A 57,671-nucleotide genomic window follows, 5' to 3' on the forward strand; every position below is an offset into this window, starting at 1 on the left:
CCCCGGCGCCTCGGGCACGCCCGCGCCGCCTACGGGTGCTGCGGTGCGGCGCGGCCCCTTGCGCGCGGGCGACCGGGTCCAGCTCACGGACCCGCGCGGCCGGCTCCACACGATCACCCTCGCGCCGGGCGCGACATTTCACACGCACAAGGGCTACTTCCGGCACGACGAGCTGATCGGTGCGTCCGAGGCGTCGCTGGTGACGAGCACCGGGGGCGTGGAGTACCTCGCCGTCCGACCGCTCCTGTCGGACTACGTGATGTCGATGCCGCGTGGCGCCGCGGTCGTGTACCCCAAGGACGCCGGGCAGATCGTCGCGATGGCCGACATCTACCCGGGTGCGCGCGTCGTCGAGGCGGGCGTGGGCTCGGGCGCGCTGACGATGTCCCTCCTGCGCGCGGTCGGCGACGGCGGCGCGCTCCACTCGATCGAGCGACGCGAGGACTTCGCGGCGATCGCGCGCGCCAACGTCGAGGGCTTCTTCGGCGGGCCGCACCCGGCGTGGACGCTCAGCGTCGGCGACCTGAGCGACGTGCTGCCCACGGTCGCCGAGCCGGGCACCGTGGACCGTGTGGTGCTCGACATGCTCGCGCCCTGGGAGAACATCGACGCCGTCGCGACGGCGCTCGCTCCCGGCGGGGTCCTCGTCGCGTACGTCGCGACCACGACACAGCTCTCGCGTCTCGCAGAGGACCTGCGCGACGACGGCCGGTTCACCGAGCCCCAGGCGTGGGAGTCCATGGTGCGCGGCTGGCACCTCGAGGGCCTCGCGGTCCGGCCGGAGCACCGCATGGTGGGGCACACGGGCTTCCTCCTGACGGTTCGGCGCATGGCCGACGGCGTGGACGCGCCCGTGCGTCGCCGTCGGCCGTCCAAGGGCTACTCGCCCGACGGCGACCAGTGGACCCCGGAGGAGCTCGGCGAGCGCACGATCTCGGACAAGAAGGTCCGGCGCGTGCGCCGGGACCTCGGCGCGGCGCCCGTCCCGCAGGACGGGCCGACGGACGCGCCGACCGACGCGCCGACCGACGCCTGACCGGCCTCCGGGGGGCGCCGGGGGATCGCCCCTCGGACTCGTGTGCGCGTCCGCCGTGCGGGCGCATAGGGTCATGAGTAGCCCAGCACGTTGCTCGACCCTGGGGAGGCGCCATGAGCCAGACACCGGATCACGAGACGCCGGCCTTCGCCGGCCCGGGCGCAGGCGGTGCCGGGACCCCCGAGCCGTGGCGGCACGCCGAGGCCCCGCGCGGGACGGCACGCGACGTGGCACGGGAGGCGGCAGCGCTCGCGGCCAAGAACGAGCGGCTCGCGGAGGCGCTGCGGCAGGCCCGCGACCGCATCGTCGAGATGCAGCAGCAGCTCGAGGACCTGAGCAAGCCGCCAGCCACGTTCGCGACGTTCCTCGCGGCGCGCGAGGACGGCTCGGTCGAGATCGTGTCCGCAGGTCGCAAGATGCACGTGCACGCGTCGCCCTCGGTCGACGTCGCCGCGCTGCGCCCCGGTCAGGAGGTCAAGCTCAACGAGGCGCTGGCCGTCGTGGAGGCGGGCGAGTACGAGGCGGTGGGCGAGATCGTCACCGTCAAGGAGCTGCTCGACGAGGAGCGTGCCCTCGTGGTCGGGCGCGCGGACGAGGAGCGGGTGGTCAGGCTCGCCGGGCCGCTGCTCGCCGGAGCGGTCCGCGTCGGGGACGCGCTGACCGTCGAGACGCGCAGCGGGTTCGTCTTCGAGCGCATCCCGCGCTCCGAGGTCGAGGAGCTCGTCCTCGAAGAGGTCCCTGACATCGACTACGCCGACATCGGCGGTCTGAGCTCGCAGATCGAGCAGATCCGCGACGCCGTCGAGCTGCCCTTCCTGCACCCCGAGCTGTTCCGTGAGCACGGCCTGCGTCCGCCCAAGGGCGTGCTGCTCTACGGCCCGCCCGGGTGCGGCAAGACGCTCATCGCCAAGGCCGTGGCCCGCTCGCTGGCCGAGACACGCGGACGTGCGCCGGACGGCGTGGCCGCCAAGAGCTACTTCCTCAACGTCAAGGGCCCCGAGCTCCTCAACAAGTACGTGGGGGAGACCGAGCGCCACATCCGCCTCATCTTCGCGCGGGCACGCGAGAAGGCGTCGCAGGGCAACCCGGTCGTCGTGTTCTTCGACGAGATGGAGTCGCTGTTCCGCACGCGTGGCACGGGCATCTCGAGCGACGTCGAGACGACGATCGTGCCCCAGCTCCTCAGCGAGATCGACGGCGTCGAGCGGCTCGACAACGTGATCGTCATCGGGGCGTCCAACCGTGAGGACATGATCGACCCGGCGATCCTGCGCCCGGGGCGGCTCGACGTGAAGATCAAGATCGAGCGTCCCGACGCCGAGGCCGCGCGCGAGATCTTCGCGAAGTACCTCACACCTGACCTGCCGCTCAACGACGAGGACCTCGCCGAGCACGGGTCGGACGCGACGGCGACCGTCGAGGCGATGATCCAGAGCGTCGTCGAGCGCATGTACGCCGAGTCGGCGGACAACGAGTTCCTCGAGGTCACCTACGCGTCCGGTGACAAGGAGATCCTGTTCTTCAAGGACTTCAGCTCCGGCGCGATGATCCAGAACATCGTCGACCGCGCCAAGAAGTCCGCGATCAAGGAGCTCCTCGCCACGGGCCGGCGCGGCATCCGCGTCGAGCACCTGCTCACGGCGTGCGTGGAGGAGTTCAAGGAGAACGAGGACCTGCCCAACACGACGAACCCCGACGACTGGGCGCGGATCTCCGGCAAGAAGGGCGAGCGCATCGTCTTCATCCGCACCATCGTCCAGGGCAAGGGCGGGCGGGAGAGCGGACGGACGATCGAGACCCTCACGCCGACGGGTCAGTACCTCTGACGGAGCGGTCGCTTGGCGCGGCTCACAGCACGCCGCAGGTCTGCCCCCAGTCGGTGTGCCCGCCCGCGACGGCGCGCCAGATGTGCGCCGAGTAGGCGCCGGAGGTGGCCTGGGTCTTCGACGTGGACCGTGTCTGCCCGGCGTTCCACGTGCTGGCGGCGCCCGTGTGCCACGTGGTGCCCGTGGGGCAGCCGTCGGCAGCCGCCGAGATCTGGTAGATGCGCAGGAAGCCGCTGACCGACCCGGTGCCCCGGTAGGCCCAGGAGGCGTAGATGCGACCGCCCGAGCTCGAGATGCAGAGGGTCCCCGGCCCGTGGGTCTGCGTGTTGCACTGCGCGCCGCTCGGGACGGCCATGAGGCCGACGCCGCGCCGTGTCCCCGGCTCGAGCCCCGTCCCGTTCGTGGCTGCGGCGGAGGTTGTCGTGGCGGGTGATGGTGCCGGGCAGTCCTCGAGGAGGTCCGCGCGGACCGTCACGAGGTCCGCCGGTGCCCCCATCGCCGTGTTGTAGCCCGGGTCGACCTCGTCGACGAGGGCGACCTCGACGAGCGTGCAGCCGCGCGCGAGCGAGTCCGCGGCCCAGTCGTGCTCCTCGGCTGCCGCCTTGTCGGCCGCGGCCCACGCCGACCACTGCGCGTCAGGTGCGCCCGGGTCCGGCACGCCGGGGAGGTTCTGGGCGGCGACGTCCGCCGGGACCTGGCTCGCGGGGGCGCCGGTCGCCGCGGCCGCGGGGCCTTGCCCGACCAGGGCCAGCAGCCCGAGCGCGCAAGCCAGCACGGCCGCCGGGGCCCGCCGCGGTGATCTGAGACCCATGGGTGATGCCCCCTCGTCGCGTGGCCCCGGTCGTCGACGGCCAGTGCCACCGTAGGTGGGGCCACCAGCGCGCACAACCGTCTGCAGAACTCGTTCCCACGAGGATGTAGCAAACGCAGGTGTGCCGGCCATGTAGGGGTAGGGCCAAGGAGAGGCGGTCGTGTGGCCGAAGGGTCGGCGGAGGATCGATTCACGCGTCTGTGGGTCGATCACCGAGGCGACGTCACACGGTTCGTGCAGCGGCGGGTGCCCGACGACATGGTGGACGACGTCGTCTCGGAGACGTTCACGGTGGCCTGGCGGCGCCTGGACGAGATGCCGGGGGAGGAGCGGGCGTGGCTCTTCGGGGTTGCGCGCAACGTCATGGCGACCCACACCCGGACGCACGGCCGCTGGCGTGCACTGGCGGTGCGCGCGGCGATCGAGCCTCCGGAGACGGGCCTGTCGGCCGAGGCGGCGGCTGTCGACCGCGTCGAGCTCGCGCGGGCATGGATGTCGCTGACCGACGGCGAGCGCGAGGTCATGGCGCTCGTGGCCTGGGAGGGGCTGACGACGCAGGAGGCCGCGCAGGTCCTCGGCTGCCGACCCTCGACCTTCTCGGTCCGCCTGGTCCGTGCCCGCCGGCATCTCGTCGACGCCCTCGAACGCGGCAGCGTGCGTGCCGGTTCACGGCCTCCCCGGTACACGAGGAGCTGGCCATGACCGAGCTCCGTTCTCCCGTGCTGACCGCGCTCGCCGGGCTCGACCCCGCGGCCGGACGCCCCCTCGTGGTGGGCCGACCCGACGACGCCGAGCTCCTGGCGATCCTGGCGACACCGCGCCCCGAGCCCGTGCCGGCCGAGCGTCGCGTGCCACGCCCGGTCCTGGCCGGTGCCGCCGCGGCGGCCCTGGTCGCCACCGGTGTCCTCGTCGGGACCCTCGTGTGGGAGCCCACCACCGCCTACGCCTCGTGGACCGCCGAGCCTGCCGTCGTGTCCGACGTGCAGGACGCGCTGCGGGCGGATGCCTGCCCCGCGGTCGCCCAGGCGATCGTCGGTGGAGCCACCCCCGAGGTCGTCGACGTGCCCCTCGAGACGGTCCTCGTCGACGTGCGCGGGCAGTACGCGTACGTGCTCCACGCGGCGGAGTCCGCCGTGGCGGAGTGCTTCGTGACGCAGGAGCCGGGCGGGACGCAGTGGGAGGCCGTCGGCAACGACCTCGTGCTCGGCGAGGGGGAGACGCTCGCCGAACCCGCGGCCGACGGCCTCACGGTCCTCGGCAACGGGACGTCCCGCTGGGCGGAGGGCGTCATGGGTGAGGGCGCCGTCACGTCGGCCTACGGCCGCGTGGGAGCAGACGTCGAGTCCGTCGTCGTCACCACGACAGGTGGTGACGAGGCGACGGCCTCGGTGGAGAACGGGTGGTGGGCCGTGTGGGCTCCGGGCGGCGACGCCCTGGAGGACACCGCACGGCTGACCCTCGACGACGGCCGGGTCCTCGAGGTGTCCGTCAGCGCGCAGGGGGCGGGGACGGGCTAGGGCTCGGGCCCGGAGGGTCGTCCGCGCGCAGGGGGTGCGGACGGCCACCCGGGCCCTCGGCCTTCACGGTGGAGGCGGTCCGGTCGCCCTGCGTCCGGACCGCCTCCGGTCGCGCGCCACTAGCCTGGGAGCGTGACCGTGCGCCGCGTGATGGGGATCGAGACCGAGTACGGCGTCGTCCAGCCGGGCCGGCCGCAGGCCAACCCGATGCTGCTCTCGAGCCACGTCGTGGCCGCGTACGCAGCGCTCGGCCAGACCGGCGCCCGCGGCTCCCGGGCGCGGTGGGACTACGCCGACGAGGACCCGCTGGCCGACGCACGGGGCTTCCGCCTCCAGCGGGCCTCGGCGCACCCCTCGCTCCTGACCGACGACCCGGAGCACCCGGCCCCGGCGGGTCCGTCCGCTGGTCAGGGCGCGGCCGACGCGGTGCCCGACCGCCCTGCTGGGGGGCGGCTCGACCTCGCCGCGGTCGACCGACCCGCGGTCGAGGAGTACGAGGACCCGGGGGCGGCCACGACGATCCTGACGAACGGTGCTCGCCTGTACGTCGACCACGCCCACCCGGAGTACTCCTCGCCCGAGGTCACGAACCCGCGTGACGCCGTGCTGTGGGACAAGGCGGGTGAGGCCGTGATGCTGCGGGCCGCGCGGCTGCTCGCGGCGAACCCGGCGATGCCCGACGTCGTGCTCTACAAGAACAACGTCGACGGCAAGGGCGCCTCGTACGGGACGCACGAGAACTACCTGGTGGACCGCGCCGTACCCTTCCGCGAGCTCGTCGACCTCCTCACGCCGTTCCTGGTCACCCGGCAGGTGTTCGCGGGTGCGGGGCGCGTGGGCCTCGGGCAGGCGGGTCAGGGCGCGGGGTTCCAGCTCTCGCAGCGCGCGGACTACATCGAGGCCGAGGTGGGCCTCGAGACGACTCTGCGCCGGCCGATCGTCAACACGCGCGACGAGCCGCACGCGGACCGTGACCGGTGGCGGCGCCTGCACCTGATCCTCGGGGACGCGACGCTGCTCGAGGTCGCGACGTACCTGCGGCTCGGCACGACGTCGCTCGTGCTGTGGCTCGTCGAGCACGCCGCAGAGCACCCGGCCGAGGTCGCGCGGGTACGGGCGCTCGCGCTCGCCGAGCCGGTCGACGCGGTGCGTGCCGTCAGCCGCGACCTCACGCTGAACGCGCGGGTCGAGCTCGCGGACGGTCGGCGCCTGACGGCGATCGAGGTGCAGGAGGAGTACCTCGCGGCCGTGCTGTCCGCGGTCGGTGGCCGGGGGACGGTGGACGCCGCCACGGGCGAGGTGCTCGACCGGTGGGCGGGCGTCCTGGGCCGGCTGCGCACGGACCCGATGACGTGCGCGCGAGAGGTCGAGTGGGTCGCCAAGCTGCGCCTGCTGGAGGGCATGCGGCGACGGGACCACCTCGACTGGGACAACCCGCGGCTGGCCGCGATGGACATCCAGTGGTCGGACGTGCGGCCCGAGCGGGGTCTGTACCACCGCCTGGTCGCGGCGGGCGCCGTCGAGCGCCTCGTCACCGACGACGAGGTCGAGGCCGCCGTCACGACGCCGCCGGCGGACACCCGCGCGTACTTCCGTGGCAGCGTCGTCGCGCGCTTCCCCGGCGAGGTGCGGGCGGCCTCGTGGGACTCCGTGGTGCTCGACGTCGCCTCGCTGCCCTCGCTGCGGCGCATCCCCCTGCGCGACCCGTGGCGCGGCACGCAGGCCCACGTGGGGGCGCTCCTGGAGGAGTGCGCGGACGCGGCCGCGCTCGTGCAGCGGCTCTCGGAAGGCTGAGAGATGCGTTCGAGTCTTGACCGCATCACCGCGCGTGAGGCACTGTGACCGCCATGGCGGTGAACGCGGAGCGCGGGGGAGGTGGCACGCGTCCCGGATCTCAGACGGCCCTGCGGAGCCGCAACGTGCTGCTCGTCGTCGACGCGCTGATCGCGGACGGCGCCGCGACCCAGGCGGAGCTCTCGCGCTCGACCGGCCTGTCCCGTGCGACGGTGTCGAACATCGTGCGCACCATGGTGGACGCGGGGCTGGCGACGGTCTCGCCGACGACGAGCTCGGGTCGCCGTGCCCACCTGGTCACGCTCGAGGGGCGCGGCGCCGTCGCCGTCGGCATCGACTTCGGCAGACGTCACGCGCGCGTCGTGCTCATCTCCCTGGGCCACGAGGTCCTCGGCGAGCGGGAGATCCCGCTGCCGGCGGGGCACCGTGCGCAGGAGGGCATCGCCGCAGGCGCGGCCCTCCTGGACGAGCTCCTCGACGAGTACGCGGTCGACCGGACCGCGGTCCTGGGCGTCGGCGTCGGCATCCCTGGCCCGATCGACCGTCGCACCGGGACCGTCGTCGAGGGGGCGATCCTGCCGGAGTGGGTCGGCCTCAACCTGCGTGACGCCCTCGAGGAACGGATCGGGTTCCCCGTCCACCTGGACAACGACGCCAACCTGGGCGCGTTGGCCCAGGTCACCTGGGGTCCTCAACCCGCGCCGTCGACGGTCGTGTTCCTCAAGATCGGCACGGGCATCGGCTGCGGGCTCATCGTGGCAGGTGCGCCGTTCTACGGCCATGTGGGCACCGCCGGGGAGATCGGTCACTCGCCGATCGGGGACTCGGGGCCCCTGTGCCGGTGCGGGAACCGGGGCTGCCTCGAGCTGGCCGCATCGACGTCGATGATGACCGAGGTGCTGAGCCGTGCCCAGGGCGAGCCGGTGACGACCGCGGACGTCGTGCGCAACGCGCTGCGTGGCGACACGGCGACGCTGCGCGTGCTCGAGGACGCCGGCCTCGCCGCCGGCCGTGCGCTCGCCGGGGTCGTGAACCTGATCAACCCCGAGGTGGTCGTCGTCGGCGGTCCCCTCGCGGAGCTCGGGGAGATCCTGCTCGACCCCGTCCGCCGCGGGATCTCGCGCTACGCGATGCCGCTGGCGTCCGAGACGACGACGGTCGTGATGTCCTCGCTCGGCGCGCGTGCGGAGGCGCTCGGTGCTGCGGCCCTCGTGCTGCGTCAGCCCGGTCTCCCGCTGGCCCTGCACGCCTCCTGATCCAGGCTAGCCGCGCGATCACCGCGTGCTCGGTGACTGCGCCGAGCGTCGCTTCCGGACGGGATCCGTCCGTCGGCCTGTGAACGCACGATGGCCGCGCTCCCACGGCTTGTGTTCAAGAGTCGTTACCAAAGCGTTGTCTTCATTAGTTGACGACAACGCCTCCGGACGCTTGACTCGGGTGCGGGCAAGGTAGCCCGCCGACAGCGAAGTCACCGGAGGAACGCATGCAGCAGGTCCATGACCTGGACCCCGAGCGGGGTGCTCGTGTCGACTGAACCGACCATCCTCGAGATGCGCTCGATCACCAAGGAGTTCCCGGGCGTCAAGGCCCTCTCGGACGTCAACCTGACCGTGAAGGCCGGCGAGATCCACGCGATCTGCGGTGAGAACGGTGCAGGCAAGTCGACCCTCATGAAGGTCCTGTCCGGGGTCTACCCGTACGGGACCTACGCGGGCGACATCGTCTACCAGGGCGAGGTCTGCCGCTTCAAGGACATCGCGGCGAGCGAGCACGCGGGCATCGTGATCATCCACCAGGAGCTCGCGCTCATCCCGACCCTCTCCATCACCGAGAACATCTTCCTCGGCAACGAGCCCGCCCGCCGGGGCGTGATCGACTGGCAGGAGGCCAAGCTCCGCGCGGTCGAGCTGCTCGCACGCGTGGGCCTCGACGAGAACCCCGACACGCTGATCAAGAACATCGGCGTCGGCAAGCAGCAGCTCGTCGAGATCGCGAAAGCGATGAGCAAGCAGGTCAAGCTCCTCATCCTCGACGAGCCCACCGCGGCGCTGAACCAGTCGGACTCGCGCCACCTGCTCGACCTGATCCAGGGCCTCAAGGGTCGCGGGATCACGTCGATCATGATCTCCCACAAGCTCGACGAGCTCGAGGCGATCGCGGACAGCATCACGATCCTGCGCGACGGTCGCACGATCGAGACGCTCGACGTGGTGGGCGACGGCGTCGACGAGGACCGGATCATCCGCGGCATGGTCGGCCGGTCGCTCGAGAGCCGGTTCCCCGAGCACACGCCGAACATCGGCGAGGTCTTCTTCGAGGTGCGCGACTGGACCGTGCAGCACCCCATGGTCGCCGAGCGCCTCGTGTGCAAGGACTCCGCCTTCACCGTCCGGCGCGGCGAGATCGTCGGGTTCGCCGGGCTCATGGGCGCGGGTCGCACCGAGCTCGCGATGAGCCTCTTCGGGCGCTCCTACGGGACGTACGTCAGCGGCCAGATCATCAAGGACGGCGTCGAGATCCGGGTCCCCGACGTGGCGAGCGCCATCCGGCACGGCATGGCCTACGTCAGCGAGGACCGCAAGGTGCTCGGGCTCAACCTGCTCGACGACATCAAGCGCTCGACCGTCTCGGCGAAGCTCACCAAGATCTCCCGCGGGCAGGTCGTCGACAAGGCCGAGGAGCACGCGGTCGCGGAGCAGTACCGCACGAGCCTGCGGATCAAGACGCCGAGCGTCGACGAGGGCGTCTCGAAGCTCTCGGGCGGCAACCAGCAGAAGGTCGTCCTGGCCAAGTGGATGTTCACGGACCCGGACCTGCTGATCCTCGACGAGCCGACGCGCGGCATCGACGTGGGGGCCAAGTTCGAGATCTACGGCGTGATCCAGCAGCTCGCCAACCAGGGCAAGGGCGTCGTCGTCATCTCCTCGGAGCTGCCCGAGCTGCTCGGCCTGTGCGACCGGATCTACACGATCTTCGAAGGCTCCATCACCAACGAGCTCGCGGCTCGCGACGCCGACCCCGAGTCCCTCATGCGTTCCATGACCTCCTCGACGAAGAAGAAGACGAGCCGATGACAACTCGCATCTCAGACCTCAAGAAGATGTTCGGCGGCGGCGCCTCCACGGGCCGCCAGTTCGGGATGATCTTCACGCTGGTCGGCATCATCCTGCTGTTCCAGGTCCTCACGGACGGCCTGACGCTCGACCCGATCAACCTGATCGCGCTCGTCAGCCAGTACTCCTACATCCTCATCCTGGCCATCGGCATGCTCATGGTCATCATCCTCGGCAACATCGACCTGTCGGTGGGGTCGGTGGCCGCCGTCGCCGGCATCGTCGTCGCCAAGGCGATGGCCACCTTCGACCTGTCCTGGCCGCTCGCGATCGTCCTCGGCCTCCTCCTGGGTGCCGCGATCGGGGCCTGGCAGGGCTTCTGGGTCGCGTACGTCGGGGTGCCGGCGTTCATCGTGACGCTCGGCGGCCTGCTCCTGTTCCGGGGCATGAACCAGTTCATCGGCAACGCGCAGACCATCCCCGTGCCCGCCGAGTTCCGGGTCATCGGCTCGGGCTACCTGCCGGAGATCGGGCCCGACACGGGCTACAACAACCTCACCCTGCTGCTGGGGCTGCTCGTCGCGATCGCCCTCGCGTTCCGCGAGGTGCGCATGCGCAGGACGCAGCGTGCGATGGGCTCGGACATGGCCCCCACCTGGGTCAGCGCCGTCAAGGTCACGCTCCTCATCGCGGTGGTCGTGTACGCGTCGATGCTCTTCGCGGGCGGCCGGGTGGGGACCAGCTTCCCCGTCTCGGGCATCATCCTGCTCGTCCTGGTCGTCGTGTACTCGTTCCTCACGAACAACACGATCTTCGGCCGGCACGTGTACGCGGTCGGTGGCAACGCGCTCGCGGCACGCCTCTCGGGCGTGAAGAACAAGCACGTGCACTTCCTCGTGATGATGAACATGTCGATCCTCGCGTCGCTCGCGGGCATGATCTTCGTCGCACGGTCCGCCGCCTCCGGTCCGCAGGACGGGCTCAACTGGGAGCTCGACGCGATCGCGGCGTGCTTCATCGGCGGCGCGGCCGTCGCGGGCGGTGTCGGGACGGTGACGGGCGCCATGGTCGGCGGCCTCGTCATGGCCGTCCTCAACAACGGCCTGCAGCTCATGGGCGTGGGCGCCGACAAGGTCCAGATGATCAAGGGGCTCGTGCTCCTGCTCGCGGTGGCCGTCGACGTCTACAACAAGTCGCAGGGCCGCCCCTCGCTCACGGGCATGCTCACCCGTCGGTTCCAGCGGGTCCCCGAGGTCGAGCCGACCCCGGTCCCGGCAGCAGAGACGTCCCGTCCCACCTCGTGACGGGCTGCCGACCGGTCAGCACCCGGTCGGCGCGCACCACTGGTTCCACCGCACCCGCTCCACCAGACCCCCCGGTCGGCACGGTGCTGCCCGGGGACAGGCACCACCCAACATTCCGGGTCGTCGATGATCCGGAAGGAAAGTGAAGGACCATGCGCAAGTTCGCCAGAGCGTCGGTCGCCGTAGCGGCGGTCGCGATGCTCACCCTGACCGCGTGCTCCAGCCGTGACGACGCCGAGACCCCCGCGGGTGACGACGACACCGCTGCAACGACCGGCTTCGACGCCGGATCCGTGATCGGCGTCGCCCTCCCGTCGAAGACCTCGGAGAACTGGGTCCTCGCAGGTGACCTGTTCACCAACGGCCTCGAGGAGGCGGGCTTCGAGGGCGACGTGCAGTACGCCAACGCGAGCAGCCCCGTCGCTGACCAGCAGGGCCAGATCCAGTCCATGATCACCAAGGGTGCGAAGGTCATCATCATCGGCGCGGCCGACGGTGGCCAGCTGAGCACCCAGGTCGAGGCGGCCAAGGAGGCCGGCGCGGTCGTCATCGCGTACGACCGTCTGATCCTCAACACCGAGGCCGTCGACTACTACGTCGCGTACGACAACTTCAACGTCGGCGAGCTCCAGGGCCAGGCGCTCCTGGACGGCATGGCCGCGCGCGGCGAGGGCCCGTACACGATCGAGCTCTTCTCGGGCTCGTCCGACGACGCGAACTCCGCCGTCTTCTTCGACGGCGCGATGAGCGTGCTCCAGCCGGCCATCGACGCGGGCGACGTCGTCGTCGGCTCGGGCCAGACGGACATCAAGCAGACGGCGACCGCCGGCTGGAAGGCCGAGAACGCGCAGAGCCGCATGGACTCGCTCATCACGAGCACGTACAGCGGTGACACCGAGCTCGACGGCGTGCTGTCGCCGAACGACACCCTGGCGCGGGCGATCATCACGTCCATCCAGGGCGCCGGCAAGACCGTCCCGGTCGTCACCGGCCAGGACTCCGAGGTCGAGTCCGTCAAGTCCATCATGGAGGGTCTGCAGTACTCGACCATCAACAAGGACACCCGCAACCTGGTCGCCGCGGCCGTCCAGATGGTCACGGACCTGAGCGAGGGCAAGGACATCGAGGTCAACGACACCGAGTCGTACGACAACGGAGTCAAGGTCGTCCCGGCCTACCTGCTGCCCCCGCAGATCGTCACCAAGGAGAACGCGGCCGAGTCCTACAAGGACGACCCCACGCTCTTCCCGCTGACGCAGGAGTGACCGGGGAGGGCCTCGCCCTCACCGCATGACACCGACGGACGGATCCGTCAGCAGGGCCCGATCGCGCACGTGCGGTCGGGCCCTGCTGCTGCGGGCCCGCGGCGACCACGGCGCGGACGACCTGACCTGTGTCGGCGGCGCCACCTAGGATCGAGGGGTCGGCGAGACGTCGACGCACAGGCAGGACAGCACGTCGCCCTGACGGACCGGCCGGGAGGCACGGGACGTGGGGCGGCCGACGATCGGGAGGGCACCATGGCCGGTCAGGACCAGCGCCAGCACCACCGCGACGGCGAGGACCCCGCCGACACCCCGGAGCCCGTCCCCACGGCGCCCTCCGCCCAGTCGCGCGACTCCGAGGTGGATGCCCTCCTCGACGAGATCGACGACGTGCTCGAGTCGAACGCCGAGTCCTTCGTGCGCGGATTCGTGCAGAAGGGCGGTCAGTGAGCCTCGATGACCGACTCCCACGGCCGCCTGCCGCGGTCCTTCACCACGCCCGGCACGTCGTCGTTCCTCGACTTCCTGGCCCATCACGACCCGAGCCTGCTGCCGACGGGTCGGACCCTGCCCGCAGGTGACGCGCCGGCGTCGACGCACGCGACGACCATCGTCGCCCTGACCTTCGACGGCGGGATCGTCATGGCGGGGGACCGCCGCGCGACGGCGGGCTCGATGATCGCGAGCCGGCACATCGAGAAGGTGTTCCCGGCGGACGAGTACTCGGCGATCGGCATCGCGGGCACCGCGGGGCTCGCGCTCGAGCTCGTCCGGCTCTTCCAGCTCGAGCTCGAGCACTACGAGAAGATCGAGGGGACCCTGCTCTCGCTCGACGGCAAGGCCAACCGGCTCGCCACGATGGTCCGCGGCAGCCTCGGGCTCGCGATGCAGGGGCTCGCGGTCGTGCCGCTCTTCGGCGGGTACGACCTCCAGCGCGGAACCGGACGGATGTTCTCGTTCGACGTCACCGGCGGCCGGTACGAGGAGCTCGAGCACCACGCCGTGGGCTCCGGGTCCGTGTTCGCACGTGGCTCCTTGAAGAAGCTGTGGTGGCCCGGCATGCCCGCGTCCGACGCCGTGCGCACGGCCGTCCACGCCCTGGTCGACGCGGCGGACGACGACTCGGCGACGGGCGGCCCTGACACCGTGCGGCGCATCTGGCCGGTCGTGGCCGTCGTCACGGCAGAGGGCTACCGGCGCGTCGCCGACGACACGCTCGCCGAGGTCGCCGCGCAGGTCGACGGCATGCGCCGCGCGACCGAGTCAGGAGGGGGTGCGCGATGAGCATGCCGTTCTACGTCTCGCCCGAGCAGCTCATGAAGGACCGTGCGGACTACGCCCGCAAGGGCATCGCCCGGGGGCGCTCCGTCGTCGTGCTCGCGTACGACGAGGGCATCGCGTTCGCGACGGAGAACCCCTCGCGCGCCCTCCACAAGATCTCCGAGATCTACGACCGCATCGCCTTCGCGGCGGTCGGCAAGTACAACGAGTTCGAGAACCTCCGCGTCGCGGGCGTGCGCTACGCGGACCTGCGCGGCTACTCCTACGACCGGCAGGACGTCAACGCCCGGGGGCTCGCGAACGCCTACGCGCAGACCCTCGGCACGGTCTTCACGACCGAGTCGAAGCCCCTCGAGGTCGAGCTCGTCGTCGCCGAGGTCGGGCACGTCGCCGAGGAGGACCAGATCTACCGGCTGTCGTACGACGGGTCCGTCGCCGACGAGCACGGGTTCGTCGCGATGGGCGGCCAGGCCGAGCAGCTGACCGAACGCCTTCGCGAGGGCTGGGCACCGGGCCTCGACCTCGCCGGCGCGGTCCGGCTCGCGGTCGACGTCCTCGGGTCGCAGCCCGAGGGGGAGCCGCGCGTGCTCACCCCCGGGCAGCTCGAGGTCGCGGTCCTCGACCGGACGCGCTCGCGACGCGCGTTCAGGCGCGTCGCGGCGCCGGCGCTCGGGACGCTCCTCGGGCAGCCCGCAGGGGACGACGCACCGACCGACGGCGCGGCGACGACCGATGGCGCGGCGCCGGACGTCAGCGCCGCGACGGACGAGCGGGGCTGACGGTGGACCGCCGCATCTTCGGCCTCGAGACCGAGTACGGCGTGACGTGCGCCGTCGACAGCGGTCGCGGGCTCTCGGCGGACGAGGTCGCGCGTTACCTGTTCCGCAAGGTCGTCGCGTGGGGCCGGTCGTCGAACGTGTTCCTGCGCAACGGCTCGCGCCTGTACCTCGACGTCGGCTCCCACCCCGAGTACGCGACGGCGGAGTGCGACGACGTCCGCCAGCTCGTGGCGCACGACCGCGGCGGCGAGCGCATCCTCGAGGGCCTCGTGGCCGACGCGCAGCAGCGCCTCGAGCACGAGGGCGTCCCCGGCACGATCCACCTGTTCAAGAACAACACCGACTCGGCCGGCAACTCCTACGGGTGCCACGAGAACTACCTCGTGCGGCGCCAGGGCGACTTCGGGCGCCTTGCCGACGTGCTGGTGCCGTTCCTCATCACCCGCCAGGTCCTCACGGGTGCGGGCAAGGTGCTGCCGTCGGCCCGGGGCGCGACGTACACGCTCTCGCAGCGCGCAGACCACATCTGGGAGTCGGTCTCGAGCGCCACGACCCGCTCGCGTCCCATCATCAACACGCGTGACGAGCCCCACGCCGACGCCGAGTCGTACCGCCGTCTCCACGTGATCGTCGGCGACTCCTCGATGTCCGAGACGACGACGCTGCTCAAGGTCGGTGCGACCGACCTCATCCTGCGGCTCGTCGAGGCCGGGGTCCCGATGCGCGAGATCGCGCTCGAGAACCCGATGCGTGCCATCCGCGAGATCAGCCACGACCTGACCGGGAGCAAGCCCGTCCAGCTCGCGAACGGGCGCACGGCGTCGGCGATCGAGATCCAGGAGGAGTTCCTCGGGCGTGTGCAGGAGCACGTCACCGACCACGTCGAGCTGACGCCCGTGATCAAGCAGACGCTCGAGCTCTGGGAACGCGGCCTGCGCGCGGTCCGGACCGGTGACCTGAGCCTGGTCGACCGCGAGCTGGACTGGGTCATCAAGCTGCGGCTCGTCCAGCGCTACCAGGACAAGCACGGCATCGGGCTCGACGACCCGCGCATCGCGCGCCTCGACCTCGCCTACCACGACATCTCCCGCAGCGAGGGCCTGTACAACCTCCTGGCGGCCCGTGGCCTGGTCGAGCGCGTCGTCACCGACCTGGACGTCTTCGAGGCGACGGCGGTGCCCCCGCAGACGACGCGCGCCCGGCTGCGCGGCGAGTTCGTGCGGCGGGCCCAGGAGGCCCGCCGTGACTACACCGTCGACTGGGTGCATCTCAAGCTGAACGACCAGGCGCAGCGAACAGTCCTGTGCAAGGACCCGTTCCGCAGCGTCGACGAGCGTGTGGACCGGCTGCTCGAGTCGCTGTGAGGACGTCGTGACGTCGCGGTGAAGGCGGGCGCCCGGGCAGGTCACAGCCCCGCGGCAAGCCGTACAGTGGCGTGCGCGGGTCCCCGCCCGCATCCGCAGCCCGCGCCGGAACCACGGCGCCAGGAAGGGAGCTCCGTGCGCCGTCAGGTCCTCGTCGGGGTCGTCTGTGCCGCGCTCGCTTCGCTCGTCGGGCTGTCGGCCTGCACCCCGGAGGCAGCCCCGACCGGGGAGGTCACGGTCACGGGGGAGCCGGGCGCCGTCCCGACGCTCGAGTACGAGAAGCCGCTGACCGTCGACGAGCCCACGGTCGAGGTGATCTGGGAGGGTGACGGCCCCGAGGTCGCCGACGGGCAGGCCGTGCTCGTCGACTACTACGCCGAGGCAGGGTCCGACGGCTCCGTCGTCGGCGAGACGTACTCGGCCGAGCCCAAGGCCTACCTGATGAGCGCCGAGGCGCTCGGCATGGACATCTACGAGGCGCTCAGCGGGCAGCACGTCGGCGCACGCGTGCTGCACCTCGTGCCCGCCGCGGGTGGCCAGGAGGCCCCCACGGTCGCCGTGTTCGACATCCTCCCGACCCGGGCGTCAGGCGAGGCCCTCGAGGCGCGCGAGGGGCTGCCCACAGTCGAGCTGGGTGACGACGGCGAGCCCGCCGTGACGATGCCGGCGGCCGAGCCGCCCGCGGACCTCGTGGTCCAGCCGCTCATCCGCGGGCTCGGCCCGCAGGTGGAGCCCGGACAGGTCATCACCGTCCAGTACACGGGCCTCAAGTGGTCGGACGGGTCCGTGTTCGACTCGAGCTGGGGCCCGGGCAAGCTGCCCGCCCCGTTCCCCATCGGCGTCGGCTCCGTGATCGAGGGCTGGGACGAGGGCCTGGTCGAGCAGACGGTCGGGAGCCAGGTCCTCCTCGTCATCCCCCCGCGCCTCGGGTACGGCGGCACGGAGAACGAGCTCGCGGCGGAGACGCTCGTCTTCGTCGTGGACATCCTGGCCGCGAGCGGCCCGACGACCGAGTGAGGGACGGCCGAGACCGATGACTGCCGCGATCCGTGTGATCCCGTGCCTCGACGTCGACGCAGGGCGCGTCGTCAAGGGCGTGAACTTCGCCGACCTGCGTGACGCCGGCGACCCCGTCGAGCTCGCACGCCGGTACGACGCGGAGGGGGCCGACGAGATCACCTTCCTCGACGTCTCGGCGTCCTCGGGAGACCGCGAGACCACCTACGACGTCGTGCGGCGCACCGCGGCCGAGGTGTTCGTCCCGCTCACGGTCGGCGGAGGTGTGCGTTCCGTCGAGGACGTGGACCGGCTGCTGCGCGCGGGAGCGGACAAGGTGGGCGTCAACACCGCCGCGATCGCCCGTCCCGAGCTGATCTCCGAGATCGCCCAACGCTTCGGCAGTCAGGTGCTGGTGCTGTCCGTGGACGCACGCCGCATCGAGGGCGCCACGGCACCCTCCGGGTACGAGGTCACCACCCACGGCGGACGGCGCGGCACAGGCATCGACGCCGTCGGCTGGGCGAGGCGCGCCGTCGAGCTCGGCGCCGGCGAGATCCTCCTGAACTCGATGGACGCGGACGGGACCACGGCCGGCTTCGACCTCGAGATGCTCGCCGACGTCCGCCGCGAGGTCGCGGTGCCGCTCATCGCGAGCGGCGGTGCGGGCACGCCCGAGCACTTCCTCGAGGCCGCCCGCGCCGGCGCCGACGCCCTGCTCGCCGCGAGCGTGTTCCACTTCGGCGTCCTGACCGTCGGGCAGGTCAAGGAGCACCTGCGCGGCGCGGGGATCCCGGTGCGCTGACGTCGGCGCCCACCGGCGCGCGCCGACCCGCCGGGGGACCGGCACGGTGCTGTGCCGCCCGGGCACGACTCAGCATGACCGGGCTCGACGTGGCGGGCGCGTCAGCGCGGCCTGAACCCCTCCATCGCGGCCACGGCGTCAGGCGCGCCGTCGACCAGGACCCGGGCGGCCGACGACCGGCCGAAGGCGTGCAGGAGCAGGTCGTCGAGCGCCCCGCGCACCACCACGTCGGACGGCCCCGGGCTCGTCGGGAGCGCCCGGGAAGCGCGTGGCGCGGCGCGGGCCCGGACCTCGCGTCCCGCCGTGTCGGCCAGCACGACGCCGACCGGGGACCGTCGGTACGCGAGCCTGGCCATCCGGGTCAGGGCGCGCCACAGGGCGTCGTCGTGAGCGGCCGTGCGCGTGCGCGCCTCGACGGACGCGCCCGCCGGCCCGGCGCGACGCACGTCCTCGGTGTGCACGAAGAGCTCCGTGAGGTCCGCCAGGTCGCCCGCCCAGGCCACCGGGCTCCAGCGCGGCGGGGTGCGGACCCGCTCGACGAGCGCCTGGTAGCCGGCGCCGGTCACGGAGCTGTCGCCCAGGGCGAGCGTGACCCGCTCCGTGCGCCCGTGCAGCCCGGGCACCACGAGGCCGAGGGCTACCGTCGGCGAGCCCTGCCGGAGCACCACGTGGGCGGCGAGGTGCTCGGTGCGCCAGCCCTCGCAGAGCGTGGGAGCGCCCGGCCCGGCGGTGAGCAGCGCCTCGACGAGCGCCGACCTCTCGAGCGTGTGCCAGGCCATGCGCCATCGTCCCATGAGATGCTTGTGCACCCCCTTCGCACCATGGAAGGACTGCTGTGCGCCTGGGATCGAAGCGTTCCGACGAGGAGCGTCCCGTCGTACCCCCTCACCGATCGGCCGACGCGTCAGCACGCCCTGCCGCGCTGAGTGGCGGCGCCGTGCGTCGCTCGCTGCAGCTCATGGGCCGCGGGATCGCGTCGCAGCCACGGACCTACCTCCTGGCGATCGGCACGTCCGCGGTCTTCGGGGCGATGATGGTGGGCGTCAGCCAGGCGCTCGGCGCGGTGACGGACCGTGTGGTCGTCCCCGCCCTCGAGGGCTCGGCACAGGCGCGGTCGCAGGTCTGGGTCGCGGGCCTCGTCCTCTTCGGCGTGGCGGTCACGCTCGCCCTCGCGGTCGCCGGCCGGCGCGTGTTCGCGGGCATCGGCTACGCCGACATCCAGGCCGACCACCGACGCGCGGTCACCCGGCAGTACCTGCGCCTGCCGATGTCGTGGCACCGGGCGCACCCGACCGGTCAGCTCCTGTCCAACGCGAGCTCGGACGTCGAGGCCTCGACGGGGGTCTTCAACCCGCTGCCCTTCGCCCTGGGCGTCGTCGTGATGATCGGCGTCGCGGCCGTCGCCCTGTTCCGGGTCGACGCCCTCCTCGCGGTCACGGCCCTCGCGGTGCTGCCGCTCGCGGTGCTCGCGAACCTCGTGTTCCAGCGCTACATGTCGCCCGCGATCACGCGTGCGCAGCAGCTGCGCGCCGAGGTGTCCGACGTGGCGCACGAGAGCTTCGAGGCGGCGCTCCTCGTCAAGTCCCTCGGGACCGAGGACCGCGAGGAGGCACGGTTCGCTGAGCGGGCCGACGCGCTGCGCGCCGCGAACGTCCGCGTCGGCCAGGTGCGCGCCGTGTTCGACCCCGTCATCGACCTGCTGCCGAGCCTCGGGACCCTCGTGGTGCTCCTCGTCGGCGCCCACCGCGCCGCCGCGGGCGCCGTCCAGACCGGCGACATCGTGTCCGCGGCCTACCTGCTCACGATCATGGCGGTGCCGGTGCGCGCGTTCGGCTGGGTCCTGGGGGAGCTGCCGCGTGGGCTCGTCGGCTACGACCGCATCGCCCGCGTGCTCGACGCCTCGGGCGTGCTCCCCACGGGCGACGCGAGCCTCCCGGCGCGGCCGGGCGGCGCGGGCGTGCGCATGCGGGGCGTGCAGGTGCTCGCTCCGGGCGCCGAGGGCGACGTCGCCCTGCTGCACGACGTCGACCTCGACCTCCCACCCGGTCGTGTCGTGGCGCTCGTCGGCACGACGGGCTCGGGCAAGACCACCCTCGCGTCGTTGCTCAGCAGGCTGCGCGACCCGGACGCAGGGACGATCGAGGTGGACGGCGTCGAGCTGCGGCAGATCCGCCCCGCCGACCTCGCGGCCCAGGTCGCCCTCGTCGCCCAGCAGTCCTTCGTCTTCGAGGACACCGTGCGGTCCAACGTCACGCTCGCCGACCCCGACGAGCCGGGTGCGCCCGACGACGAGGCCGTCTGGGAGGCCCTGCGCATCGCACGGGTCGACGACGTGGTGCGGGCCCTGCCCGACGGTCTCGACGCGCAGATCGGTGAGCGCGGCGCCAACCTGTCCGGTGGTCAGCGGCAGCGCCTCGTCATCGCACGTGCGCTCGTGCGCAGGCCACGCCTGCTCGTGCTCGACGACGCGACGTCGGCCGTCGACCCCCGGGTCGAGCAGCAGATCCTCACGGGTCTGCGGGCGGCGACGGCGCGGCCCGCAGCGACCGCGCACCAGCCGGCCGACGCCGACGGCGACGTCGGGCTGCAGTCGGACCAGGTCACGGGGCCGACGGTCCTCCTGGTCGCCTACCGGATGTCCTCGGTGCTGCTGGCCGACGAGGTCGTGCACCTCGAGGGCGGGACGGTCGTCGACCGAGGCACCCACGAGGAGCTCCTGGGCCGCGACCCCGGGTACCGCGAGCTCGCGACGGCCTACCTGCTCGAGTCCGAGCGCAGGTCAGGGCTCCAGGAGACGCTCCCCGTGGAGCAGGCGGGGGCGGAGCGATGAGCGAGGGCACGCAGGGTGGGGCGGCGTCGGCCCAGGTCGGGCGGTCCAGGACGCTGGGGCCGATGGCGACGCTGCGCCGCGGCGTCGAGGTCTCGCCGGAGCTCGTCCAGGGCATCGGCGTCACCGTCCTGCTGGCGGTCCTCGCCGCGGCCGGACGGGTCGTGGTGCCGATCACCGTCCAGCAGACCGTCGACACGGGGATCCTCGCCCCCGGCGGGCCAGTGGTCGGCAGGGTCGCGACGCTCGTCGCGCTCGCCGGCGTCGCCCTCGTCGTCTCGGGCGCGTGCGCGGCGCTCGTCAACGTCAGGCTCTTCCGCAGCAGCGAGGCGGGGCTCGCCCGCCTCCGGGTCCGGGCGTTCCGGCACGTCCACGACCTCTCCGCGCTGACCCAGGGCACCGAGCGGCGGGGAAGCCTCGTCTCACGCGTCACGAGCGATGTCGACACCATCTCGCTGTTCGTGCAGTGGGGCGGGATCATGCTGCTCGTCTCGGTGCTGCAGATCCTCGTCGCGACCGCCCTCATGCTCGTGTACTCGTGGCAGCTCACGCTGGTCGTGTGGGCCTGCTTCGTGCCTCTGCTCCTCGTGCTGCGGCCGGCCCAGAAGAGGGTCAGCACGGCCTACGCGGCGGTCCGGGAGCGCGTAGGGGCGATGCTCGGGGCGATCTCCGAGGCCGTCGTCGGTGCCGAGACCATCCGCGCGTACGGTGTCGGTGCGCGGAGCCAGCGCAAGATCGACGCCGCGGTGCGCGCCACGCGGGACGCGATGGTGCGGGCGCAGACCCGGGTCGCCCTCGTGTTCTCGAGCGGCGTGCTCGTCGCCAACGGCGTCCTCGCGGCCGTCGTCGTCGTCGGGACGTTCCTCGGGGTCGCGGGCGACATCTCGGTGGGCCGCCTGCTCGCGTTCCTCTTCCTCGTCCAGCTCTTCACCGGCCCGGTGCAGATGGCGACGGAGATCCTCAACGAGCTCCAGAACGCGCTCGCCGGCTGGCGGCGGGTGCTGGGCGTGATCGACACACCGGTCGACATCGCCGACCCGGCCGACGGCGGGGCGCCGACGGCACGTGGAGCGGCGCGCGTGGAGCTGCGCGGCGTGAGCTTCGCGTACCCGGGCGGCCCGCGGGTCCTGAGCGACGTCGACCTCGAGGTCCCCGCGACGGCGAAGGTCGCGGTCGTCGGGGCGACGGGGTCCGGCAAGACGACGCTCGCGAAGCTCGTGACGCGCCTGGTGGACCCCGCGGAGGGCTCCGTGCTGCTCGACGGCGTCGACCTGCGGGACCTCGCCCTCGCCGACCTGCGCCGACGCGTCGTGCTCGTGCCGCAGGAGGGCTTCCTGTTCGACGGCACCGTGCTCGACAACGTCGCGTACGGGTCACGCACCGACGCCGAGGAGCCGGACGAGAGCGCGGCACTCGCGGCGTTCGACGAGCTCGGTCTCTCCGACTGGCTGGCCGACCTCCCGCAGGGGCTGCGTACGGACGTCGGTCAGCGCGGCGAGCGGCTCTCGGCGGGGGAGCGGCAGCTCGTCGCCCTCGCGCGGGCCCACCTCGCGGCCGGGGACTTCCTCGTGCTCGACGAGGCGACGAGCGCCGTCGACCCCGCGACGGAGGTCCGCATCGCGCGTGCTCTCGACCAGCTCACCGCCGGGCGCAGCACGTTGACCATCGCGCACCGCCTGTCCACCGCCGAGGCGGCCGACCTCGTGGTCGTGGTCGACGCGGGACGTGTCGTCCAGGTCGGGGCCCATCGTGAGCTCCTCACCGAGGACGGGCCGTACGCGGCCATGCACGCGGCGTGGCTCGCCCAGACCCGCTGACGCGCACGTCCGCGCGGCGCTGAGCGAGACAGGGCGGCGCCGCCTCCTGTGCCGCCACCCGGGCGGGCGCGGGCGCACCGGGAGCGTGCCGCGTGGCAGGATCGGCGCGTGCTCGAACCGGTCCAGCCCGCCCGCCCGTCCGCTCTCGATCCTGCCGTCGCCGCGCGCCTCAAGCGCGACGACGCGGGCCTGGTCTGCGCCGTCGTGCAGCAGCACGACTCGGGCGAGGTGCTCATGGTCGGCTGGATGGACGACGAGGCGCTGCACCGCACCCTGACGAGCGGACGGGTCACGTTCTGGAGCCGCTCGCGCCAGACCTACTGGCGCAAGGGCGACACCTCGGGGCACGCCCAGCACGTGAGGTCCGTGAGCCTCGACTGCGACGGCGACGCCGTCCTCGTGCGGGTCCACCAGGTCGGCGCCGCGTGCCACACCGGGGCGCGCACATGCTTCGAGGCCGGCGGCGACCTGGGCGCCGTCGTCGGGCAGGACGCGCGATGAGCCCGACGACGACGGAACCCGCAGCGGTGGACCTCGCCTGGGGCGCGACCTGGCCGCAGCTCGAGACCTTCCGCGAGCTCGCTCGCACCCGGCGGGTCGTGCCGGTCGTGCGCCGGCTGCTCGCCGACGAGGTCACGCCGGTGGGCCTGTACCGGACGCTCGCCCAGGGCCGTCCGGGCACGTTCATCCTCGAGTCGGCCGAGGTCGACGGGACCTGGTCGCGGTACTCGTTCGTCGGGGTCGCGTCCCGCGCCACCCTGACCGTCGCCGACGGCCAGGCGGCGTGGCTCGGCGACGTGCCCGTCGGCGTCCCCCGCACGGGCGACGTGCTCGACGTGCTGAGTCGCACGCTCGAGGCGCTGCGGACGCCCGCCATCGCGGGCCTGCCCCCGCTGACCGGTGGCCTCGTGGGTGCACTCGGCTGGGACATCGTGCGGCACTGGGAGCCGACGCTGCCCGCCAAGGCCCCGGAGGAGCTCGGCGTCCCGGAGCTGACGCTGTGCCTCGCGAGCGACCTCGCCGTGGTCGACCACGTCGACGGCACCGTCTGGCTCGTCGCCAACGCGATCAACTTCGACGACACGGACGAGCGGGTGGACGAGGCGCACGCCGATGCCGTCGGGCGTCTCGACGCCATGCAGGCACGGCTCGCGGAGCCCGTGCGCACCCCGCCTGCCGTCCTGACGGACGCGCGCGAGCCCGAGCTCGAGTTCCGCAGCTCGCGTGCCGACTTCGAGGCGTCCGTGCGCGCCGGGAAGGAGGCGATCCGTGAGGGGGAGGTCTTCCAGGTCGTCCTCTCCCAGCGCCTGGACCTCGACTGCCCCGCGGCGCCCCTGGACGTCTACCGGGTGCTGCGCACGATCAACCCGAGCCCGTACATGTACTACTTCGCCCTCCAGGACGCGCGGGGGCAGGAGTTCGCGGTGGTCGGGTCCAGCCCGGAGACGCTCGTCAAGGTGACCGACGGGCGGGTCGTGACCTTCCCGATCGCGGGCTCGCGTCCGCGTGGGGCGACGCCCGCGCAGGACGCCGAGCTCGCCGAGGAGCTGCTCGCCGACCCCAAGGAACGCGCCGAGCACATCATGCTCGTGGACCTGTCCCGCAACGACCTCGTCAAGGTGTGCGAGCCGACCTCGGTCGAGGTCGTCGAGCTCATGGCGGTGCGGCGCTTCAGCCACATCATGCACATCTGCTCGACGGTGGTCGGTCGCCTGAGGCCCGGCGCGACGGCGGTGCAGACCCTCACGGCGACGTTCCCCGCGGGGACGCTCTCGGGGGCGCCCAAGCCGAGGGCCATCGCACTCATCGACGAGCTCGAGCCGGCCCGCCGCGGCATCTACGGCGGAACCGTGGGCTACTTCGACTTCGCGGGTGACATGGACATGGCGATCGCGATCCGTACGGCCCTGATCCGCGACGGTCGCGCGAGCGTCCAGGCGGGCGGGGGGATCGTCGCGGACTCGGTCGAGGCCCTCGAGTACGCGGAGTCGCGGAACAAGGCGGCGGCGGCGGTGCGCGCCGTCCAGGTCGCGGCGCGGCTCCGCCCGGCGACATGAGCGGCGTTCCTCCTCACATGTCGCAGGACGAGGGCAGCAGCGCTCGGCGCCCGACGCGCGTCGTCGTGCCCGACCGGCGTGCCGTCGTGCTCCTGGGCTGGGCGCTCGGCCTCGGGACGCTCGCGGCGGGCGGCGCGGTCTGGGCGCGCGCCGCGACGTCGAGCGCGGTCGAGGCGCACGTGGACCTCGCCGTGGCGGGCGGTGACGTCGCCCCGGGCGTCGCCGCCGGTGGGCTCGTCGTGCTCACGTCGGCGCTCGCGCTGGTGCTCGCGGGCCCGTGGTTGCGGCGCGCGGCGGCGGCACTGCTCGCCCTCGGCGGCCTGCTCGTGGTCACGTCCGCGGTCGCCGGCCTGCGCTCTGTCGCCCGGGCCGCGCGGGCCGCCGCGCAGGATGCGGTCGGCGTTCCCGAGCTCGACGGACCGGTGACGGTGACGGCGATGCCGTGGGTCACGGCTGCCCTCGGCGTCCTCGTCGTCGTGCTCGGCGCGTGGGCAGTGGTCGTCGCGGGGCGCTGGGGGGCGGCCACGGCCAGGCACGACGCGCCCGGGCGTCGCGGCGTCGGCACCGCGTCCGTCGGCACCTCCGTCGGCACGTCCGGCGCCGCACCCGGTCCGGCTCGCGCCTCGGTCGAGCCGTCGGCGGACGGGCCGGCCCTGGACGGCGACGACCCCGACCTCCACGCGACCTGGGACGCGCTGTCCCGGGGCGAGGACCCGACCTGACCCGACCTCGCCCGACGGCGGTGCGGCCGGACCGTCCCACGCTCCGCGGATGCCGCGACCGTCCGGGCTCTTTTCGCTAGGCTCACGATCACTCCACGAAAGGCACACACGCGCATGGGTGACATGTCCGCCGACCGTCCCGTCGAGGTGACCCACCTCCCGGTGGCGCCACCGCCACGGAACCACGGCCACACGACGGCCGCCTGGGTCACCGTGACCCTGGTGCTCGTCGGCGCGGTCACGTCGTCCATCGCCGTCGTCGTCGCACTTCCGTGGCTCTTCTGGGCCGGCCTCGGCGTGATCCTCGTGGGTCTCGTCGCCGGTCGCGTCCTGAAGATGCTCGGCCTCGGTCAGCCCGACCACCCCGGCCGGTCCGACCGATCCCGCCTGCCCGGCACCGCCGGGCACCAGGGCACGGGTCACCCCGCGTCCTGACTTCCCCTCCACACCCACAGGAGCGTTTGGCACATGAGTACTCCGCCTGGACCCCAGGACCCGTACGGCGCGCAGCCGCCCGCCGGGGGCATGCCCCCGAACTACTACGGTGGCGCGCCGCAGCAGCCGGGCCCGCCGCCGCAGAACTACCTGGTCTGGGCCATCATCAGCGTGTTCCTGTGCTGGCCGCTCGCCATCCCGGCGATCATCTTCTCGACCCAGGTCAACACGAAGTGGGCCCAGGGCGACGCCATGGGTGCTCAGGAGTCCTCGCGCAAGGCGAAGACCTTCGCCCTGTGGGCCACGATCGCCGGTGCTGTGTCGATCGTGCTGTGGTTCGCGCTCAGCGCCGCCGGGATCCTGGCCGCCGGAAGCATCGACTCCACCTACTGATCGATCGCTGCGACGTATGAGTGCTGCATCGACGCCGGCTCGGCGTCGTCAGCTCATCGCGCCGGTGACGACGGCCGTGGCGGGTATCGCCGCGGCCGTCGTCGCGTTCGGCGTCGACCCGTACGAGCCGGGTCACTTCCCGACCTGCCCGGTGCTGTCGATGACAGGTCTGTACTGCACGGGCTGCGGCACGCTCCGCGCCGTGCACAGCCTGCTGCACCTCGACGTCGCCGGCGCGTGGGGGATGAACCCGCTCGCGCTGCTGCTCGCGCCCTTCGCCGTGGCCACCTGGGCAGCGTGGGTGCGGCGCGCCTGGACCGGCGAACCCCTGCGGTGGCTCGCTCCTCCGTGGGCGGTCGGCGTCGTCCTCGTCGCGATGGCGCTCTTCACCGTCCTGCGCAACCTCGCGCCGTTCGCGCCGTACCTCGCTCCCTGACGCGACCGCCTACCACCCCCGGCGGCGCGGCCGCCAGGGCCGAGGGGCCCTGGTCCCAGCCCGTGGGCGTGGCGGGGACCGCCGCCGGACGGCCCTACGATGACCCGTGACGGGGTCTGCGGGGGATGGGCCCGAGGAGGTGGCGGAGATGACGGTCCTCGAGGACATCGTTGCCGGGGTGCGCCTGGACCTGGCCGAGCGTGAGGCGGCCACGCCGCTCGCGGCGGTCAAGGAGCGTGCGGCCCGCGTGCCCGAGGCCAAGGAGTGCCTGAGCCGCCTCCACGACGAGGCCGCGGTCGCGGTCATCGCCGAGGTCAAGCGGTCGAGCCCGAGCAAGGGCGCGCTCGCCTCGATCGACGACCCTGCGGCGCTCGCGTCGGAGTACGAGGCCGGTGGTGCGGCCGCGATCTCGGTGCTCACAGAGCAGCGGCGCTTCCACGGGAGCCTCGCGGACCTCGACGCCGTCCGCGGGACCGTCGACGTCCCCGTCCTCCGCAAGGACTTCGTCGTGACGCCGTACCAGGTCTGGGAGGCCCGTGCGCACGGCGCCGACCTGGTCCTGCTCATCGTCGCGGCCCTCGAGCAGACGGTCCTGACCTCCCTCGTCGAGCGTGTCCACTCCCTCGGGATGACCGCGCTCGTCGAGGTGCACGACACGGAGGAGGTCACGCGCGCGCTCGACGCCGGCGCACGGTGCATCGGGGTCAACGCCCGCAACCTCAAGACGCTCGACGTCGACCGCACGACCTTCGCGCGGCTCGCGCCGATGATCCCCAACGGTGTCGTCCGCATCGCCGAGTCCGGCGTGCGTGGGCCGCACGACGTCATGGACTACGCACGCTCGGGCGCCGACGCCGTGCTCGTCGGCGAGAGCCTCGTGACCGGCCGCGACCCGAGGGCGGCGGTCGCCGACCTGGTCGCCGCGGGCGCGCACCCCTCGCTGCGGGCGGTGCGTCAGTGACGGCTGCGCCCGACGGCGCACGGTCCGTCCCGGACCACGCGCACGAGGACGTCGACGGCACCGCCGCGGCGTCGAGCACCACGGCGGCGACCCCGCCCCCACCGGTCGAGGAGGCCGCCATGGCGGAGGCGATGGGTCCCACCCGCACGGCAGCGGGTTCCGGCCCCTACTTCGGGGACTTCGGCGGGCGGTTCGTCCCCGAGGCGCTGATCGAGGCTCTGGACGAGCTCGACGCCGAGTACAGCAAGGCCAAGGCCGACCCGGCGTTCGGTGACGAGCTCGCGCGGCTGCACCTGACCTACACGGGCCGCCCGAGCATCATCACCGAGGTGCCCCGGTTCGCCGCCCACTGCGGTGGCGTGCGCGTCATCCTCAAGCGCGAGGACCTCAACCACACGGGGTCCCACAAGATCAACAACGTGCTCGGCCAGGCGCTCCTGACCAAGCGCCTCGGCAAGAAGCGCGTCATCGCGGAGACCGGGGCCGGCCAGCACGGCGTCGCCACCGCGACCGCCGCCGCGCTCTTCGACCTCGACTGCGTCATCTACATGGGCGAGGAGGACACGCGCCGCCAGGCGCTCAACGTCGCGCGCATGCGGCTCCTCGGCGCCGAGGTGGTGCCCGTGTCGACCGGCTCGAAGACGCTCAAGGACGCGATCAACGAGGCGCTGCGCGACTGGGTGACGAACGTCGACACGACCAACTACGTCTTCGGCACGGTCGCGGGCCCCCACCCGTTCCCCGCGATGGTGCGCGACTTCCAGCGCATCATCGGGGTGGAGGCACGGCAGCAGGTGCTCGACCTGACCGGCCGCCTGCCCGACGTGGTCGCCGCGTGCGTCGGCGGCGGCTCGAACGCGATCGGCATCTTCCACGCGTTCCTCGACGACCCGGACGTGCGCCTCGTGGGCCTCGAGGCGGGCGGCGACGGGGTCGACACGGGGCGTCACGCCGCGACGATCAGCGGGGGAGCGCCGGGCGTCCTCCACGGGGCGCGGTCCTTCCTGCTCCAGGACGAGGACGGGCAGACCATCGAGAGCCACTCGATCTCCGCGGGCCTGGACTACCCGGGGGTCGGCCCCGAGCACTCGTGGCTCTCCTCGATCCACCGGGCCGAGTACCGCCCGATCACGGACGCCCAGGCCATGGAGGCCTTCCGTCTGCTGTGCCGCACCGAGGGCATCATCCCCGCGATCGAGTCGTCGCACGCGCTCGCCGGGGCGATGCAGCTGGGCCGTGAGGCCGTCGCGGCAGGCCGGCCCGACACCACGATCCTCGTGAACCTGAGCGGGCGGGGCGACAAGGACGTCGAGACGGCTGCGGCGTGGTTCTCGCTGCTGGACGAAGGAGAGTCGTGACCGATCAGGCCGTGGGTACGCAGGACCCTCGCGCACGGGACGTCCGTAGCGCCGTCGGGGAGCGCATCGACGCGGTGCGTGCCGCCGGCCGCGCCGCGCTCGTCGGCTACCTGCCGGTCGGCTTCCCGGACGTCGAGACGTCCGTGCGCGCGGCACGGACCATGGTCGAGCAGGGCGTCGACGTCGTCGAGCTCGGCGTCCCGTACTCCGACCCCGTCATGGACGGGCCCCTGATCCAGAAGGCCGTCGAGTCCGCGCTCGGCGCCGGGGTCCGCGTGCGCGACACCCTGCGCGCGGTCGAGGCCGTGGCCGGCGCCGGTGCGCCGGTGCTCGTGATGACGTACTGGAACCCGGTGATCCGCTACGGGGTCGACGCCTTCGCCCGCGACCTCGCCTCGGCGGGCGGGGCGGGCATGATCACGCCGGACCTCATCCCGGACGAGGCCGGCGAGTGGATGACGGCGTCCGACCGCTACGGCCTCGACCGGGTGTTCCTCGTGGCACCCAGCTCGACGACCGAGCGCCTCGCGCTCACCGCGCGGGCCTCGCGGGGCTTCGTCTACGCGGCGTCCACGATGGGCGTGACGGGTACGCGTACGTCCGTCGGCGAGCACGCCGCACGGCTCGTCGCCGACACACGCCGGGCGGGTGCCGAGCACGTGTGCGTCGGCCTGGGCGTGAGCACGGCCGACCAGGCGGCCGAGGTCGCGGCGTACGCGGACGGCGTCATCGTCGGGAGCGCGTTCGTCCGTCCGCTCGTCGAGGCCGCGGAGGGCTCGCCGGGCTCCGACGGCATCGAGCGGCTCGCCGCCGTCGTGCGTGACCTCGCCTCGGGCGTGCGCCGGGCGGCCGTATGAGCGCACTGCACGCCGTCGCGGGCCTCGTCCTGCCCGCGGCGCTCCCGAGCCCGTCCCAGGGCGTCTGGTACCTCGGCCCGTTCCCGCTGCGCGCCTACTCGCTGTCGATCATGACCGGCATCGTCGTCGCCCTCTGGCTCACCCGGCGCCGCTGGGTCGAACGTGGCGGGGACCCGGACACCGTGCTCGAGATCGTCTTCTGGGCGGTGCCGTTCGGCATCGTCGGCGGACGGCTCTACCACGTCGTGTCCTCGCCCGACCAGTACTTCGGACCGGACGGCGACCCCTGGAAGGCATTCGCGGTCTGGGAGGGAGGCCTGGGCATCTGGGGTGCGATCGCGGTCGGGGCCGTCGGCGCATGGATAGGCACGCGTCGGCAGGGGGTCCGGTTCGCGCCGTTCGCCGACGCCGTCGCGCCCGGCCTGCTCGTCGCGCAGGCGATCGGGCGACTGGGGAACTGGTTCAACCAGGAGCTCTTCGGGGGACCGACGGACCTCCCGTGGGGCCTGCAGATCGACCCCGCGAGCCCGACGTTCCCCGACGGGTACCCCGCCGACACGCTGTTCCACCCCACCTTCCTCTACGAGATGGTGTGGAACCTCGCGGCGGCCGCGCTGCTCATCTGGCTCGACAGGCGTCGCCGCCTCGGGCACGGACGTGTCTTCTGGCTCTACGTCGTCCTCTACACGTCCGGCCGGCTCTGGATCGAGGCCCTGCGCATCGACCCCGCCGAGCTGGTCCTCGGGCTCCGGCTGAACATCTGGACGTCCATCCTGGTGGGACTGACCGCGCTGGTAATCTTCGTGGTGGTCGGACGCCGTCACCCCGGGCGTGAGACCACCCTGCAGCTGCGAGCACCGGCCGAAGGCACGACCGACGACGCCGAGGTCCCTGACCCGCACTGAACCGGCGTGACCGGTCGCACGGCGGCCTTCGCGTGACATATGTCACGCGGCACGATGAAGGTCCGCCCGGGCGCCCCCGGTATCGTCGCCACGATTTCGGGCCGACGGCGTCCCTGTACTTCTCCCGACCACGAACCCGGCACCGTCCGGGTCCAGCGAGGACGGTGCACATGAGCCGGCCGCTCCACCCCAGCGAAGCGCCCTCGGCGTCGGGTCTCTACGACCCCTCGGCCGAGCACGACGCCTGCGGCGTAGCGTTCGTCGCGACGCTGCGTGGCACCCCCGGGCGCGACATCGTCGACGCGGGCCTGACGGCGCTGCTCAACCTCGACCACCGCGGCGCCGTGGGTGCGGAGACGGACAGCGGCGACGGCGCCGGCATCCTGACCCAGATCCCCGACGCGTTCCTGCGGGACGTGGTCGACGCCGAGCTCCCGCGCCCCGGTCACTACGCGATCGGGATGGCCTTCCTGCCCACGGACGCCGACGCCCAGCTCGCGGCCGTCGAGGGTGTCGAGAAGCTCGTCGTCGACGAGGGCCTCGAGCTCCTCGCATGGCGCGACGTCCCGGTGACCGCGGGCCTCGTCGGGCCGACGGCGCGCGCGAGCATGCCGTTCTTCCGTCAGCTCGTCGTCGCCGACCCGAGCCGGGAGCTCGGCGGGATCGACCTCGACCGTCGGACGTTCCGCGTGCGCAAGCGTGCCGAGAACGAGCTCGGCGTGTACTTCGCGTCGCTGTCCGCCCGCACCCTCACGTACAAGGGCATGCTCACCACGGCTCAGCTCGAGCCGTTCTTCCCGGACCTCTCGGACCCGCGCTACGCGTCGGAGCTGGCCCTGGTCCACTCGCGGTTCTCGACCAACACGTTCCCGTCCTGGCCGCTCGCCCAGCCGTTCCGCCTGCTGGCGCACAACGGCGAGATCAACACGGTCCGTGGCAACAGGAACTGGATCGCCGCCCGGCAGAGCACGCTCGGCAGCGACCTGATCGGTGACCTCCAGCCCCTGCTCCCGGTGTGCACCCCGGGTGGCAGCGACTCCGGGACGTTCGACGAGGTGCTCGAGCTGCTGCACCTCGCGGGCCGCAGCCTGCCCCACGCGGTGCTGATGATGGTGCCCGAGGCCTGGGAGAACCACACGGAGATGGACCCGGACCGTCGGGCCTTCTACGAGTACCACGCGAACCTCATGGAGCCGTGGGACGGGCCCGCCGCGCTGACGTTCACGGACGGCACCCTCATCGGCGCCGTGCTCGACCGTAACGGCCTGCGGCCCGGGCGGTACTGGATCACCGACGACGGCCTCGTGGTCCTCGCGAGCGAGACGGGCGTGCTCGACCTCGACCCGGCGACCGTGGTGCGCAAGGGCCGGCTCGAGCCGGGCCGCATGCTGCTCGTCGACACGGGTGCGGGCCGCGTCATCGCGGACGACGAGATCAAAGCCCAGCTCGCCGCGCAGCGGCCGTACGCGCAGTGGGTCGCCGACCACTCGGTGTTCCTCGACCAGCTCCCCGAGCGCGAGCACGTGCAGCACAGCCCCGCGTCCGTGCGCCGTCGTCAGCGCGCCTTCGGGTACACCGAGGAGGAGCTCAAGATCCTCCTGGCGCCGATGGCCTCGACGGGTGGCGAGCCGCTCGGTGCGATGGGCTCCGACACGCCGATCGCGGTCCTCTCCGCGCGTCCGCGCCTCCTGTTCGACTACTTCACGCAGATGTTCGCCCAGGTCACGAACCCGCCGCTCGACGCGATCCGCGAGGAGCTCGTCACATCGATCGGCGGCGCGATCGGCCCCGAGCCGAACCTCCTGGCCGACCTCCCGGAGCACGCGCGCAAGCTCGTCCTGCCGTTCCCCGTGCTCGACAACGACCAGCTCGCGAAGATCGTGCGGATCGACCGTGACCCGGCGCTCGCCGGCGTCTTCCGGTCGGTCATGGTGCGGGGTCTCTACAAGGTCGACGGCGGCAAGGCGGCCCTCGAGGCGCGCCTCGAGGAGATCTTCACGCAGGTCGACCAGGCGATCGACGACGGTGTCAGCTTCATCGTCCTGTCGGACCGCGACTCCGACGCGGACAGCGCGCCGATCCCGTCGCTCCTGCTCTCGAGCGCCGTGCACCACCACCTGCTGCGTCGGCACACCCGGACGCGGGTGAGCCTGGTCGTCGAGGCCGGCGACGTGCGCGAGGTCCACCACGTGGCGCTCCTGATCGGCTACGGCGCGGCTGCCGTCAACCCGTACCTCGCCATGGAGACGGTCGAGGGCATGGCGCGCGAGGGCTCGCTCGGCGCCGTCACGCCCGAGCAGGCCGTCGCCAACCTCATCAAGGCGCTCGGCAAGGGCGTGCTCAAGGTCATGAGCAAGATGGGCATCTCCACGCTCATGTCCTACCGGGGCGCGCAGACGTTCGAGGCGTTGGGCCTGTCCCAGGAGGTCGTGGACCGGTACTTCGCCGGGACGACGAGCCGGCTCGGCGGCATCGGGCTCGACGTCGTCGCGGCCGAGGTCGCGGCACGCCATGCGGACGCCTACCCCGCGAGCGGGAACCCGCAGGCGCACCGCAGGCTCAACGTGGGCGGCGAGTACCAGTGGCGCCGGGACGGCGAGGAGCACCTCTTCGACCCCGAGACCGTCTTCCGGCTCCAGCACTCGACGCGCACGCGACAGCTCGACGTGTTCCGTCAGTACACGCGACGCGTCGACGACCAGGCCTCGCGCCTGCTCACCCTGCGTGGCCTCATGACGTTCGCTCAGGGCACGCGTCCGCCCGTGCCCCTCGACGAGGTCGAGCCGGTCAGCGAGATCGTCAAGCGCTTCAACACCGGCGCGATGTCCTACGGCTCCATCTCGGCCGAGGCGCACGAGACGCTCGCGATCGCGATGAACCGCCTCGGTGGCCGGTCGAACACCGGCGAGGGCGGCGAGGACCCCGAGCGGCTGCACGACCCTGCTCGGCGCAGCGCGATCAAGCAGATCGCGTCGGGCCGGTTCGGCGTCACCGCCGACTACCTCACGAACGCCGACGACCTGCAGATCAAGATGGCGCAGGGGGCCAAGCCGGGCGAGGGTGGGCAGCTGCCAGGCAACAAGGTCTACCCGTGGATCGCCGCGACGCGGCACTCGACCCCGGGCGTCGGCCTCATCTCGCCGCCGCCGCACCACGACATCTACTCGATCGAGGACCTCGCCCAGCTCATCCACGACCTGAAGAACGCGAACCCGGCGGCCCGGGTCCACGTCAAGCTCGTGAGCGAGTTCGGTGTGGGCACGGTCGCGGCGGGCGTGTCGAAGGCGCACGCCGACGTCGTGCTCATCTCCGGGCACGACGGCGGGACGGGCGCGAGCCCGCTCACGTCCCTCAAGCACGCGGGCACCCCGTGGGAGATCGGCCTCGCGGAGGCCCAGCAGACCCTCGTGCTGAACAACCTGCGGGACCGCGTCGTGGTCCAGGTCGACGGCCAGCTCAAGACCGGCCGCGACGTCGTCGTCGGTGCGCTCCTGGGCGCCGAGGAGTTCGGCTTCGCGACCGCGCCCCTGGTCGTGAGCGGCTGCGTCATGATGCGCGTCTGCCACCTGGACACGTGCCCGGTCGGTGTCGCCACGCAGAACCCCGAGCTCCGGGCGCGCTTCACGGGCAAGCCGGAGTTCGTCGAGACGTTCTTCGAGTACATCGCCACCGAGGTGCGCGAGTACCTCGCGGCGCTCGGGTTCCGGTCGATCGCCGAGGCCGTCGGGCACGTCGAGGCCCTCGACACGCGGGCCGCGATCGACCACTGGAAGGCGGCCGGGCTCGACCTCGCGCCCGTGCTCGCCCGCCCCGAGCCCGCCCCGGGCTCATCGTTGCGTCACACGACCGCGCAGGACCACGGTCTGCACAAGGCGCTCGACAACCAACTGATCGCGCTCGCCGCTCCTGCGCTCCAGGACGGGACACCGGTGCGCATCGCGCTGCCCGTCCGCAACGTCAACCGCACGGTCGGCACGATGCTCGGCCACGAGGTGACGAAGCGGCACGGCGGCGCGGGGCTCGCGGACGGCACCATCGACGTGACCCTCACGGGGTCGGCGGGCCAGTCCCTGGGCGCGTTCCTGCCGAAGGGCATCACCATCCGCCTGCTCGGTGACGCGAACGACTACGTCGCCAAGGGCCTGTCGGGCGGGCGCGTCGTCGTGCGCCCGGACCAGGCCGCGGTGCTCGCGGGGGACCGCGACGTCATCGCGGGCAACGTCATCGGCTACGGCGCGACGTCGGGCGAGGTGTTCCTGCGCGGGGTCGTGGGCGAGCGGTTCGCCGTCCGCAACTCCGGGGCCACCCTCGTCGTCGAGGGCGTCGGCGACCACGCGTGCGAGTACATGACGGGCGGGACCGTGCTGGTCCTCGGGCGCACGGGCCGCAACTTCGGCGCCGGCATGTCCGGCGGTCAGGCGTTCGTCCTCGACCTGCGCCGCGAGGTCGTCAACAAGCCGGCGCTCGCCCAGGGCGACCTCGCCCTGACCCCGCTCACCGACGCGGACGCGGCGCTCGTCGAGCAGCTCCTGCGCAGCCACCACGAGGAGACGGGCTCGCCGCGCGCCGCGGCGCTCCTTGCGGACCTCCCCGCGGCCCTGGCCCGCTTCACGCGCGTCGTGCCGACCGAGTACGAGCGCATGCTCGCGACGCTCGCCTCGGCGCACGAGCAGGGGCTCGACCCGTCGGCTCCGGGCGTGTGGGACCACATCCTGGAGGTGTCTCGTGGCTGACCCCCGGGGGTTCCTCAAGGTGCGGGACCGTGCGCTCCCGCCGAGCCGCCCGGTGCCCGTGCGTCTCATGGACTGGCGCGAGGTCACGGAGCACCGCGCGACCGAGGAGGACGCCGAGCACGCGGTGATGCTCCACGCGCAGGCGGGCCGGTGCATGGACTGCGGCATCCCCTTCTGCCACCAGGGCTGCCCGCTCGGCAACCTCATCCCGGACTGGAACGACCTCGTCTGGAAGGACCAGTGGGCGGAGGCGAGCCATCGCCTGCACCAGACGAACAACTTCCCGGAGTTCACCGGGCGCATCTGCCCGGCCCCGTGCGAGACGTCGTGCGTGCTCGGCATCAGCCAGCCGCCCGTGACGATCAAGAACATCGAGGTCTCGATCGCGGAGGAGGCCTTCGCGCGCGGGTACGTCACGCCCCAGGTGCCGCACTTCCTCACGGGCAGCACCGTCGCGGTCGTCGGCTCCGGACCGGCGGGCCTCGCGGCGGCGCAGCAGCTCACCCGGGCCGGGCACACCGTCGCGGTGTTCGAGCGCGACGACCGCATCGGTGGGCTCCTGCGGTACGGCGTGCCGGACTTCAAGCTCGAGAAGGACCTCATCGACCGCCGGGTCGCCCAGATGGAGGCCGAGGGCACCCGCTTCCGTCCCGGCGTCGAGATCGGGGTGGACATCAGCTGGCGTGAGCTGAGCGCGCGCTACGACGCCGTCCTCATCGCGACCGGTGCGACGGTGCCGCGGACGCTCCCCGTGCCGGGCGCGGACCTCGCGGGCATCCACCCGGCCATGGAGTACCTGCACCAGGCGAACGCCGTGGTCGCGGGCGACGACGTCCCCGGGCAGGTCATCGCGACCGGCAAGCACGTCGTCATCATCGGCGGCGGCGACACCGGCTCCGACTGCCTCGGCACGGCGCTGCGCCAGGGCGCCGCCTCGGTGACGACGCTCGCGATCGGCATGCAGCCGCCCCTCGACCGTCCCGAGAACCAGCCGTGGCCCACGGACCCCGTGCTGTTCGAGGTCTCGTCCTCGCACGAGGAGGGCGGTGAGCGCACCTACCTCGCGTCGACCGTCGGCTTCCAGGGCGACGAGCACGGGCGGGTGCGCAGCCTCCGGGTCGCCAGGACGGAGTACCTCCCCGACGGCCGGCGCGTCCCGACGCCCGGCACCGAGCACGAGATCCCCGCGGACCTCGTGCTCGTGGCGATGGGCTTCACCGGCCCGGAGACGGCCACGCTCGTCGAGCAGACGGGTGCCGACGTGACCGGGCGCGGCTGGATCGCGCGCGGCGACGACTACGCCACGTCCGTCCCGGGCGTGTTCGTGGCGGGCGACGCCGGGCGCGGCCAGTCGCTCATCGTGTGGGCCATCGCCGAGGGCCGTGCCGCGGCCGCCGGCGTCGACGCCTACCTGCGTGGCAGCACCGAGCTGCCCGTCCCCGTGGGCCCGGGCGCGCGGGCCATGCGACCCTGAGGGGCACGACGAACCACCGCACGGCCACGTGCGTGCCCCACGAGGGGTGAAAACCGCCGTGCCCTACCGGGGCGTGGCGGGTGGGAGGGACCGAAAGGTCCCAGGACCGAGGACTTAGGCTGGAGACATGCGTAGAGCCAAGATTGTGTGCACCATCGGACCCGCGACCGAGTCGCCCGAGCAGATCCAGGCGCTCGTCGACGCCGGCATGGACGTCGCGCGGATCAACCGCAGCCACGGTGAGGCGTCCGAGCACGCCGCCGTGATCAAGCGCGTGCGCGACGCCGCGAAGGCCTCCGGCCGCGCCGTCGCCGTGCTGGTCGACCTCCAGGGCCCGAAGATCCGCCTGGGCCGGTTCGTCGAGGGCAAGCACGAGCTCGCCGACGGCGACGTCTTCACCATCACGACCGAGGACGTCCCCGGCACCAAGGAGCTCGTCTCCACCACGTACAAGGGCCTGCCGGGCGACGCCAAGGTCGGCGACCGCATCCTCATCGACGACGGTCGTGTCGCCGTGCGGATCACCGCAGTCGAGGGCCCGCGCGTCATCACGCGCGTCGAGGTCGGCGGTCCGGTGTCCAACAACAAGGGCCTCAACCTCCCGGGCGTCGCTGTCAACGTCCCGGCCATGTCCGACAAGGACGAGCAGGACCTGCGGTGGGGCCTCGCCCAGGGCTGCGACCTCATCGCCCTGTCGTTCGTGCGCAGCGCGGCCGACTACGACGACGTCGCGCGGATCATGGCGGAGGAGGGCCGCACGGTCCCCGTCATCGCCAAGGTCGAGAAGCCGCAGGCGGTCGAGAACCTCGTCGAGATCGTCGACGCGTTCGACGGCATCATGGTCGCCCGCGGCGACCTCGGCGTCGAGCTGCCGCTCGAGCAGGTCCCGATCGTCCAGAAGCGTGCGATCGAGCTGGCGCGTCGCTCGGCGAAGCCGGTGATCGTCGCCACCCAGGTGCTCGAGTCGATGATCTCCGCGCCGCGGCCGACGCGCGCCGAGGCCTCCGACTGCGCCAACGCGGTGCTCGACGGCGCCGACGCGGTCATGCTCTCGGGCGAGACCAGCGTGGGTGAGTACCCGATCGAGGCCGTGCGCACCATGGCGCGGATCATCGAGAACACCGAGGAGCACGGTCGGGAGCGCATGGCGCCCCTCGGCTGGAGCCCGCAGACGCGCGGTGGCTCGATCACCCGCGCCGCGGCAGAGGTCGGCGAGACGCTCGGCGTCAAGTACCTCGTGACCTTCACGCAGAGCGGTGACTCGGCCCGGCGCGTCTCGCGTCTGCGCTCGTCGATCCCGATGCTGGCGTTCACGCCCGACGCGCACGTGCGCAACACGCTCGCCCTGACGTGGGGCGTGCAGACGTACGAGGTCCCGACCGTGGCGCACTCCGACGCGATGGTCATGCAGGTGGACCAGACGCTGCGGGCCAACGGCCTCGCGGAGGACGGCGACCTCGTGGTCATCGTCTACGGCGCGCCCGTGGGCGTCCCCGGCACGACGAACTCGCTGCTGGTCCACAAGATCGGCACCGAGGTCGACATCCACTGACGTACCGCGCCCCCGAGGGCGCGGCAGACGGCACGCATCGGCGGGGCCCCGGGATCGTCCGGGGCCCCGCTTGCCACGTCCGGCCCCTACCGTGCGGCAAGCGGTCGGCACCGGGCCCGCGCAGGGCGCCTCGGTCGCAGGTGGCGCCGCGGGCCCGCCGCCTGGCACGGTGTGCTGAGCACGGTGCCGGGCGCCGTGCTCGGCGCGTGCCGAGCGGGCGGAGGGACCACGGGTGGCAACGATCGACCTGAACAGCGACGTGGGGGAGTCGTTCGGCTCCTGGACGATGGCCGACGACCCCGCGATCATGGCGGTCGTCTCGAGCGCCAACGTCGCGTGCGGTTTCCACGCCGGGGACCCGGTCACGGCTCGCCGGACCTGCACCGACGCCGCGAGGCTCGGGGTCGCCGTCGGGGCGCACGTGGGCTACCGCGACCTGGCGGGGTTCGGTCGGCGGTTCATGGACCTCTCCGCGGCCGAGCTGGTCGACGACGTCGTCTACCAGATCGGTGCGCTCCAGGCGATGGCCGCCGTGTCGGGGACGGCCGTGCGGTACGTCAAGCCGCACGGTGCGCTGTACAACGCGATCGTGCACCACGAGGTCCAGGCCGGCGCCGTCGTCGAGGCGGTCGCGTCCGTCGATCCGGGGCTGCCGTTGCTCGTCCTGCCAGGCAGCGTGGTGGAGCGGCTCGCCCAGCGGGCCGGCCTGCGCACCGTCGTCGAGGCGTTCGTCGACCGCGCGTACACGCCCGAGGGCACCCTCGTGCCGAGGACCGTGACGGGGGCGGTCCTCACGGACCCGCTGCGGGTCGCCGAACGCGCGGTGCGGCTCGCCGTCGAAGGCGCGGTCGACGCGCTCGACGGCAGCGACGTGAGACTCGTGCCCCAGACGCTGTGCGTGCACGGCGACACCCCCGGCGCCGTCGGGATCGCCCGGGCGGTCCGCGCCGCGCTCGACGAGGCGGGCGTGGGCGTGACGAGCTTCGTATGGGCCTGATCGGCCCGACACCCCCGAGCGGCTCGAGCGGCCCGGCCGGCTCGAGCGGCTCACGCAGAGTGCTGCCGCTCGGGGCCCGCGCCCTCCTCGTCGAGTGCGGCGGCGTCGCCGAGGTCGTCGGTCTCCACGCGGCCCTCGAGGTCGATCCCCTGCCCGGGCAGAGCGAGGTCCTTGCGGCGGCCTCGACGGTGCTCGTCGTGCTCGAGCACCCGCGCTACCGTGCGGGCGCCGCGCTGGATCTCGCCGCGCGCCCGGTCGTGGCCCGGGCGACGGCTCGGGGCACGACCGTCGTGCTGGACACGGTCTACGACGGCGAGGACCTGACCGTCGTCGCCGAGCTGACGGGGATGAGTCCTGACGCGCTCGTCGCGCGGCACGCCGGGCAGCAGTGGACGGCCGCGTTCATCGGCTTCGCGCCGGGTTTCGCGTACCTCGTGGGTGAGGACCCGCCGTTCGACGTGCCCAGGCGCGCGACGCCGCGGGCCGTGGTGCCCGCCGGTGCCGTGGGCCTCGCGGGCGCCTTCTCCGCCGTCTACCCCCGCGCGACGCCGGGGGGCTGGCAGCTCATCGGGCGGACCGACGCCCCGATGTGGGACGTCGCACGGCAGCCACCCGCTCTGCTCCGGCCGGGGGACGCGGTGCGCTTCCGCCCGGTGCGCGCCCGTTCCGCGGGCGCGTCCAGGACTCCTGCGGCGCACGTGCCGAGGGCTGACGCCCAGCCGTCCGGACCGCCGCCGGGGCGCGCCCTGGTCGTCGAGGCGACGGGCGCACTCAGCGTCGTCACGGACCTCGGGCGGCCGGGCATGCTGGACCTCGGCGTGTCGCCGTCCGGCGCCGTCGACCGTGGGGCGTGCGTCCGCGCGAACCGGCTCGTGGGCAACCCTCGCGGCGCCGCGGTCGTCGAGACGGCCCTGGGTGGCCTGGTCGTCGTCGCGCGCGGGGACCAGGTCCTCGCGGTGACGGGCGCCCCCGTGGGGCTCGTGGTGCGGTCGGGCGCCGGCGAGCGGCGGCAGCCGGGCGGTGAGCCGTTCCGGCTGCGCGACGGCGAGCGGCTGACCCTCGAGGAGCCCGTCACCGGGCTGCGGTCCTACGTCGCGGTGCGCGGCGGGCTCGATGTCCCGCTCGTGCTCGGGAGCCGGTCGACCGACGTGCTGTCCGGGCTCGGTCCCGCGCCGCTGCGTCCGGGCGACGAGCTGCCCGTGCTGCCGGCCGGTGGGGAGGCCGTCGAGGTGCCCGTCCCCGCCGCGCAGCCGGCACGGGACGACCAGGCCGGACCGGTGGTCGTCGACGTGGACCCCGGGCCGCGGCAGGACTGGTTCCGGCCGGGCACGTTCGAGGTGCTCTGCAGCCAGGAGTGGCGCGTCGGGCACAGCTCGAACCGCGTGGGGCTGCGGCTCGAGGGCCGCCCGCTCGTGCGGGCCCGCGACGGGGAGCTGCCCAGCGAGGGCATGGTGGCCGGGGCCGTCCAGGTGCCACCCTCCGGGGAGCCCCTGGTGTTCCTCGCCGACCACCCCGTGACCGGGGGCTACCCCGTCCTGGCGGTGGTCCGCGAGGCGCACCTCGACCGGCTGGCACAGGTGCGCCCCGGCCAGACCGTGCGGTTCCGCGGCGGTGGACCCGGGTGACGCGGGCGCCCGGGCGGGGCGTCGGCGCCGTGGCGCACCGGCCCCCGTCGGACGGGGGCCGGTGCACCTCCGGGCCTACGGGGTGACGGTGTCCGGGTGGGCCCGGTGCGCTTCCTTGGCGCGGTGGATGAGCTCCGCGAGCTCGTCCTGGTCGGCCACGGCCTTGGGGTGGCGGTCGCGCAGCGCGAGGAGGGTGCGCTCCTCGTCGAGCAGCTCGGCATAGATGCGCTCGCGCTCGGCGAGATCGGCCGTGTACTCGAGGTCGAGGTACTCGGTCGCGTGGCGCCGAGCGCTCGAGAGCGCGTTCTGCGCCTTTCCGGCGGGGCTGAGCAGGGACGCGAGGACCGTCACGACGAGGACGCCGATGATCACGCTGAGCGACAGCGCCGTGCTGACCTCGACGACCGGGACGGCCTCGCCGCCGTTGACGAACGGCAGGTTGTTCTCATGCAGCGCGTGGAGGATGAGCTTGACGCCGATGAAGCCGAGGATCGCCGCGAGCCCGTACGACAGGTAGATGAGCCGGTCCAGGAGGCCGTCGATGAGGAAGTACAGCTGTCGCAGGCCGAGGAGCGAGAACGCGGTCGCGGTGAAGACGATGTACACGTTCTGCGTGAGGCCGAAGATCGCCGGGATCGAGTCGAGCGCGAAGAGGATGTCCGTGCCGCCGATGGCGACCATGACCAGGAGCATCGGCGTGAGGGCGCGTCGCCCCTGGTGCATCGTGAAGAGCTTGTCGCCGTCGTAGTGCTCGGTCGTGTGGAACACGCGTCGCGCGAACCGGATGAACAGGTTGTCCGCCGCGTGCGAGTCCTCACTCTCGGGCTTGAGCAGGTTGCCTGCCGTGACGAGGAGGATCAGGCCGAACGCGTAGAACACCCACGCGAACGAGTTGATCAGCGCCGCCCCGAGGAGGATGAACCCTGTGCGTGCGATGAGTGAGAACGTGATGCCGAAGAGCAGGACCTTCTGCTGGTCCTCGCGGGGCACCCGGAAGCTCGACATGATGATGAGGAAGACGAAGAGGTTGTCGACCGACAACGCCTTCTCGGTGATGTAGCCGGCGAAGTACTCCGAGCCCATCTGCCCGCCGCCCCACACGAGCACACCGAGCCCGAAGGCGACGGCGATGCCGATGTAGAGGGCCGACCACGTGGCCGCCTCCCGCAGCGTCGGCGTGTGGGCCTTGCGGACGTGGAACACGTAGTCGAACGCGAGCAGGGCAAGGATGCCCAGGATCGTCACGCCCCAGACAAGCGGGGTCACCTGCATCGTGGTGCTTCCTCCAGGTTCGGTGCCGCGCGCGGGCGGCGGTCGACGGACGGGGCCGTCGCGGGTGCCCGTCCTACGTCAGTCTCGCGTGTGCGGCTGCGTAGGGCGAACGAGCGTGGTGCGCGCGAGGTTCCCGGGCGGTCCCGTGCTCCTCGTCGCCGCGCCCTAGGATCGAATGGATACGACCGGCGACGCGGATGGACTGGCTCATGGCGATGATGACGGCGGCACGTCTGCACGGGGCCGGTGACGTGCGGCTCGGGACCGAGGAGGCGCCGGTCGCCGGACCGGGCGAAGAGCTCGTCCGTGTGACGGCTGTCGGTCTGTGCGGCTCGGACCTGCACTGGTTCGGGCAGGGAGGTATCGGCGACGCCCAGCTGGACCGTCCGCTCGTGCTCGGTCACGAGTTCGCGGGTGTGATCGCCGAGGGGCCGCGTGCGGGGACGCCCGTCGCGGTCGACCCCGCCCGTCCCTGCGGCTCGTGCGAGGACTGCCTCGATGGCAACCGCAACCTGTGCCCGCAGGTCGTCTTCGCCGGTCACGGGACCAACGACGGCGGGCTGCGCGAGCTCGTCGCGTGGCGCAGCGACGCGCTCCACCCGGTGCCGGAGTCCTTCAGCGCGGCGGACACCGCGATGCTCGAGCCGCTCGGCGTCGCCCTGCACGCGCTCGACCTGGGGCACCCGCGCCTCGGCGGGACCGTGGCCGTCGTCGGGGCGGGCCCGATCGGCCTGTGCGCCGTCCAGCTGGCCCGACGCGCGGGCGCGGTCCGTGTCGTGGCGGTCGAGCCGCTCGCGCACCGTCGGGAGGCCGCCGCACGCCTGGGGGCGGACCTCGTGCTCGACCCGGGGGCGGGCGACGTCGGTGCGCAGGTCCGCGAGGCGACCGAGGGGCGCGGCGTCGACGTCGCGTTCGAGGTCGCCGGCAACGACTCGGCCGTCGCCATCGCGGTCCAGAGCGCCCGGCCCGGTGGGCGCGTGGTCCTCGCGGGCATCCCGGACGAGGACACGACGGAGTTCCCCGCGTCGGTCGCGCGTCGCAAGGGGCTGACGATCAAGCTGTCGCGGCGCATGAAGGAGGTCTACCCGCGTGCGACGCGGCTCGTGGCCGCCGGGATGGTCGACGTGACCTCCCTCGTCACGCACCGCTTCCCGCTCGCGCAGGCGGGGGCCGCCTTCGAGGTCGCGCAACGGCGAGACGGCCTCAAGGTCGTCGTCCACCCCGGCGCATGACCGCGCGCCGCAGGCTCGTCCTCGCCGTGGACGTGTCCACGACCGCCGCCAAGGCGGTCGTGGAGGACGAGGCGGGTCGTGTCGTCGCAGCTGCGTCGCGGCCGCTCGCGACGAGCAGTCCACGCGCGGCCTGGCACGAGCAGGACCCCTCGGACTGGTGGACGGCGACCCGTGGGGCGGTGGCCGAGGCGGTGGGGAGCCTGCCGCACCCGGCTGACGTCGCCGCGATGTGCGTGACGCACCAGCGTGAGACGTTCGCGTGCCTCGACGGTGCCGGCCACGCGCTGCGGCCCGCCGTGCTGTGGGTCGACGGCCGTGCGCACGAGGAGATCCGCGAGCTGGGCTCGGCGCGCGTGCACGAGCTCTCGGGCAAGCCTGCGGACACGACCCCGGCGCTCTACAAGCTCGCGTGGCTCGCGGAGCACGAGCCCGAGGTGCTCGACTCGGCCGAGCGCGTCGGCGACGTGCAGGCCTACCTCGCGCTCCGGCTCACCGGACGCTGGGCGACGGGGACCGGATCCGCGGACTCGCTCGGGCTCATGGACCTGCGTTCGGGGACCTGGGCCCCCGAGCTGCTCGGCGTGGCGCACGTGCGCCCGGACCAGCTCCCACAGCTGGTCCCCACCGGTGAGCTGATCGGTGAGCTCCTGCCGGAGGTCGCCCGCGACCTCGGCCTCGCGCCCGGGCTCCCGCTCGTCGCGGGCATCGGGGACGGTCAGGCCGCCGGCGTCGCCCTCGGCACGGCCACGCCGGGCGTCGCGTACCTCAACCTGGGGACGTCGATGGTCCTGGGCATCGAGGTGCCCCAGTACGTCTGGGACCCGGCGTTCCGCACGCTCGCCGGGCCGCGTCCCGGGACGTTCACCCTGGAGACGGTCCTCAACGCGGCCGCGTACGTCGCCGCATGGTGCCGCCGGGAGCTCGGGGACGTCGGGCCGGGAGGCGAGCGCGGCGTCGAGCTCGAGGCGGCGGCCGCCGCCGTGCCGCCCGGCGCCGAGGGCCTGCTCACCGTCCCGTACTGGAACGCGGCGCAGACTCCCTACTGGGACCCGACGGCACGTGGTGCGACCGTGGGCTGGCACGGCCGCCACACGCGCGCGCACCTGTACAGGTCGATCCTGGAGGGTGTCGGCTACGAGCTGCGCCTGCACCTCGAGCGCCTCGAGGCTGCGACGGGGCGTCCGGTGCTGGAGATCCGCGCCGCCGGTGGTGGCGCGCGCAGCGGCCTGTGGGTGCAGATCCTCAGCGACATCACCCAGCGACCCGTGCGGGTGTGCGCCGACGGCGAGATGAGCGCGGCGGGCGCCGCCGTGCTCGCACGTGCGTACCTCGCCCGCACCGATGACGTCTTCGCATCGCCGCCTGTGCGCGCACCCGAGGGGCACGAGGTCACGCCGGACCCGGCGCTCGCCGAGCGGTACTCGGCCCTGTTCGGCGTGCAGCGACGCATCTACCCGCAGCTGCGCGACGTCTTCGCGGAACTCGTCGAGGCGCTCGGGGAGTAGCCGTGCCGTCCTACCGCCTCGTCCTGGCCGTCGGCACGCTCGGCCCCGGCGTCGATCCCGCGACCGTGCTGCCCACCACCGCTGCCGCCGCACGCGAGCGCGTGACGGTCGAGGCCTTCGACGTCGAGGTGGTCCGCGGGCAGGCCCGGGTCGTGGTCCGGTACAGCGCCGACGACGACGCGCAGGCCCTCGCGGCCGGCCGCGGGGTGCGCGCCGTCGTCTCCGGGATGGCTCACGTGACGGACAGCGCCATCACGCGTCGCTACGGGGCCCGCTGGTACGCGTGCCGGGACAGCTGACCCGCCCTCAGCCTCCGGTCGCCGGCTCCACGGGAACGTTGTGACGGAAGACGTTCGTGGGGTCGTAGGCAGCCTTCGCACGGCGCAGCCGGTCGAGGGTCGCGCCGGGGAACACCCACGGCAGCACACGCGCCTGGTCGTGGGACTCGAAGCTCAGGTACACGCCGTTCCGGGCCAGGGTGTCCCACTGCGCGTCGACGTCGGCCCCGCCCGTCGTGCGTCCGCCCGAGGCCGGCAGCCCCGTGGTGGCGAGCAGCGAGAAGGACTGCGTCCGGTGCGCGTACGCGGTCGCGTCCGGGGCGACGTCGTTGACCGCGCCGCCTACGGACCGCACCTGGACGGTGCCGACCGCTCCGGCGTCGAGGAGGCCCGCGAGGCGGTCGGCGGTCTCGGCGTCGAGGTGGTCGACGAGGGCCGAGCGCGAGCGCAGGTGCGCCTGCCCGGTGTGGCGGTTGTGGTGCGGCGGGACGACGGCCGAGTACGGGACGAGCTGGGCCTGCTGCTGCACCACGGGCGCGATGTCGAGGAACGGCTGGATGGCCTCGACCGCCTCGTCGGTGTCGTCAGCGCCGGCCCAGACGAGCAGGGTCTGCGCGACCGCGGGCTCGGCCGCCCCGCTCCGGTAGAGGGTCAGGAAGGGCGTGAGGCGCCGGGGTGACGCCTCGACGAGGGCGCCCCAGCGGGTCAGGAGGTCGGCGGTGCGCGTGGCGTCCTGGACGACGACCGCGAAGACGACGTCGGTGACCTCGGCGGCCTCGATGTCGAACGACGTGACGACACCCATGTTCCCGCCTGCGCCGCGCAGGGCCCAGAACAGCTCGGGCTCGTGCTGCGCGTCGGCACGGACGGTGCGACCGTCGGCGAGCACGACGTCGGCGCCGACCACGTGGTCGATCGTCAGCCCGTAGGAGCGTGCGAGGAAGCCCTGGCCGCCGGCTGTGGCGAGGCCGCCGACACCCACGTCCCCGTAGTCGCCCGAGCTGATCGCGAGCCCGTGGGGGCGCAGCGTCGCCGCGACGTCACCCCAGCGGGCGCCGGCACCTACCCGGACGAGACGCCGTTCGCGGTCGAGCACCTCGACGCGGTCGAGGCCGCCCACGTCGATCAGGACCCCGCCCTCGTTGGTCGAGCGACCGCTGATGCCGTGGCCACCGCTGCGGACCGCGAGGGGCACGTCCTGCGCCGTGGCGAACCGCACGGCGTCGGCGACCTCGGCTGCGGTCGCGCACCGTAGGACGAGTCCCGGGGAGCCGGGCCAGACGTACGACGAGCGGACTGCGGCATACTCCCGGTCGCCGGGCTCGACGGCACGGGCTGTCAGCGCCGGCGGGATCGCGTCGTAGTCGATGCCGGCGACGCGCAGCCCGAGAGCCCGGTTCGACCGGGTGCCCGCTGCCGGCGTCCCGGCCGCGGAGCGTTCGGCTGCGACGGCGTCGCGCAGCGCGGGTGCGACCTCAGCGGCGAAGGTCTCGAGGGTTCGGGGGTCGTCCGAGCCGAGGATGAAGGTGCTCACGCCGTCGTCGAGCGCGTAGGGGAGCAGCTCCTCGACCCACTCGCGAGGTCCGCCCTGGAGGCCGGGGCCCGAGCCGCGCAGGTCGCCGCTGATGTTGAGGAGCCGACGGACCTCCTGGGGGTCGCGCCCCGCAGCAGCGGCGGCCTCGTCGATGACCTCGTTCCCGCGTGCGAGGTCTCCGGGCTGGAGGTACCCGAGGCTGGGCAGCCACCCGTCGGCCTTGGCCCCGACGAGGCGGAGCATGCGCGGCTTGTAGGCGCCGAGCCAGAGGGGCACGTCATGGGCGGGGGCCGGGCCCCGCTTGGCGCCGACGACACGGTGGTGCTCCCCGTCGACCCTGAGCGGTGTGCGTGCGTCGGCGTCCCAGATGCCTCGGATCACGTCGATGGCCTCGCTCAGCGCCGTGACGCCCTGTCCGGGGGTGAGCCGGTGGCCGCCCATCGCCTCGATCGCCTCCCAGAACGCCCCGGCGCCGAGCCCGAGCTCGATGCGACCTCCGGCGAGCAGGTCGAGGCTCGCGACCGACCGTGCGAGCACGGCCGGTGGGCGCAGCGGGAGGTTGAGGACGTTCCCTGCGAGGTGCACACGCTCGGTCCGGGCCGCGACCCAGCTCAGGAGCGTCCACGTGTCGAGGAAGCCGGGCTGGTAGGGGTGGTCCTGGAAGGTCACGAGGTCGAGGCCGATGCGCTCGCTGAGCTGGGCGAGCGCGACGACGGCGTCGGGGTCCCGGTTCTGGGGCGTGAGGAACGAGCCGAAGCGCAGGTCGTGGCCGTAGTCGGGCAAGGGGCCGCCTTCCAGGGGTGGTTGACGTGTCAACCATACGCTTGTCCAGGGGCGGGTCGGACGTCAGGCCGTCGCGGTCGGGGCCCCAGGCGTGGCGCTTCCGGACGTGTCCGCGTCACCAGTGGCGCGCGCCGCCTGCTCCGCCGGCGGCGGAGGTCCCTCACCGAGTCGACGGGTGCCGGTCCAGGCCGCGACCACGACCCCGAGGGCGATGAGGACGTCGCCGACGCTGAACGTGTTGGCGAGGGGCAGCGGGGCCGGCCACGCGAACACGTCCCCGAGCCACGGCAGCAGCGGGTCCGCGACGACGGCCGAGTTCGCGAAGCCGTCGCCGTGGTCGAGCCCGGCAGCCGCCACCGCGCCGGGGGCTGCCGGCAGCACGCCCCCGTTGAGCGCGATCGTGATGCCGTTCGACGCGGCGCCCGCGGCCACGACGAGAGCCCCGGCGACGTGCCGGTTGAACCACAGGAACGCGAGGGCGACGACGTACGTCCCGACGTGCAGGACGGGCGCGAGAGCCCCGGGCAGCGGAACCTCGGTCGCGACGACCTGCAGCGCCAGGGTCGCCCAGATGAGACCCGCGTGACGCCACCGGTTCACGAGCAGGGCGGCGGACCACCTGCCCGCGACGAGCGGGGACAGGACCGCGAGCGCGCACACGGCGACGAGGAGCACCTCAGAGCACAGCCCGGTCGTCCGCGCCCGTGCCCGCGGCGAGCGCCTGGGGCGTGTGGGGCGTCGGGGTCGTGCTGAGCCCGGCGACGGACCGGGACCCGGTCGCGGCCCGCCGGGCCACGGCCTCGGGCGACAGGACCTCGCGCGCGACCTCGTCGACGCGCCGTTCCGCGTCGAGGCGCTCGAGCACCCGGTCCGGCGTGGTCGGACGACCCAGGTGGAACCCCTGGCCGATGTCGCAGCCGAGGTCTCGCAGCGCGACGGCGGTCTCCTCGTCCTGGATGCCCTCCGCGATGACGCGCAGGCCCAGGTCTCGGGCCAGTGCGATCGTCGACCGGACGATGATGAAGTCGTGGTGGTCGCGGCCCATGTCGCTCACGAACGAGCGGTCGACCTTGAGCTCGTCGACCTCGAGGCGCTTGAGGTAGCTGAGCGAGGCGTGGCCGGTTCCGTAGTCGTCGACGGCGATGGCGACGCCGAGGTCACGCAGCGCGCCGATGACGACGTCGACGCGGGCCGGGTCGGCGAGGATGCCCGTCTCCGTGACCTCGAGCACGAGTGCCGCGGGCGGCACGCCGTGGGCGTCGAGCGCCTCGGTCACGCGACGGGGGAGCGCGAGGTCGGACAGGTGTCGCGCGGAGAGGTTGACCGCCATCCGCACGTCGTGGCCCGCCGAGCGCCACTGGGCGAGGACCCCGAGCGCCGAGTCGAGCACGTACGTGGTCACGGCCGCGATGAGGCCCGAGTTCTCCGCGAGCGGGATGAAGTCGTCCGGAGGGACGTCGCCGCGCGTCGGGTGCTCCCAGCGGATCAGCGCCTCGACGCCGACGACGCGCCCGTCGGCGAGGTCCACCTGCGGCTGGTAGGCGACACCGAGCTGGCCGGTGTCGAGCGCCGTGCGCAGGTCCGCGAGGAGGCGCAGGCGCTCGACGGTGTTGACGTCGAACTCCGCCGAGTACGTCGCCGTCCGGTCCCGCTCGAGCTTGGCCTGGTAGAGCGCGATGTCCGCGTTCTTCATGAGCGTCTCGGCGTCGTCGCCGTGCTGCGGTGCGACAGCGACGCCCGCGCTCGCCCGGACGAGGAGCTCGACCTCACCGACGCGCATGGGTGCCTCGAGCGCCGCGAGCAGCGTCTGCGCCGCCGCGTGGGTCTCGGTCGTGTCGCCGCTGACGACGACGGCGAACTCGTCGCCGCCGAGCCGCGCGGCGCTCGCGGTCTCGCCGAGGGCGTCGACGAGGCGGTCGGCCACCTGGCGGAGCAGCCGGTCGCCCACGGGGTGCCCGAGCGTGTCGTTGATGTCCTTGAAGTGGTCGAGGTCGAGCAGGACGAGGCCCGGGCCGTCCTCGGGGGAGCGGGCGCCGGCGAACGCCTGGGCGAGGTCCTTGTGCAGGCGGTCGCGGTTGACGAGCCCCGTGAGCGAGTCGTGCGAGGCCTGGTGCGCGTGCCGGATCGCGGCCGCCGCGGTCAGGTACACCGCCACCACCGGCGGGCCGAGCAGCGCGAGGATCGCGATGCCCTCCTCGGCGACGACGGCGGCGACCGCGCCGATGCAGAGCAGGACGACGTGCGTGGCGAGGATGAACCGACCGTCCTCGCGCAGGATGGTGCCGACGCGCTGGCGGCTCGCGAGCGCGACGACCACGGCGACGAGGAGGCGGTTGACCGCGACCATGACGATCCCGGCCGCGATGAGGGGTCCGAGCTGGGCTGAGCCGATGGCCGTGTGGCTGCCGAAGAAAGGCACTCCGGCGAGGGCGCTGAAGACGGCGCGGGCCGCGACGACGCTGAGCGTGTACTGGGCGGTGTTGAAGGCCGACTTCTTCGCCGGCCTGCGGTTCACGAGGTCGTCCGAGAGGCTCGCGACGGCCTGTGCGATGACCGCGACGCCCACGCCGCCGATCGCGAGCAGGGCGAGGATGAACGGCGCCGAGGTGGAGATGGTCTCGGAGGTGACCTCGCCGCGTGAGATCGGCAGGGGCCGGGCCTCGCCGAGCACGGCTGCGACCGCGAGGAACCCGATGGGCAGGAGGGCCGGTGTGGTCGCGACGGGCCAGGATGCCCCGGCCAGGACGAGGGCCAGGGCACCGAGGCCCAGGCAGCAGATGACTGCCACGTACGGGGTGAGCAGCGAGGGCGGAGCCAGGGTTCGTCCCCCGGCTCCGCCCTCGCTCATGTCTGTGCTCAGAACCACTTATGCCCGGCGCCGACCAGCGCAGCCACGGCAACCAGCGTGCCGGCGCTGGCCGTGATGCGGACGATCGTGCTGTTCTTCGCGATGCGCCACTTGTCCATGGTCGATCTCCTTATCAAGGGGGTCCGCGCGGCCGGAGCCGCCCCTGCCACGTCCGCTGGTGCAGCCGGTCGTGCGCATGACCTCTGGTTCTAGTGTCGGCCGACAGGGGCGCGGCCTTGAGTGATCGTTTCGTGCCGATTCGTGCCGGGTCCATGCGCTCGCCCGTTCAGGATCGTGACATTCGTCACGAAAACGGACAAAAGCGCAGATAGGACCCGTGTGCCATCCGTGGCGCCCCGCCTCATGATCACCCGAACGGGCGAACGATTCAGCCTAACGGCTCAACGTGTCCGTGATCAGAAGGGGCGGAGCAGCCGGTGCAGGAACTGGCGGGTGCGTTCCTCCCGCGGCGCACGCAGCACCTGCTCGGGCGGCCCGTGCTCAACGATCACGCCGCCGTCGACGAACGCCACCTCGTCCGCGACCTCGCGGGCGAAGTGGAGCTCGTGGGTGACGACGACCATGGTCCAGCCCTCGTCGGCCAGCTCCTTGATGAGCGCGAGGACGTCCCCGACGAGCTCGGGGTCGAGCGCTGACGTCGGCTCGTCGAAGAGGAGCAGGTCCGGCCGCAGGGCGAGCGCTCGCACGATGCCGACGCGCTGCTGCTGGCCGCCGGAGAGCTCGAACGGGTACGCGTCGCGCTTGTCCGCGAGGCCGACGCGCTCGAGCATCGCGAGCGCCTCTGCCGTCGCCTCGGCGACCGGGCGGCGCTGGACGACCACGGGTCCCTCGAGCACGTTCTCGAGGACGGTCATGTGCGGAAAGAGGTTGTAGTGCTGGAAGACCATCGCGGACCGGTCGCGCAGCGACGCGAGACCCGCGCGCGAGGGCGCGGCGGCGAGGTCGATGCTGACGGCGTGCTCGGTCCCGACGATGCCGATGGTGCCGGCGTCGCCGACCTCGAGGCCGTTGAGGCAGCGGAGCACCGTGGTCTTGCCGGACCCGGACTGTCCGATGAGCGCGAGCACCTGCCCGCGCCCGACGGTGAGGTCGACCGAGCGCAGCACCTCGTTCGCCCCGAAGGTCTTGCGCAGGCCGCGCACGGTCAGCAGCGGGACGCCCTGCCCGACGGCACCCACGCCGTCGGCCGGGCGCGGTGGCTCGAGCGGGTCAGTGGGCGACATGACGGTCCAATCGCTTCTCGAGGCGGCTCTGCACCGCTGACAGCCCGAGGCAGATGATCCAGTAGACGACCGCAGCCTCGAGGTAGACGGCCATGAACTCCTGGCTGAACGCTGCGACCTCCTGAGCCCGCCGGAACAGCTCGGTGACGAGGATGAGCGAGGCCAGCGACGTGTCCTTGACGAGGCTGATGAAGGTGTTCGACAGGGGTGGGACGGAGACCCGGGCCGCCTGCGGCAGGATGACGCGGCGCAGGGCGAGCCGGCGCGACATGCCGATCATGTACGCGGCCTCCCACTGGCCCTTCGGCACGGAGAGGATCGCCGCGCGGATCACCTCCGCGGCGTAGCCGCCGACGTTGATGGAGAAGGCGATCACCGCGCTCGGCCACGGGTCGACGAGGATGCCGACCGAGGGCAGCCCGTAGAAGATCACGAAGAGCTGCACCAGCAGCGGCGTGCCCCGGACCACGGACACGTACGCGCGCGCGAGGCCGGACAGCCAGCCCCTACGCGACAGCCGCATCAGAGCGACGCCGAGGGCGATCACGAGGCCGACGGCGAACGAGACGAGCGCGAGCGGGATGGTCCCGGCGACCGCCCCGAGCGCGACGGGCCCGAGCGCCTCGACGAGGAGGTCCCACGTGGAGCCGGACGTCACCGGCACGCCCCGCGCGCGTGGACCGGCCCCGAGGGTGCGAGGTGGGGCTCTCCGGCGCCGTGACGGGTCATCGCGTGACGTCCTCGCCGAAGTACTTCTCGGAGATCTCGGCGAGGGTGCCGTCGGCGGCCAACGTCGCGAGGGCGTCGTCGACGGCGTCCGCGAGCGTGCTGCTCCCGCGGGCGAAGGCGAAGGCGCTGCGTGACTCCTCGTCGGTCTCGGCGGCGACGCGGAGCCCCGAGGCGTCGTTCGTCGTCGCGTAGTCGAGGTAGGTCAGCTTGTCGTTGATCGTCGCGTCGACGCGGCCCTGCTCGACGAGCGCCACGGACTGCGCCCAGCCCTCGACGGCCTCGATCGTGGCCCCGCTGTCCTTGGCCAGCGTCATCCAGTTGCTCGTCAGGGACTGTGCGGTCCGCTTGCCCGCGAGGTCGTCGAACGAGGAGATCGAGTCGTCGTCGGCGGCCACGACGATCACGCCCGTCGAGTACGTGTAGGGCTCGGAGAAGGTGTAGGCCTCCTCGCGCTCGGGGGTGATCGAGACCTGGTTGGCGATGACGTCGAACCGGCCCGCGTCGAGGCCCGCGAAGATCGCGTCCCACTGCGTCTCCTCGAACTCGACCTCGACACCCAGCTCGGTGGCGACGGCTGTGACGACCTCGACGTCGAACCCCGTCAGCCCGCCGGTGCCGTCCTCGTGGAACGAGAACGGCCGGTAGGTGCCCTCGGTGCCGACGGTCAGGGTCCCGGCGTCGAGAACCGCCTGGAGCGAGTCGTCGCCCGCGTCGCCGGCGGTCGCGGCGGTGGACCCCGGGGCAGCGTCGTCGGCCGGCGAGGAGCAGGCGGCGAGCGTCAGGGCCAGCGCGGTCGCGGCGAGTGCGGGACGGGCGAGGCGGGCGCGGTGCGTCATGGGGCTTCCTTCGGACGGGACGGGCGGACGACGGTCGTACCGGGGCGTCCGGGTCAGGTGGCGGTGCGGTCGAGCAGCCGACCTGCGGGTCGGCGGTGGCACGGCGGGGCTGCGACGGCACCTCGTCGTGCGCCGTGGGCGGCGGTCCGTGCGATGGCGGCGCGTGCGCGCCGCAGGCTCAGCGGCCGAGCGGGAGGCGCCGACAGCACGCCCGGCGGGGGGCGCGCTGCGGACCCGTCGCGGACGTGAGGTGAGCGGACATGCGGCGATTCGACCACAGGTCGCCGTCGATGTCATCCCAGGTCCACGCCCCGTGCGTGGTCCCGGCCACCCAGCTCTGAGGTGTGGGTGCATGGTGCGGCCGGCGCCCGATGAGTTCGAGCGACCCGCGAGGTCTACCCCGTCGACCGACTCGACCGCGGAGGTTCCGATGACCGTTGCACCCCTGACCGAACGTCTGATCCTGCCGGACGCCGAGGTCCACTACGACGTACGCGGGACGGGACCGCTCCTGCTCGTCGTCGGCCAGCCGATGACCGCCGAGCCCTTCGGGCCGCTCGCCGACCTCCTGGCCGGGGAGCGGACGGTCGTGACGTACGACCCGCGCGGCCTCGGCCGCAGCACCGTGACCGACCCGTCCGCGCCCGTGACACCCGAGCAGCAGGCGGACGACCTGGCCCGGATCGTCGAGACGCTCGACCGTGGCCCGGCGGACGTGCTCGGCAGCAGCGGAGGTGCGGTGACCGCCCTCGCGCTCGCAGCCCGTCACCCGCACCTCGTGCGCACCGTGATCGCGCACGAGCCACCCGTCACGGAGCTCCTCGAGGACGCACCGCACGTGCGCGCCGTGGTCGACGGCATCGAGGACGCCTACCGCAGCGGCGGCCCGGCCGCGGCCTGGGGCGCCTTCGTCTCGCTCGTGATGCACAGCGGACACGTCGGGCCCGACGGCGTCCCACCCGCGTCCTGGCCCCCGCCGGGCGGGTCGGCAGCGAAGGACGAGGCGGTCGAGCAGGGTGCGGAAGACCCACCCGTGGGCGCGGACGAGCCGCCTGCACCCACGCCCAAGCAGCTCGCCGACGACGAGCTCTTCTTCCTGGCGATGCTCAAGCCGTTCACGCGGTGGCTCCCGCCGGTCGACGCCCTGCGCGCGCTGGGTGACCGCCTCGTCGTCGCCGTCGGTGAGGAGTCCCACGACGAGGTCGCGAGTCGCTCCGCGGTCGCGCTCGCACGGCTCCTGGGCCTGACGCCCGCACCCTTCCCCGGGGACCACGGCGGGTTCATGGCGGACCCCGGCCGGTTCGCCGAGACGCTCCTGCGCACGGTCGACCGGGGCCGCTGAGCCGGCAGCACGCGCGGTCCACGGCTCGCCCGGCGCCCGGGACGACGCACCCGCGCGCACGTGGCCGCGCCGACACGCGGACGATCGGGCAGCCCAGCGGGCTGATCAGGCTCCCGTGCGGCAAGATCGGGGCGACCTGAGGAGGCGCAGTGCGCACGAACGTCCCGACGAGCACCCGAGCCGGCGTACCGAGGAGGGTCCTGCTCGACCCCGGGAACATCTGGCGGATCGGGTTCGTGATCATCGGGCTCATCGTGCTCACGATGGTCGTGCGGTTCATCCTCTCGCAGGGCAGCTCGCTGATCTTCGTGGTCGTCATGGCGTGGTTCGCGTCGCTCGCGCTCGAGCCGGCGGTGAGCCGGCTCGCCCGGCACATGCCCCGGGGCGCCGCCACGGGCATCGTGATGGCGAGCGTCGTCCTCTTCCTCGTGCTGTTCTCGGCGCTGTTCGGCCAGCTCGTCGTCGAGCAGGTGGCGAACCTGGTCAAGAGCGTCCCCGACCTCGTGGACCAGGCGCTGACGTGGACGAACGCACGGTTCGCCACCGACTACACGGTCGACGACCTCGTCGCGAACATCGACCTGTCCGCCGAGCGCGCCGCGGGCGTCGCGAGCCAGGTCGCCGGGGGAGTGCTCGCCGTGCTCGGCTCCGTGGCCGGAGCCGTCGCAAGCTTCTTCATGTTCGCGCTCTTCCTGTTCTACCTGTCCGCCGACGGCCCGCGGCTGCGCCGCTGGATCGCCTCGCTGTTCCCGCCCCGGGTCCAGGAGACGACCGTCGTGGTCTGGGACACGATGGCGGAGAAGACCGGCCGCTACGTCGGCGCCCGCGTCGTCCTCGCGGCGGTGAACGCCACGACCAGCGGCATCGTCTTCCTGATCATCGGCCTGCCGTCCTGGCTCGCGCTCGCCCTGTGGACGGGACTCGTCGCGCAGTTCGTGCCCGCGATCGGCACGTACATCGCGATCGTCCTGCCGGTCCTCGTCGGGCTGCTCAGTCCGAACCCGTGGCTCGGGGTGATCGTGCTGGCGTGGGGGATCCTCTACCAGCAGGTCGAGAACCTGACGATCGAGCCGCGCATCAGCTCGCGCGCGGTCAACGTGCACCCCGCCGTGAGCTTCGCCTCGGTCATCCTGGGAACCGCGATGTTCGGCGTCGCGGGCGCCCTGCTGGCGATCCCCGTGGTCGCGATGCTGCTGACCCTCCTCGACCTGTACCGGACGCGGTACGAGCTCCTGCCGGAGCTCGAGGAGCCCGTGAGCGCGTCGGCGACGACCGACGACGCGGACGCCGCGGACGACTCGGAGGACTGAGCGGTCGTGCCGTCGTCGACGGCTCAGGAGCCGTCGTCGACGACCGGGACCTCGTCCCACCACGGACCCTGCGTCACGAGGAGCTCGCTGATGCCCGGCGGCTTCGTGACGAGCACGACCCGCGGGGGCCGACCGCCGTCCCACTGGAGGTAGAGGTCGTGGCGCACCGTGCCGTCGGGCATGAGGACGGAGCCGAGCTCCACCTGGTCGAGGATCGCGCCCGAGTACCTGCCACGCGAGACCGGCAGCACGATCGCCCTGTCCTCGTCGGACAGGGTCACGCCGTAACGCTCCTCGACGCGCGCCCACGTCGCGTCGTAGTCGTAGCCCTTGCGGGCCTCCTCGGCACGGGGCGCGGCGTACGCGATCCCGCCGCCGACCGTCGCGGCCAGGACCAGCCCGCTCAGGACCGCCCGACCCCACGACTCGCGGAACCACGCCGCGACGAGGCTGAAGTGCGCGAACATGGCCACGATGAGCGCGAGGGCCACGATCCACGTGAAGCCCGGCACGGACTCGACGGCGACGACGCCTGGCTGCATGTCCCTCCTCGGCCGACCCCACACCCTAGGGCCCGCACGGACGTCCGCTGCGCGCGCACACCGGTCATGAGGCCCGGCGTCGAGGCGCCGTTCCACACCTGGAGCGACACATCAGACGCCGTGCCGGACAGGTAGAGGTATGAGCCCTCCGCCGAGCGCACCCGACCGGGAGCAGGTCTTCCGATCGTTGTACGGGGCGCTGTACCCGGACCTCCTGAGGTTCGCGCAGCGCCGCGTGGACGCCGACCAGGCGGAGGACGTCGTCGCCGAGGCGTTCCTCGTCCTCTGGCGGCGGCTCGCGGACCTGCCCCGCCGTGAGGAGGACGTGCGGGCGTGGGCTTTCGGCATCACGCGCAACGTCCTGCTCAACAGCAGGCGGAGCGAGCTGCGTCGCCACGCGCTCGGTGTGCGCCTCGCGGAGCCGACAGCCGTGCACGACGGCGATGCCGATGCCGACGGCGTCGTGAGCGCGGTCGACCTCGCCGTCGCGTGGCGCCGGCTCTCGGAGACGCACCAGGAGGCGATCGCGCTGACCGCGTTCGAGGAGCTGAGCGCACCACACGCCGCCGCCGTGCTCGGCATCTCCCCGGTCGCCTTCAGGCTGCGGCTCAGCCGTGCCCGCCGGGCGCTCCGGCTCCACCTCGACCACCGTCCGTCGGGCCCGCGCGCTGCGGCCCCCGTCCCGGAGAGGACCGCGACACGATGAACACGCTCGACGACGCCGCCTCGACGACGCTGCGCAGGCTCGACCCGGCCGACCGACAGGTGCACCCGGGTGCCCGTGCGGCGGCGGATCTCGAGGCGATCCTCAGCTCCCCACTCGGGTCCCCCTGCCCACCGGCCGCTCGCGCGCGCGGTCGCACCGGTCGACGGCGTCCGGGCGTGCCCGCACGGCGGCTCGTCGTCGTCGGTGGTCTGGCGGCTGCAGCGGCGCTCGGCCTGGTGCTGCTCGAGCCGCTCGCAGGCGGTGATCCGGCGTTCGCGACCTGGACCGGGGTGCCGTCCGGGCTCTCTGCGACGGAGGAGGCGGCAGCCGTCGTCGAGTGCCGCGACAGCTCGGCGGAGGCGGCCCAGGGCGACGACCCGTTCGCCGACCGCCTCGCGTCCGGCCTGCGTACGGCCACACCGGTCGTGGTCGAGCGGCGGGGTGCGTGGACCACTGTCGTGCTCGCCGGTGCGGACGGGTTCTCCGCCCTGTGCATCACGGACGACTCCGCCCCACCGTTCGCCGGCGCG

The 57,671-nt window shown here is 73.0% G+C and carries 49 protein-coding genes (2 of these 49 running past the window's edge); 39 read left to right on the plus strand and 10 right to left on the minus strand.

Annotated features, from left to right (window positions below; genetic code table 11):
• A protein-coding gene (locus FZ988_RS12730; protein WP_425457984.1) for a tRNA (adenine-N1)-methyltransferase crosses the window boundary here: on the plus strand, nt 1-1,036 show its 3' portion. 5 nt of this gene lie to the left of the window's left edge; only the last 1,036 of its 1,041 coding nucleotides appear in the window; the start codon falls outside the window, past its left edge; it ends in the stop codon at nt 1,034-1,036.
• Nucleotides 1,037-1,149: 113 nt separating this feature from the next.
• Nucleotides 1,150-2,862 (plus strand): proteasome ATPase, encoded by a 1,713-nt coding sequence (gene arc, locus FZ988_RS12735; RefSeq protein WP_149204407.1) that lies wholly within the window; start codon nt 1,150-1,152, stop codon nt 2,860-2,862.
• 22 nt (nt 2,863-2,884) lie between these two features.
• Here arc and FZ988_RS12740 read toward each other — a convergent pair whose 3' ends face one another.
• A complete protein-coding gene (locus FZ988_RS12740) occupies nt 2,885-3,673 on the minus strand; it encodes a hypothetical protein (protein ID WP_149204408.1) in 789 nt (262 codons plus the stop codon).
• A gap of 162 nt (nt 3,674-3,835) precedes the next feature.
• Here FZ988_RS12740 and FZ988_RS12745 point away from each other — a divergent pair, with 162 nt between their 5' ends.
• The 13 genes from FZ988_RS12745 to hisF all read left to right on the plus strand — a co-directional run bounded on the left by FZ988_RS12745 (nt 3,836) and on the right by hisF (nt 17,831).
• Nucleotides 3,836-4,375, plus strand: coding sequence for an RNA polymerase sigma factor (locus FZ988_RS12745; protein ID WP_188079093.1), 540 nt, complete (start codon nt 3,836-3,838; stop codon nt 4,373-4,375).
• On the plus strand, nt 4,372-5,190 hold the full coding sequence (locus FZ988_RS12750) for a hypothetical protein (RefSeq protein ID WP_149204410.1): 819 nt from the start codon (nt 4,372-4,374) through the stop codon (nt 5,188-5,190). Before FZ988_RS12745 ends, FZ988_RS12750 begins: the two co-directional genes overlap by 4 nt.
• Before the next feature lie 132 nt (nt 5,191-5,322).
• Entirely contained in the window at nt 5,323-6,984 is a 1,662-nt protein-coding gene (gene dop, locus FZ988_RS12755; RefSeq protein ID WP_246169482.1) for a depupylase/deamidase Dop, read from the plus strand.
• Nucleotides 6,985-7,037: 53 nt separating this feature from the next.
• Nucleotides 7,038-8,240: an ROK family transcriptional regulator gene (locus FZ988_RS12760; RefSeq protein ID WP_149204411.1), complete on the plus strand. Its 1,203-nt coding sequence runs from the start codon at nt 7,038-7,040 to the stop codon at nt 8,238-8,240.
• 240 nt (nt 8,241-8,480) lie between these two features.
• Nucleotides 8,481-10,058: a multiple monosaccharide ABC transporter ATP-binding protein gene (gene mmsA, locus FZ988_RS12765; protein WP_149204412.1), complete on the plus strand. Its 1,578-nt coding sequence runs from the start codon at nt 8,481-8,483 to the stop codon at nt 10,056-10,058.
• Nucleotides 10,055-11,341, plus strand: a complete 1,287-nt coding sequence (mmsB, locus tag FZ988_RS12770; RefSeq protein WP_149204413.1) for a multiple monosaccharide ABC transporter permease — start codon at nt 10,055-10,057, stop codon at nt 11,339-11,341. Before mmsA ends, mmsB begins: the two co-directional genes overlap by 4 nt.
• 152 nt (nt 11,342-11,493) lie before the next feature.
• Nucleotides 11,494-12,606 carry a substrate-binding domain-containing protein gene (locus tag FZ988_RS12775; RefSeq protein ID WP_149204414.1) on the plus strand — a complete coding sequence of 371 codons (1,113 nt, stop codon included), beginning with the start codon at nt 11,494-11,496 and terminating at the stop codon, nt 12,604-12,606.
• A 255-nt stretch (nt 12,607-12,861) separates the two neighbouring features.
• Complete coding sequence (locus FZ988_RS12780; RefSeq protein WP_149204415.1) at nt 12,862-13,056, plus strand: ubiquitin-like protein Pup; 195 nt, start codon at nt 12,862-12,864, stop codon at nt 13,054-13,056.
• A 6-nt stretch (nt 13,057-13,062) separates the two neighbouring features.
• Nucleotides 13,063-13,890, plus strand: coding sequence for a proteasome subunit beta (prcB, locus tag FZ988_RS12785; RefSeq protein WP_149204416.1), 828 nt, complete (start codon nt 13,063-13,065; stop codon nt 13,888-13,890).
• The gene (gene prcA, locus FZ988_RS12790; RefSeq protein WP_149204417.1) at nt 13,887-14,666 is read left to right on the plus strand and encodes a proteasome subunit alpha; all 780 of its coding nucleotides are present in this window, start codon (nt 13,887-13,889) and stop codon (nt 14,664-14,666) included. Before prcB ends, prcA begins: the two co-directional genes overlap by 4 nt.
• 2 nt (nt 14,667-14,668) lie before the next feature.
• Entirely contained in the window at nt 14,669-16,030 is a 1,362-nt protein-coding gene (gene pafA, locus FZ988_RS12795; RefSeq protein ID WP_149204418.1) for a Pup--protein ligase, read from the plus strand.
• A 135-nt stretch (nt 16,031-16,165) separates the two neighbouring features.
• A complete protein-coding gene (locus FZ988_RS12800) occupies nt 16,166-17,047 on the plus strand; it encodes an FKBP-type peptidyl-prolyl cis-trans isomerase (protein WP_149204419.1) in 882 nt (293 codons plus the stop codon).
• A gap of 16 nt (nt 17,048-17,063) precedes the next feature.
• Entirely contained in the window at nt 17,064-17,831 is a 768-nt protein-coding gene (gene hisF / locus FZ988_RS12805) for an imidazole glycerol phosphate synthase subunit HisF (RefSeq protein ID WP_149204420.1), read from the plus strand.
• Nucleotides 17,832-17,932: 101 nt separating this feature from the next.
• Here hisF and FZ988_RS12810 read toward each other — a convergent pair whose 3' ends face one another.
• On the minus strand, nt 17,933-18,610 hold the full coding sequence (locus tag FZ988_RS12810; RefSeq protein WP_149204421.1) for a TIGR03085 family metal-binding protein: 678 nt from the start codon (nt 18,608-18,610) through the stop codon (nt 17,933-17,935).
• A 179-nt stretch (nt 18,611-18,789) separates the two neighbouring features.
• On the opposite strand from FZ988_RS12810, the gene FZ988_RS12815 reads away from it, so the two are divergent.
• The 17 genes from FZ988_RS12815 (at nt 18,790) to FZ988_RS12895 (ending at nt 40,980) form a co-directional block, all read left to right on the plus strand.
• A complete protein-coding gene (locus FZ988_RS12815; protein ID WP_149204514.1) occupies nt 18,790-20,661 on the plus strand; it encodes an ABC transporter ATP-binding protein in 1,872 nt (623 codons plus the stop codon).
• Entirely contained in the window at nt 20,658-22,475 is a 1,818-nt protein-coding gene (locus FZ988_RS12820; RefSeq protein ID WP_149204422.1) for an ABC transporter ATP-binding protein, read from the plus strand. The genes FZ988_RS12815 and FZ988_RS12820 overlap by 4 nt, the downstream gene beginning before the upstream one ends.
• A 108-nt stretch (nt 22,476-22,583) precedes the next feature.
• Complete coding sequence (hisI, locus tag FZ988_RS12825; protein WP_149204423.1) at nt 22,584-22,976, plus strand: phosphoribosyl-AMP cyclohydrolase; 393 nt, start codon at nt 22,584-22,586, stop codon at nt 22,974-22,976.
• The gene (locus tag FZ988_RS12830) at nt 22,973-24,532 is read left to right on the plus strand and encodes an anthranilate synthase component I (RefSeq protein WP_149204424.1); all 1,560 of its coding nucleotides are present in this window, start codon (nt 22,973-22,975) and stop codon (nt 24,530-24,532) included. Before hisI ends, FZ988_RS12830 begins: the two co-directional genes overlap by 4 nt.
• 17 nt (nt 24,533-24,549) lie before the next feature.
• Nucleotides 24,550-25,254 (plus strand): Trp biosynthesis-associated membrane protein, encoded by a 705-nt coding sequence (locus FZ988_RS12835; RefSeq protein ID WP_188079094.1) that lies wholly within the window; start codon nt 24,550-24,552, stop codon nt 25,252-25,254.
• Between the two features lie 114 nt (nt 25,255-25,368).
• Nucleotides 25,369-25,689 (plus strand): HGxxPAAW family protein, encoded by a 321-nt coding sequence (locus FZ988_RS12840; protein WP_149204426.1) that lies wholly within the window; start codon nt 25,369-25,371, stop codon nt 25,687-25,689.
• A 33-nt stretch (nt 25,690-25,722) separates the two neighbouring features.
• Complete coding sequence (locus tag FZ988_RS12845; protein ID WP_149204427.1) at nt 25,723-26,082, plus strand: CD225/dispanin family protein; 360 nt, start codon at nt 25,723-25,725, stop codon at nt 26,080-26,082.
• Between the two features lie 16 nt (nt 26,083-26,098).
• Entirely contained in the window at nt 26,099-26,518 is a 420-nt protein-coding gene (locus FZ988_RS12850) for a DUF2752 domain-containing protein (protein ID WP_149204428.1), read from the plus strand.
• Between the two features lie 148 nt (nt 26,519-26,666).
• Nucleotides 26,667-27,479 (plus strand): indole-3-glycerol phosphate synthase TrpC, encoded by an 813-nt coding sequence (gene trpC, locus FZ988_RS12855; RefSeq protein ID WP_149204429.1) that lies wholly within the window; start codon nt 26,667-26,669, stop codon nt 27,477-27,479.
• A 119-nt stretch (nt 27,480-27,598) separates the two neighbouring features.
• Nucleotides 27,599-28,837: a tryptophan synthase subunit beta gene (trpB, locus tag FZ988_RS12860; protein WP_425457985.1), complete on the plus strand. Its 1,239-nt coding sequence runs from the start codon at nt 27,599-27,601 to the stop codon at nt 28,835-28,837.
• A complete protein-coding gene (gene trpA / locus FZ988_RS12865; RefSeq protein WP_425457981.1) occupies nt 28,834-29,694 on the plus strand; it encodes a tryptophan synthase subunit alpha in 861 nt (286 codons plus the stop codon). The genes trpB and trpA overlap by 4 nt, the downstream gene beginning before the upstream one ends.
• Entirely contained in the window at nt 29,691-30,599 is a 909-nt protein-coding gene (lgt, locus tag FZ988_RS12870) for a prolipoprotein diacylglyceryl transferase (protein ID WP_149204430.1), read from the plus strand. Before trpA ends, lgt begins: the two co-directional genes overlap by 4 nt.
• Nucleotides 30,600-30,769: 170 nt before the next feature.
• Nucleotides 30,770-35,332 carry a glutamate synthase large subunit gene (gltB, locus tag FZ988_RS12875; RefSeq protein ID WP_149204431.1) on the plus strand — a complete coding sequence of 1,521 codons (4,563 nt, stop codon included), beginning with the start codon at nt 30,770-30,772 and terminating at the stop codon, nt 35,330-35,332.
• Complete coding sequence (locus tag FZ988_RS12880) at nt 35,325-36,806, plus strand: glutamate synthase subunit beta (RefSeq protein ID WP_149204432.1); 1,482 nt, start codon at nt 35,325-35,327, stop codon at nt 36,804-36,806. Before gltB ends, FZ988_RS12880 begins: the two co-directional genes overlap by 8 nt.
• Nucleotides 36,807-36,933: 127 nt before the next feature.
• Entirely contained in the window at nt 36,934-38,358 is a 1,425-nt protein-coding gene (pyk, locus tag FZ988_RS12885; RefSeq protein ID WP_149204433.1) for a pyruvate kinase, read from the plus strand.
• A gap of 232 nt (nt 38,359-38,590) precedes the next feature.
• Nucleotides 38,591-39,355, plus strand: a complete 765-nt coding sequence (locus FZ988_RS12890; protein WP_149204434.1) for a LamB/YcsF family protein — start codon at nt 38,591-38,593, stop codon at nt 39,353-39,355.
• On the plus strand, nt 39,346-40,980 hold the full coding sequence (locus tag FZ988_RS12895; RefSeq protein ID WP_149204435.1) for a 5-oxoprolinase subunit B/C family protein: 1,635 nt from the start codon (nt 39,346-39,348) through the stop codon (nt 40,978-40,980). Before FZ988_RS12890 ends, FZ988_RS12895 begins: the two co-directional genes overlap by 10 nt.
• 75 nt (nt 40,981-41,055) lie before the next feature.
• Here the strand turns inward: FZ988_RS12895 and FZ988_RS12900 are convergent, their stop codons facing one another.
• Nucleotides 41,056-42,252 carry a TerC family protein gene (locus tag FZ988_RS12900; protein ID WP_149204436.1) on the minus strand — a complete coding sequence of 399 codons (1,197 nt, stop codon included), beginning with the start codon at nt 42,250-42,252 and terminating at the stop codon, nt 41,056-41,058.
• Between the two features lie 209 nt (nt 42,253-42,461).
• Here FZ988_RS12900 and FZ988_RS12905 point away from each other — a divergent pair, with 209 nt between their 5' ends.
• Genes FZ988_RS12905 through FZ988_RS12915 form a run of 3 tightly spaced genes read left to right on the plus strand, consistent with a single transcriptional unit; the run spans nt 42,462 to nt 45,288 of the window.
• Nucleotides 42,462-43,484: a zinc-dependent alcohol dehydrogenase gene (locus FZ988_RS12905; protein WP_246169483.1), complete on the plus strand. Its 1,023-nt coding sequence runs from the start codon at nt 42,462-42,464 to the stop codon at nt 43,482-43,484.
• Nucleotides 43,481-44,989 carry a xylulokinase gene (locus tag FZ988_RS12910; protein ID WP_149204437.1) on the plus strand — a complete coding sequence of 503 codons (1,509 nt, stop codon included), beginning with the start codon at nt 43,481-43,483 and terminating at the stop codon, nt 44,987-44,989. The genes FZ988_RS12905 and FZ988_RS12910 overlap by 4 nt, the downstream gene beginning before the upstream one ends.
• A gap of 2 nt (nt 44,990-44,991) precedes the next feature.
• Entirely contained in the window at nt 44,992-45,288 is a 297-nt protein-coding gene (locus FZ988_RS12915) for a hypothetical protein (RefSeq protein WP_149204438.1), read from the plus strand.
• A 7-nt stretch (nt 45,289-45,295) separates the two neighbouring features.
• Here FZ988_RS12915 and FZ988_RS12920 read toward each other — a convergent pair whose 3' ends face one another.
• The 6 genes from FZ988_RS12920 to FZ988_RS12945 form a co-directional block, all read right to left on the minus strand.
• Complete coding sequence (locus tag FZ988_RS12920; protein WP_149204439.1) at nt 45,296-47,584, minus strand: LLM class flavin-dependent oxidoreductase; 2,289 nt, start codon at nt 47,582-47,584, stop codon at nt 45,296-45,298.
• A gap of 63 nt (nt 47,585-47,647) precedes the next feature.
• Complete coding sequence (locus FZ988_RS12925) at nt 47,648-48,259, minus strand: DUF5317 family protein (protein WP_149204440.1); 612 nt, start codon at nt 48,257-48,259, stop codon at nt 47,648-47,650.
• Between the two features lies 1 nt (nt 48,260).
• Nucleotides 48,261-50,432 (minus strand): putative bifunctional diguanylate cyclase/phosphodiesterase, encoded by a 2,172-nt coding sequence (locus FZ988_RS18565; protein ID WP_188079095.1) that lies wholly within the window; start codon nt 50,430-50,432, stop codon nt 48,261-48,263.
• A gap of 416 nt (nt 50,433-50,848) precedes the next feature.
• Nucleotides 50,849-51,676: an amino acid ABC transporter ATP-binding protein gene (locus FZ988_RS12935; protein WP_149204441.1), complete on the minus strand. Its 828-nt coding sequence runs from the start codon at nt 51,674-51,676 to the stop codon at nt 50,849-50,851.
• Nucleotides 51,663-52,334, minus strand: a complete 672-nt coding sequence (locus tag FZ988_RS12940; RefSeq protein ID WP_149204442.1) for an amino acid ABC transporter permease — start codon at nt 52,332-52,334, stop codon at nt 51,663-51,665. The genes FZ988_RS12935 and FZ988_RS12940 overlap by 14 nt, the downstream gene beginning before the upstream one ends.
• 67 nt (nt 52,335-52,401) lie before the next feature.
• Nucleotides 52,402-53,241: a transporter substrate-binding domain-containing protein gene (locus tag FZ988_RS12945; protein ID WP_149204443.1), complete on the minus strand. Its 840-nt coding sequence runs from the start codon at nt 53,239-53,241 to the stop codon at nt 52,402-52,404.
• A gap of 430 nt (nt 53,242-53,671) precedes the next feature.
• Between FZ988_RS12945 and FZ988_RS12950 the strand changes: the two genes are divergently transcribed.
• Nucleotides 53,672-54,583, plus strand: a complete 912-nt coding sequence (locus tag FZ988_RS12950; RefSeq protein ID WP_149204444.1) for an alpha/beta fold hydrolase — start codon at nt 53,672-53,674, stop codon at nt 54,581-54,583.
• 149 nt (nt 54,584-54,732) lie between these two features.
• Nucleotides 54,733-55,893, plus strand: a complete 1,161-nt coding sequence (locus FZ988_RS12955; RefSeq protein WP_246169484.1) for an AI-2E family transporter — start codon at nt 54,733-54,735, stop codon at nt 55,891-55,893.
• A 23-nt stretch (nt 55,894-55,916) separates the two neighbouring features.
• Here FZ988_RS12955 and FZ988_RS12960 read toward each other — a convergent pair whose 3' ends face one another.
• Nucleotides 55,917-56,435, minus strand: a complete 519-nt coding sequence (locus tag FZ988_RS12960; RefSeq protein WP_149204445.1) for a hypothetical protein — start codon at nt 56,433-56,435, stop codon at nt 55,917-55,919.
• A gap of 139 nt (nt 56,436-56,574) precedes the next feature.
• Here FZ988_RS12960 and FZ988_RS12965 point away from each other — a divergent pair, with 139 nt between their 5' ends.
• A complete protein-coding gene (locus tag FZ988_RS12965) occupies nt 56,575-57,141 on the plus strand; it encodes an RNA polymerase sigma factor (protein ID WP_149204446.1) in 567 nt (188 codons plus the stop codon).
• On the plus strand, nt 57,138-57,671 hold the 5' portion of the coding sequence (locus FZ988_RS12970) for a hypothetical protein (RefSeq protein WP_149204447.1). Its footprint extends 309 nt past the window's final position; 534 of the gene's 843 nt are visible here — the first part of the coding sequence; its start codon is at nt 57,138-57,140; the stop codon falls past the right edge of the window. Before FZ988_RS12965 ends, FZ988_RS12970 begins: the two co-directional genes overlap by 4 nt.

The organism is Actinotalea subterranea, assembly GCF_008364845.1.
GTDB lineage: Bacteria > Actinomycetota > Actinomycetes > Actinomycetales > Cellulomonadaceae > Actinotalea > Actinotalea subterranea.

Coding starts and splice junctions, on each gene's coding strand:
- arc (WP_149204407.1), top strand. CDS start 1,150: ATGAGCCAGACACCGGATCACGAGACGCCGGCCTTCGCCGGCCCGGGC.
- FZ988_RS12740 (WP_149204408.1), bottom strand. CDS start 3,673: ATGGGTCTCAGATCACCGCGGCGGGCCCCGGCGGCCGTGCTGGCTTGC.
- FZ988_RS12750 (WP_149204410.1), top strand. CDS start 4,372: ATGACCGAGCTCCGTTCTCCCGTGCTGACCGCGCTCGCCGGGCTCGAC.
- FZ988_RS12760 (WP_149204411.1), top strand. CDS start 7,038: ATGGCGGTGAACGCGGAGCGCGGGGGAGGTGGCACGCGTCCCGGATCT.
- mmsA (WP_149204412.1), top strand. CDS start 8,481: ATGACCTGGACCCCGAGCGGGGTGCTCGTGTCGACTGAACCGACCATC.
- mmsB (WP_149204413.1), top strand. CDS start 10,055: ATGACAACTCGCATCTCAGACCTCAAGAAGATGTTCGGCGGCGGCGCC.
- FZ988_RS12775 (WP_149204414.1), top strand. CDS start 11,494: ATGCGCAAGTTCGCCAGAGCGTCGGTCGCCGTAGCGGCGGTCGCGATG.
- FZ988_RS12780 (WP_149204415.1), top strand. CDS start 12,862: ATGGCCGGTCAGGACCAGCGCCAGCACCACCGCGACGGCGAGGACCCC.
- prcB (WP_149204416.1), top strand. CDS start 13,063: ATGACCGACTCCCACGGCCGCCTGCCGCGGTCCTTCACCACGCCCGGC.
- prcA (WP_149204417.1), top strand. CDS start 13,887: ATGAGCATGCCGTTCTACGTCTCGCCCGAGCAGCTCATGAAGGACCGT.
- hisF (WP_149204420.1), top strand. CDS start 17,064: ATGACTGCCGCGATCCGTGTGATCCCGTGCCTCGACGTCGACGCAGGG.
- FZ988_RS12810 (WP_149204421.1), bottom strand. CDS start 18,610: ATGGCCTGGCACACGCTCGAGAGGTCGGCGCTCGTCGAGGCGCTGCTC.
- FZ988_RS12815 (WP_149204514.1), top strand. CDS start 18,790: ATGGGCCGCGGGATCGCGTCGCAGCCACGGACCTACCTCCTGGCGATC.
- FZ988_RS12820 (WP_149204422.1), top strand. CDS start 20,658: ATGAGCGAGGGCACGCAGGGTGGGGCGGCGTCGGCCCAGGTCGGGCGG.
- FZ988_RS12830 (WP_149204424.1), top strand. CDS start 22,973: ATGAGCCCGACGACGACGGAACCCGCAGCGGTGGACCTCGCCTGGGGC.
- FZ988_RS12835 (WP_188079094.1), top strand. CDS start 24,550: ATGTCGCAGGACGAGGGCAGCAGCGCTCGGCGCCCGACGCGCGTCGTC.
- FZ988_RS12840 (WP_149204426.1), top strand. CDS start 25,369: ATGGGTGACATGTCCGCCGACCGTCCCGTCGAGGTGACCCACCTCCCG.
- FZ988_RS12845 (WP_149204427.1), top strand. CDS start 25,723: ATGAGTACTCCGCCTGGACCCCAGGACCCGTACGGCGCGCAGCCGCCC.
- FZ988_RS12850 (WP_149204428.1), top strand. CDS start 26,099: ATGAGTGCTGCATCGACGCCGGCTCGGCGTCGTCAGCTCATCGCGCCG.
- trpC (WP_149204429.1), top strand. CDS start 26,667: ATGACGGTCCTCGAGGACATCGTTGCCGGGGTGCGCCTGGACCTGGCC.
- trpB (WP_425457985.1), top strand. CDS start 27,599: ATGGCGGAGGCGATGGGTCCCACCCGCACGGCAGCGGGTTCCGGCCCC.
- lgt (WP_149204430.1), top strand. CDS start 29,691: ATGAGCGCACTGCACGCCGTCGCGGGCCTCGTCCTGCCCGCGGCGCTC.
- gltB (WP_149204431.1), top strand. CDS start 30,770: ATGAGCCGGCCGCTCCACCCCAGCGAAGCGCCCTCGGCGTCGGGTCTC.
- pyk (WP_149204433.1), top strand. CDS start 36,934: ATGCGTAGAGCCAAGATTGTGTGCACCATCGGACCCGCGACCGAGTCG.
- FZ988_RS12895 (WP_149204435.1), top strand. CDS start 39,346: ATGGGCCTGATCGGCCCGACACCCCCGAGCGGCTCGAGCGGCCCGGCC.
- FZ988_RS12900 (WP_149204436.1), bottom strand. CDS start 42,252: ATGCAGGTGACCCCGCTTGTCTGGGGCGTGACGATCCTGGGCATCCTT.
- FZ988_RS12905 (WP_246169483.1), top strand. CDS start 42,462: ATGGCGATGATGACGGCGGCACGTCTGCACGGGGCCGGTGACGTGCGG.
- FZ988_RS12910 (WP_149204437.1), top strand. CDS start 43,481: ATGACCGCGCGCCGCAGGCTCGTCCTCGCCGTGGACGTGTCCACGACC.
- FZ988_RS18565 (WP_188079095.1), bottom strand. CDS start 50,432: ATGAGCGAGGGCGGAGCCGGGGGACGAACCCTGGCTCCGCCCTCGCTG.
- FZ988_RS12935 (WP_149204441.1), bottom strand. CDS start 51,676: ATGTCGCCCACTGACCCGCTCGAGCCACCGCGCCCGGCCGACGGCGTG.
- FZ988_RS12945 (WP_149204443.1), bottom strand. CDS start 53,241: ATGACGCACCGCGCCCGCCTCGCCCGTCCCGCACTCGCCGCGACCGCG.
- FZ988_RS12950 (WP_149204444.1), top strand. CDS start 53,672: ATGACCGTTGCACCCCTGACCGAACGTCTGATCCTGCCGGACGCCGAG.
- FZ988_RS12960 (WP_149204445.1), bottom strand. CDS start 56,435: ATGCAGCCAGGCGTCGTCGCCGTCGAGTCCGTGCCGGGCTTCACGTGG.
- FZ988_RS12965 (WP_149204446.1), top strand. CDS start 56,575: ATGAGCCCTCCGCCGAGCGCACCCGACCGGGAGCAGGTCTTCCGATCG.